The following is a 57671-nucleotide window of genomic DNA, read 5'->3' on the forward strand; positions in this document are numbered from 1 at the left end:
GGAGGCAGGAAGGGTGTCAGCAGAGCCCTGACACCCTTGTTATTTATCGAGCTATTGATTTTATGGTTAGTTGGCCAGTGCCTTGGCGACCGCCGGACGGCTCAGCATGCGCTGATAATGGTCGGCAACCTTGGGGAATTCACTGATCTCGACCCCATCGCTTTTCAGCCAGCCCGCGACCACGAACAGATAGATATCCGCCACGCTGAACTGCTCGCCCAGCACCCAGGGGCCTGCCAGATAGTGCTGCTCAATCTGGGCAAAGCCATCGCGCATATTGCTGGCGACTTTCTGCTGCATGGCGGCAATGGCCTGCTCGTCATCGGCCCAGCGGCTGCCACGGCGACCGTGGGCGTGGGAGACATGCACGGTGGAGGCGAGGAAGCTGTTGACCTCCTGCATGCGGGCCAGCAGGAACGGGTTGTCCAGCGGCGCCAGCTTGGCTGCGGGGAAGCGCTGCGCCACATAGAGCAGCAGGGCCGGGGTCTCGGTCAGGGTGCCCTGCTCGGTGATCAGGGCAGGCACCCGCCCTTTGGGGTTGATGGCAAGATACGCAGGATCACGCTGCTCTCCTGCGGCGAGGTTGACGAGACGGGATTGGAACGGGGCATTCGCTTCCAGCAGGGCAATCTGCACGGCCATGGCACAGGTGCCGGGAGCGAAATAAAGGGTCAGATCGGACATGAATACTCCTGATTGGCTCAGGCCACCCGCGATATCGGCGAAAGATTGTTTCGCGGAGCACCACGGGCAGTCATGAAAAAAGAGAGGGGGCAACGCTTGCCCCTTAACCAATCTACACCCCTAAGGAGGGATGAAAAAGCGCAGAATTAATCGACTTTGGCCGCTTTGCTGTTTGCCCACACCCTAAACCCCTTGGCCAAAACCTCGAACCAGATGTTGCTGAGCTTGATGGCATCGCTGACGACTGAGGGGTGGCAAGTTGGTACTGAAAGGACTGGGGGGGCAATAGCGCTCCCGCCTCGCGATGCACTCTATCTGTGAGAAATCATGCAGGTGGAAGACTGATGCCCGTGTGCGGGAATACAGATCCTTTTTGCGATGATCCTTTCAGGCTTGAAGGGGCGCACCGCAATTATTATCAATAAGACAGAACCTTATTCCCCATATAGCTTAATTTCCAACACATTGGCGATGGCACTGCCATTCCAGTGGTATTCCAGATGCTGGGCTTGGTGGATCTTGGTGACCAGACGGGGGCGATAGAGCACATGGCAGTTATGACCGCTGTGGCGCACAGAACGGTAGTGGATACCGTCTATCCCCTTGGTTTTCTGTTCTTGGGCGAAAGCTTGGGATTGACCATAGTTGGTTGCGTGATAAAGCGGGGTGGAGAGAAATTCCGCGCTGGTGATATCGACCAGATTGGCGTTGAACTCGGTATAGAGCACCCGCATCTGTACTTTCTGAGCGGGTTCGTTGGTGTAGCCGAACATGCGCTCTTGGTGATACACAGTCTCTTTGATGGCAGTATCGAGCAGGGGGGCGCAGTAGTAACCGCCGAAATCGCCAGTGGTGAATCGGGCTCCTTCCGGGTTGATATGGGTGAAGGCTGCCATCACATAGCTGCTGCCATTTAGCCCGACCAACCAATCCTCTTTCGGTACCAACGACAGATCACCCGCCGCTTCATTCAACCGATCATTGGTCAGTGACTCTATGGCCCAGACGGCCTCCAGTTCGTCCGCATTAGCTACGTCTTCATAGAGATCGATGGTGGGGTAGCGGCTTGGAATGATCCGATAGGCTCGCTCCCCCTTGAGTTCAATCAGTGGCGGCTCTTGCATCAGGCCATACCCCCGCGCCAGGCATGCAGACGGGTGGCCACTTCATACAAATCAGCCACGCGGCCAGCGTTCATAATGTCCATCGCGCTGCGCCCGGCAAAGAAGGGATGGCTGTTGGGTTTGCGCACCCAGCCGTAGATGCTGTCGTCGGCACTGAACAGCATCCTCAGACACTTATGGATATTGAGGATGTAGCTCATCCGTTCTTGCATATCCACGGTCAGACGGATCCCGCCGTTTGACTCTTTGTATTTGTTCAATGTTGAACGGGATGAAATGCCAAGAAGTTTCAGCTGTTCATCTGTATTGCAGTGCCACTTATCCAGGATACGGAATACCACAGGCAGTGCCTTACTGGGGTCAATGGCGCCATTTTTCAGGGCTTTTTGTGCAGTGTTGGCCATATGTCCTCCTTACTATAGTCAGCGCCAGACGGCTGTCTGGCGCTTGAAATGTTAACTTGAGCTTAGTGTAGAAGAAATGCGCACACATGTACACATTTATACATATGTACACATATGTGTTCATTCTTGGGCGTTAATCTTCTTCCTTGAGGTCACGCAAAAAACACTCAGTGGTCAGCCACTATCTGGTGTGGTCCTGGCTGGTACATTGGGTTGATTTTCTCGGCGTCTTTATTGGCCTCATTTTCGAACCGATGGGCCAGCTTGATGGAGGCCAGACACGAGGCGCGCCATGTGTCGATCGGTGTGCTGTCGTGTTTAGGCATCGAAGAGGTGAAGATGAAAAAGGGAGCGATTGCTCCCTTAATCCATTAACCCCGTCAGGGCCGATTAACCGCCGACTTAACCGGCTTTGGCCACCATGGCTTTCAACTGCAGGAAGTACTGCTCGTAGAGGCGGGAGGCATCACCCACATCGGACTGGAACTCGCCCTTGCGCTTGATCTCGTCGCTCGGGAAGACCATGGGGTTGTTGCGAAACGCCGGGGTGAGCAGGGGAATGGCATCCTTGACCGGAGTGGGGTAGCCGATCGCCTCGGCCACCTTGGCGGCCACATCGGGGCGCATCAGGAAGTTGATCAGAGCGTGGGCCTCTTTCACATGCTTGGCCTTGGCCGGGATGGCGAGGTTGTCCATCCAGAGCACGGCGCCTTCTTCGGGGTAGGTCATCTGGATGGAGGGGTATTCGCGCTGGGCGCCGTAGGCCGAGCCGTTCCACAGCATGCCGATATTGACCTCACCGGCGATAAAGGGGTCGGCCGGGTTGTCGGAGTTGAACGCCTTGACGTTGGGCATCAGCTTTTTCAGGTATTCGAACGCTTCGGCAATTTGCGCCTTGTCCTGGGTGTTGGGGCTGTAGCCCAGCTGCACCAGCGCGATATGGAACACCTCGCGGGCATCGTCCATCAGCAGCAGGCTCTCTTTCCACTCCGGCGCCCAGAGCTGTTTCCAGCTGGTGACCGGCTGCTCGATGATGTCGGTGTTGGTGCCGATGCCAGTCGCACCCCAGATATAGGGGATGGAGTAGCGGTTGTCCGGGTCGTACTCGTGGTTGAGCAGGGTAGGGTCGAGGTGCTTGAAGTTGGGCAGCTGGGCGCGATCCAGCGGCTGCAGCATTCCCTCCTTGGCCATTTTCGAGATGAAATAGGTGCTGGGCACGACCACGTCATAGCCGTCGCCATGGGTTTTCAGCTTGGCGTAGAGGGTCTCGTTGGATTCGTAGGTGGAGTAGATCACCTTGATACCGGTCTCTTGCTGGAACTGCTCCAGCAGGCCGTCCGGCACATATTCCGACCAGTTGTAGAAGTAGACCACCTTGTCGTCGGCCGCGTGAGCGCTCTGGCTCAGCAGCGGGGTGGTGAGGGTGAGGGCGGCTGCCAGCAGGGCGCCGGCCTTGTGTTGGATTGTCATCAACAACTCCTTGGGGTTATGGGGCCTTGCGGCCCACCGTGACAGAGTTCGCCAAAGGTGGCGGGGACGAAACGGGCAGGGTCAACCCTGCCGTTTACGCAGTAACAGTTGCGCCAGCAGCACCATCCCGAGGGAGGCGACCAGCATCAGGGTTGCCAGGGCGTTGACCTCGGGGGAGACCCCCACCTTGACCATGGAGTAGATCTTGAGTGGCAGGATCTCGTAGGCCGGGCCGGTCACAAAGGAGCTCACCACCACATCGTCCAGCGACAGGGTAAAGGAGAGCAGCCAGCCCGCCATCACCGCCGGCAGGGCAAGCGGCAGTATGATGCGGCGCAGGATGATCCACTCGCCAGCCCCCAGATCCCGCGCCGCCTCCAGCATCCGCACATCAAAACCGCACAGCCGCGAGTAGACGGTGATCACCACGAACGGCAGGCAGAAGGTGATGTGGGCGATCAGCAGCGACCAGAAGCCGAGCGCAATGCCGGTCACCACAAACAGGGTCAGCAGCGAAATGGCCATCACGATATCGGGGGACATCATCACCACGAACAGCATGCCGCTCACGTACTGCTTGCCGCGAAAGCGGTAGCGAAACAGTGCCACGGCGGTGAGGGTGCCGATCAGGGTGGCTGCGGTGGCGGTGAGGGCGGCGATGGTCAGGGAGTGCTGGGCAGCCTGCATCAGGCTGGCGCTGGCAAACAGCTTCTCATACCAGCCCAGGGTAAAGCCGCGCCAGTCGATGCCATATTTCGACAGGTTGAAGGAGTTGGCGATCAGCACCCCGATGGGCACATAGAGATAGCCAAACACCAGCAGCAGAAACAGAGCTTTCAATGCGCGCATCATGCCACCTCCCCCTTCTTGCTGAGCAGTTTGCCCGCCCGCCAGTAGCAGTAGACCAAGAGCGCCATCAGTACCGTCAGCATCACGCTGATGGCGGCGCCGAAGGGCCAGTCACGGCTGTTGAGGAACTGGGTCTTGATCAGGTTGCCGATCAGCAGGTGCTTGGCGCCACCCAGCAAGTCAGAGACATAGAACATCCCCATGGCGGGCAGGAATACCAGCAGGCAACCGGCGATGATGCCGGGCAGAGTGAGGGGCAAGATGATCCGCACCAGCCGCTGCCAGCCGTTGGCGCCGAGATCTCGCGCCGCCTCCAGCAAACGGCCATCCAGCTTCTCGATGCTGGAGTAGAGAGGCAGCACCATAAAGGGGAGCAGCACATAGACCAGCCCGATGATGACGGCCACCTCGGTATACATCATCTGCAGCGGCCGCTCGATAAGCCCCAGATCCAGCAGCCAGCCGTTGATCAGCCCCCGGGTGCCGAGCAGCACTTTCAGCGCATAGGTGCGGATCAGGGAGTTGGTCCAGAACGGCACCACCACCAGAAACAGCAGCAGCGGGCGGATACGCGCTGGCAGATGGGCCAGCAGCCAGGCAAAGGGGTAACCCACCAGCAAGCAGATGCTTGTGGCGAGCAGCGCCAGCCAGAGGGAGTGGAGCAGTACCTCGAAATAGAGCGGGTCCAGCAGGCGGCCATAGTTGCTCAGGGTAAAGAGCGGCGCGATAAGCTCGGACTCGTCACGGGTCAGGAAGCTGACGCCGATGATCATCAGGTTGGGCAGGAAGACAAACAGTGTCAGCCAGCCCAGGATCAGCGCGATGGCCCCGTTGCGAAAGCCATTGTGGGCAAAGCTGTGCGGTACCCGCAGATTAGTGAGGCTCATAGGGCAGCACCACCTCCCAGCTGTCGACCCAGTGGATCGCCACCTCCTGACCCAGACGGTAGTCAAAGTCGGGGTCATCCTCGTCGAAGAACTCTGAGATAAGCAGCTGTTTGCCACTTTCGAGTTCGATCACCGAATCCAGCGTCGCCCCCTTGTAGTTGCGCTCGCGGATATTGCCCCGTAGCGCACCGCTCTGATCGTCATCCTGATCGAGAATGCGCAGATCTTCCGGGCGCAGCAGCACCAGCACCTTGTCGTCTGGCTGGAACGGCAAGGTGGTATGAAGCAGGCACTCGCGCCCCTCTACCTCCGCTTGCCAGATACCGGGTTCGCGCTGACTGATCAGCTTTCCATCCATCACGTTGATCTCGCCGATAAAGCGGGCCACGAACAGGTTGGCTGGCGATTCGTAGATATCGCGCGGGGTGCCGCGCTGGATGATCTTGCCCCCCTCCATCACCAGGATGCGATCAGACATGGTGAGTGCCTCTTCCTGATCATGGGTAACGAAGACAAAGGTGATGCCAAGGCGACGTTGCAGCGCCTTGAGCTCGCTCTGCATCTGCTTGCGCAGCTTGTAGTCGAGCGCCGAGAGGGATTCGTCGAGCAGCAGCAGGCGCGGCTTGTTGACCACGGCGCGGGCAATGGCGACCCGTTGCTGCTGGCCGCCGGAGAGCTGATCCGGGCGGCGGTTGGCCAGCTCGGTGAGCTGCACCATGGCGAGGGTCTCCTCGACCCGCTGGCGGATCTCGCTGGTCGGTACTTTCTGCATCTCGAGGCCAAAGGCGACGTTTTCAAACACCGTCATATGGGGGAAGAGCGCATAGCTCTGGAACACGGTGTTGATGTGCCTGTGTTCGGCGGGGATATGGGTGATCTCGTCACCGGCCAGATGGATGGTGCCCCCATCGACCGACTCGAGCCCGGCCAGCAGGCGCAGCAGGGTGGTCTTGCCACAGCCGGAAGGGCCCAGCAGGGTAAGAAATTCACCATCGTAGATTTCAAGGTCAAGGTCACTCAGGATCACCTTGCCATCGTATTTTTTGCTGATCTTGTTCAGCGCGACAATTACCTGTGGATTGTTCATCATCCGCCAGTCTCACCCCAGCCAGTGGCCATCGTGTTGAAAGAGGGCCGCATTCTATGCAGCCGACACATGAAATTAAAGGCTTTTTGGCCCGAATTAGCCGCAAGTGCGCAGGAAAAACGGCTACGAATAGCAGACCAAATCGCTATAATGTGCCACCTGATTTGGTCGTTTTCGATATTGGATAGTCAATTGAGTAATAAAATGCGTATTGGCGGCTCCCTTGAGCAGTCTCTGAACCAGGGCTACCGCCTTGATCTGAAAGGGGTCATCCAGGAGGGATGGCAACAGACCCGCCGTACCGGATTTGGCCTGCTGCTGGCGATTGTCGGGGTGACGGCGATCTGGATCCTGCTCAGCAATGTGCTGCTGTTGCCCTATCTGGGGGATGACAGCCAGATGAATGTGGCCATGGTGCTGAGCTTGCTGATGACGGTGGTGATGGCCCCCATGACCAGCTCCCTCGATATGCTGGGGTTGCAGCAGTCTGTCGGGGTGCGCGCTAGAGCCAACCAGGTGTTCGACTTCTTCCGCCACTTTGTACGCCTCGGCATGTTGAGCCTGCTAGGCAGTCTGCTCACCAGCCTGTTTGGCCCGCTATTCGATCTGCTGGGCTTGCCCGCCGTACTCTCTTTCATTCCCTCGGCCCTGATCGGCATGGGGCTGCTCTTTACCGTCCCGCTGGTGCTGGAACGCGGTCTGACGCCGCCCCAGGCCATTCTGGTCTCTCTCAAGCTTTTCGCACGCGGCTGGCCAAGCATTGTGCTGTTCCACGGCGTGATGACCGCGCTCTTCTTCCTGGCTCTGATCCCCATGGGGTTGGGGCTTATCTGGGTGGCACCGCTCTATTTCAACTGCAAGGGGATCCTCTATCGGGATCTCTGCGGGGTGGGGGTAGAGGTTAACGAGGTGACAGAAGGCCCCAACCATTTCAATGCATGATGCAAAAGGACGTTGAATGACCCGTCGATATGGAGTGACCAAGGCTGTGCGCCAGAGCCTGCTGGCCACGCTCTTGCTGCCAGGGCTGGCGCTGGCTGAGCCGGTGCTGGATCTGCAATACAGCACCTTCTACAGCCAGATGAAGACCTTTGCCAAAGGGGAGTTTGGTCACGCCAGACTGGGGTTTTATCTGACCGATCCGCAAAATGGTCAGCGCTGTGGCCTCACCTTTGCCCGGGTTGCAACCGACAGCAAAGAGGTTGCGGGCGAGGTAACGGTCGATAGCGAACTGCGCCTGCCTTTTGATGAGGATCTCAACCTCGACAAGGGGATCGTGACCGTCGGCCTGAAAGAAGAGCACGCCACTTGCGATATGACGGTACAGGTGATGGCAGATGCGCCGAACTGGCCCGAGCTGCCCTTGGTCGAGCTGGCGGCACGTCAGCAACAGATGCAGTCGCTGCTCGACAAGATGGCGGGCATGGTCGGCAAGCACTTCCTGCCGAAGATGGAAGGGGTGCGCATTACCCTGGTACAGCAGATCGGCACCGCCTATCTGATTGATGGCGCCCGTCAGGAAGCGCTGCCCTGGGAGGAAGGCCACCTGCTGCTAAGCAATGAGCAACTGGCCGCGTTCGCTGCCGGGCAACTGCGCCTGCAGGGTGACGTGTTGCGACTGACCCCCTGGCTGCACAAAGGCTGATGCCGATGGTGCTGTCACGTTGGTAAGAGGCAGATCAAGAAAGCAAAAAAGGAGCGATTATCGCTCCTTTTTTATTGCGTGGCGTTTGCCTTGTGAGAGCGGCTTAGCGCACTTCAATCACATCCAGCATGTCCATCTCGTCGATATCCAGCAGCGGCGCCTTTGGCATCTCGGGCGGATCAAACGCCTTGTCGCCGCCATCGATGATGCCGGAGTCGCGGTTGATGCTCTTGAAGTCAAACAGCTTGTGGTCGAGCAGGTGGCTCGGGATCACATCCTGAATGGCGGTGAACATGGTCTCGATACGACCGGGGAAGCGGCGATCCCAATCCTGCATCATCTGTTTGATGGCCTGACGCTGAAGGTTCTCCTGCGAGCCGCACAGGTTGCACGGAATGATGGGGAAGGCTTTGACATCGGCGTAGCGGATCAGGTCCTTCTCTTTGCAGTAGGCCAGCGGGCGGATCACCACGTTCTTGCCATCGTCGCTCACCAGCTTGGGCGGCATGGACTTGAGCTTGCCACCGTAGAACATGTTGAGGAACAGGGTCTCAAGGATGTCGTCGCGGTGGTGGCCAAGGGCAATCTTGGTGCAACCCAGCTCCTGGGCGGTGCGATAGAGAATACCGCGGCGCAGCCGTGAGCAGAGGGAGCAGGTGGTTTTGCCTTCCGGTACCTTCTCCTTGACGATGGAGTAGGTATCCTCTTCGACAATCTTGTACTCGATGCCGAGGGAATCCAGGTACTCGGGCAGCACATGCTCGGGGAAACCGGGCTGCTTCTGATCCAGGTTGACGGCAACCAGATCGAAATGGATGGGGGCGCTGGCTTTGAGGCTCATCAGTATGTCGAGCATACCGAAGCTGTCCTTGCCGCCGGAGAGGCAGACCATGACCTTGTCGCCCTCTTCAATCATGTTGAAGTCGGCAATGGCCTGACCCACGTTGCGCCGCAGGCGCTTCTGCAGTTTGTTAAAACTGTATTTTTCTTTGGCGTTCAGCTCTTCTAGCATGCTCGTAAAACCCGGGACACAAATAAGCGCGTTATTATAGCCATGTCCCGGGGGAGGGCAAGGTGCCAGGCACCTTATGATTGATTGCGACGACTGTCGACCGGGCAGCTGTAGTCCGCCGGTTTGAGGATCAGGATGTCGCAGGAGAGGCGGTCAATCACATGTTCGGCGGTATTGCCGAGCAGAGCAGCAGAAAGACCGGTACGGCCGACACAGCCCATGATCATCAGGGTTGCCTTGAGCTCTTCGGCCATATCCGGCAACACCTCTTCCGGTAGCCCCTCTGCTACCCGGGTCCAGAGATGACCGATCCCGAACTTGTCGGCATGGCTGAGCAGCAGGCTTTCGTGGTGTTTGCGGATCGCTTCGTTGTAGGCGTTGGGATCAAACTCCGGCAGCTCGATGGCCACGTTGACCGGGGTGCCCGGGTAGGTGTTGACCAGATAGAGGTTGGAGCCCAGCAGCTCGGCGATGTCGCTCCCCTCCTGGGTGATCCGTTCATTGAGCAGTTTCTGATCCGGATCGTCGCTTGAGCAGTTGATGGCGGCGATGATGTTGCCGCCCCGTTGCCAGTGACCCTCCTTGACCAGCAGCACCGGACAGGGGCATTTGCGCAGCAGGTGCCAGTCGGTGGGGGTAAAGATAAAGGTTTGCAGGAAGCTGTGATGGTGAGTGGCTTTGACCACCAGATCGTGGCGCTGCTCCAGCACTTCCTGAATGACACACTCGAAGGGGCGATTGTGCCAGACTACCTTCACTTCGCATTCGATCCCCTGTGCCCGATAGGGGGTCAGGATCTCGTCCAGCCACTCACGTCGCTGTGAAATGACGCCGTCGCGCATCTCTTGCCGCTCGTCCACCGAGAGCATGGCGGTCATTTCATACGAGAAGTCATAGATGGTGAGCAGCAGGGTCAGATGGGCGTTTTCGTCCAGCTCGGCGACTTTGACTGCCCGTTCGAGGGCGATTTGACGCTCCTCTTCTGGATTGATAACCACCAGAATATTCTGATATTTGACCATCTTCTCCTCCTTGGAAAAGTCCAATGACAGCAGAATCTTAGCCATTACAGCTTAGCGCAGGAGGAGGGTATGGGGAACGTACCGGATCACATTCCAGAGGAAAGGATCCGGCAGGGAAAGCAGGAGAAAAGCGAGAGGGTAGCGGAAAAATCAGCCGCAGGGCGGGCGAGTGGCACCGGCCATCATGCCCAGCGCGACCTGATCCAGCACAGTAATGTATTTGCCTTTAACGCTGATGAGACCGGACTTCTGGAAACGGCCGAGCAGACGACTGATGGTCTCGACAGTCAGCCCCAGATAGTTGCCAATGTCACCACGGGTCATGGAGAGACGGAACTCCTTGGCGGAGAAGCCGCGCTCGGAGAAGCGTACCGACAGATTGTGCAGGAAGGCGGCGAGGCGCTCTTCGGCATTCTTCTTGGAGAGCAGCAGGATCATCTCCTGATCGCCCATGATTTCGCTGCTCATCAGACGCATGATCTGCTGGCGCAGTTTGGGCATCTTGCCGGAGAGATCATCCAGCACTTCAAACGGGATCTCGCACACCATGGCCGTTTCCAGCGCCTGGGCGAAGGAGGGGTGGGCCTGCTTGTTGATGGCATCAAAACCGACCAGATCGCCAGCGAGGTGGAATGCAGTGATCTGCTCATCCCCTTGCTCGGTGATGGTGTAAGACTTGATGGTCCCGGAACGGATGGCATAGAGCGATTTGAACTCATCGCCAGCCTTGAACAGCTCTTCACCCTTCTGGATCGGCTTCTTGCGCTCGATGATGCTGTCCAGCTGATCAAGCTCGTTGTCGTTCAGAGTGAAGGGAATACAGAGCTGACTGATGCTGCAATCCTGGCAATGAATTGCACAGCCACCGCTCTGGATACGTCTGCCAGGTTTCTTTTCCGGGATCATAGGCTCATACGAATAATTGATTTATATCAAACAAGTTTACCATCAACTCATCCGTTTTGGATAGGGTTTCAAAAGGAAGCAATGCCAATCCAGAAGGTATGTACCCCGAAAAAAATGAGCAGCAGGGCACCGCCAAGGCGCAAACTGCGCAGGGTGAGCCAGTATCTCAGGCGATCGGCAAGCCCTCCCAACGCAAACAGGGTGGGCAGGGTGCCGAGACCAAAAAAGAGCATGATGAGCGCCCCGCCACTGGCCGAACCGGCTGCCGCGCTCCAGGTCAGCATCGAGTAGACCAGCCCGCAGGGCAGCCAGCCCCACACCATGCCAAAGGGCAGTGCCTGCACAGGTGAGGTGAAGGGGAGAAACTTGCCTGCTAGCGGTTTGATACGGGGCCAAAGTCTGGCGCCGAGCCGCTCCAGCAGCAAGATCCCTTGCCACCAGCCCGCCAGATAGAGACCAAGCGCAATCATCAGCAGCGCCGCCACCAAGCGTAAGCCGGCAATAGCGTGTTTGCCTGCGCCCAGCTCGCTGGTTGTGGCGAGCAGGCCGCCCACCAGTGCACCTGCAATCACATAGCTCAGGATCCGGCCGAGGTTGTAGTTGAGCAGATAGGCGAGTCGCCCCCAAAAATGCTGCTTGTTGGCTGGGATCGCCATGGAGAGCGCGGCGGAGACGCCACCGCACATGCCAATACAGTGGGCAGAGCCTGCCAGTCCGACCAGCAGGGCGCCGGCCAGATCAAGGTTGTGGGTCATGGTCAGCAGGCTTTACGGGTTTGTGGGCAGGTTGCTCTTCGTCAAACAGGATGTTGGAACCCTGCCGGTCGAGATCTTCAAATTGCTCGGAGCGAATGGCCCAGAAGAAGACGACCCCGGCGATGATCACAAACAGGATAGCGATGGGGATCAGGACAAAAATTATATTCATGAGAGGTACCTTGGCGTTCATCCTTGGCAAGCGTCCCCTATGGTAACCCTGTTCGGGCAGGGGGCCAGCCGCTATCAGTGAGAAATGTGGCCTGCATCGGAGGCAGGCCACATTTTCAGCTATTTTCCGCCACCGGTCTCATCGGTTGAGGCGCATGGAGTTGGTCACCACGATGAGTGAACTGAGCGACATGCCCGCTGCCGCCAGATAGGGGGGCAGCCAGCCGCAGGCCGCCAGCGGCAACACCAGCAGGTTGTAACCGATGGACCAGGCGAAGTTCTCGATGATGATCTTGCGGGTACGCATTGCCAGCACTCTGGCCTCGAGCAGTCGGCTCAGGTCATCGGCCAGCAGGATGGCATCGGCGCTGTTTTTCGCCAGATCGGTGCCACCAGCCATGGCAAACGAGGCGTGAGCTCCGGCCAGTACCGGGGCGTCGTTGATGCCATCGCCCACCATGATGCTGATATCCCCCTGGGCTTCCCGGGCCTTGAGGTAGGCCAGCTTGCCATCGGGTGAGACCCCCTTGACCAGCTCATCTACCCCCAGTTCCCGGGCAATCTCGTCTGCCTGCAAAGAGCTGTCGCCAGTCAGCACGGTAGTTTGCAGACCTGCTGCCTTGAATGCCGCGATCAGCGCCCTGGCATCGGGGCGCAGGGTATCTTCCAGATTGAAGCGGGCCAAGACCTGCTGCTCGTCGGCCAGATAGATAGCCAGACCGCGGCCGCGCTCTTGCGCCGGATCCAGCCCAAGCCAGCGGGCACTGCCGATGCGGTAGCGTACGCCATCCACCAGCGCTGTGATGCCGTGACCGATGACCGGTGTGATCTCGCGGGCGGATAGCAGCACACTGATACTGTCGGCAGGTAGCCGGAAGGCGCGAGCTATGGGGTGCTCGGATTGCGCCTCCATGGCCCGGGCGATGGCAAGGCAGTGAGCCTCATCAAGGTCGGCCAACGCCTGGGTGTGCGTCAGACTGATCTCCCCTGTGGTCAGGGTGCCAGTCTTGTCCATCACGATCCGGTTGGCCTTGGTCAGCACGTCAAGCACATGACCGCGGCGCAGCAGAATGCCGTTACGGGTCAGATTGGCGGTGGCCGAGGTCAGTGCCGTCGGGGTCGCGAGTGACAGGGCACAGGGGCAGGTGGCCACCAGCACGGCGAGGGTGATCCAGAACGCCTGATCCGGTTGATGGAAGTGCCAGAAGGTCCAGACCGCGGCGGCAATGATCAGCAGCACCAGAATAAAGTGGCGCGACAGCTGATCCGCCATCTGGGCGATGGCCGGTTTGTCGTCGAGGGCGTGATCCTGCAGCCGCATGATCTGGGCGATCCGCGACTCTTCGATACGGTGGCTGACCCTGATCTGCAGCGGAGCATCCGTGTTGATAGTGCCGGCATAGACCTGATCGCCTAACTGTTTGAGCTGGGGCAGCTGTTCACCGGTCAGCATGGATTCGTTGAGGCTGGCTTGCCCTTCGACAATGATGCCATCCGCCGGCAAGGTGGCGCCAGCAAGCACCCGTATCCGATCGCCGACCTGCAAGGTCTTAGCCGCTACCTCATGCTCTCCTTCATCATCGATGCGGGTCGCCATGATGGGCACCAGTCTGGCCAGATTGGAGCTCGATTCCGACGCCTTGCGCCGGGCCCGCAACTCGAGAAAGCGCCCCAGCAGCAGGAAGAAGACGAACATGGTGATGGAGTCGTAATAGACCTCACCGGTATTGAACACTGTGGCCCACATGGAGGCGATAAAAGCCCCGATCAGCGCCAGCGACACTGACACATCCATCGACAGGTGACCCTGTTTCAGGCTGCGCCAGGCACCCACGTAAAAGGGTTGGGCCGAGTAGATCATGATGGGGGTGGAGAGCAGCAGGCTTATCCACTTGAAGTAGACCATGAACTCATCTTCAACACTGATGAAGAGGTCCATATAGAGGGCCACGGCGCACATCATTACCTGCATTGAGCCAAGCCCTGCCAGTGCCAGCCGGAACATATAGCTGCGCACCTCTTTGGCGTAGAGGGCCTCTTGTTGATGGGTCTGGAACGGGTAGGCGCGATAGCCGATCTGGGCAAATCCCTTGAGAATGTCACTCAGGGAGAGCTGGTCCGGATCCCACTTGATGCGGGCCCGGTGGGTGGTGGTGTTGACATTGATGTAGCGCAGGCCCGTCAGTGTCATCAGGTGGCGTTCGATAAGCCAGGCACAGGCGGCGCAGGTGAGCCCTTCAACTGTCAGCTGGATTTCGCGAAGGGTACCGCTGTCGGTGACAAAATCCTGTTGCACTTCTGCCAGATCGTAGTGGGTGAGGGCGGCCAGCTCCTCGGGTACCAGATCCCCCTTGGTACCGGGGGCGGTGCGGTGATCGTAGTAACTGGCGAGTCCGCACTCCATGATGGTTTCCGCCACCGCCTGACAACCGGGGCAGCACATGGGGCGAACAATCCCCTTTATCTCGAGGGAATAGCCACTATTAGCGGGTACCGGCTCGCCACAGTGAAAGCATGGGGTCATGATTGATGCCCCCCTGAATGCAGAATGCAAGCTGCAGGGGCACTGGCGAGCACCGGCTCGCCACAGTGAGAACAGCCGGTCATGGCTTAGCGTCCTTTCGGGTCGAGTTCGACAGGGGCCAGGGTGGGCAGCTGGACGGTCTCTTGCAATCGCCATTGGTGATCAAAGGCATCGACCCGAATGTGCCACTTGCCGACCAGCGGCTTGTCGAAATGGAGGCGATAGGTGCCGCTCGCATCGGCGGTGATCATGTGTTCGCTGTCCTGACCGGCCAAGGTCGGGTGGAACAATGAGAGATAGAGAGCTTGCCCGGCAGGAATGTCACCGCTGATGGGTTTGAGGGTCAGCTCGTTGCCGTCAACCTCCAGCCCAAAGCGGATATTGAGGGCTTCGGAGCGGTCAAACTTGCTCAAGTCCTGATTGATCTCTTTCCCTTGTTTGTAATAGTCCTCGGCCACCAGATTGACCCCATCCTGGCTGGCGATGATGGCGGTGGCGATACTGCCGACAACGGCGGCAGTGGGGAGGGCGATGATAAACCAGGGCCAGAATTGGCGATACCACGGTTTGGATAGAGGTTGGGTCATGATTGCTACTGCCATGAAACGAATGATTAACGTGGAAGATGGTTTTTACGCAACACAAGATAACAAAAAGCCTCGAGGAGTCGAGGCTTTTTGCTGTGTAATCACGTGTTTATCACATGTTACAACGTTACGGGCGAACCTTATTTGGCAGACTGTTGATGAGACAGGCTGTAAACGTAGGAGGCCAGCAGGTGAACCTTGTCTTCACCCAGAATGTCTTTCCAGGCTGGCATCACGCCGTGACGACCGTGGGTGATGGTTTGTACCACCACTTCGCGGGAGCCACCGTAGAGCCAGGTGTTGTTGGTCAGATCTGGCGCACCGACTGCAACACCGCCCTTGGCATCGGCCCCGTGGCAGGCAGCGCAGATGGCAAAGCGTGCTTCACCTTTCTTCGCTTCCACCAGGTCGACCTTGCGACCGGAGAGGCTTAGCACATAGGAGGCCACTTCCTGAACGCCATCTTTGCCGAGGATTTCACCCCAGGCAGCCATGATCCCCTGGCGACCGCCCATGATGGTGGTCTTGATTTGATCTGGCTGGCCGCCCCATTGCCATTCGCTGTCGGTCAGGTTCGGGAAGCCACGGCCACCACGGGCATCGGAGCCGTGACACTGGGAGCAGTTCTGCAGGAACAGACGCTGACCCACTTTCAGGGCTTCCGGATCCTTGGCGATCTCGGTGATGGCACGATAGGTTTTGCCATCCGCTTCATAGGTGAGTTCACGGAACTTGGCGCCGTAGATCTCGTCAGCCTTGGCGACCTCACGGTCATACTCCACCGCGCGACCTTCAGCCTTGGCCGATTCGGTTGCAGCCTTGGATTCGGCCAGCGAGCGCACGTCCTGGTTGGAACTTTGCCAGCCCAACAGACCTTTGAAGTTGCCAAGTCCCGGGAAGGCGACCAGATAGACCAGACCGGTGACGATGAAGAAGAGGAACATGTAAGTCCACCACTTCGGCAGCGGGTTGTTGATCTCCTCGATACCATCGAAGGAGTGACCCATCGATTTGCCTTCTTCAACACCCATCTTGTCCTTGCGGCACCACATCAGCAGCAAGAAGCAGCCGAGGATGGTTCCCAGACTGATTACAGTCACAAAAATGCTAAACAGAGTGCTCATTATTGTTTCGCTCCTGCGTTCTTTTTATCAGCACCGGGTTGCTCATCATCGGCAAAAACCAGATTGGCAGCCTCGTCGAAAGAGGTCTTGCGGCGTTTGCTGTAGGCCCAGACGATGATGCCAATCATGATGGCCATCAACAGCAGGGTATACAGACCGCGAAATGTGCCGTAGTCCATCTTCGCCTCCTTATTTCAGGGCATGACCCAGTGATTGCAGATAGGCCACCAGCGCATCCAGCTCGGTTTTGCCCTTGACGGCTTCGCCCGCACCCTGAATATCGGCGTCGGTATAGGGCACACCGAAGTGATCGCGGAATAGCGCCAGCTTCTTGGCCGTCATCTCGCCGGTCAGCACATTGGTATCAAGCCAGGGATAGGCGGGCATGTTGGATTCCGGTACCACATCGCGCGGGTTGATCAGGTGAACCTTGTGCCACTCGTCGGAGTAGCGGCCACCAACACGGGCCAGATCCGGACCAGTACGCTTGGAGCCCCACAGGAAGGGGTGCTCCCAGACGCTCTCGCCTGCGACCGAGTAGTGACCGTAACGCTCGGTTTCGGCACGGAACGGACGGATCATCTGGCTGTGGCAGTTGGTGCAGCCTTCGCGAATGAAGATGTCGCGTCCTTCCATCTGCAGAGCGGTGTAGGGCTTGAGGCCCTCCACCGGCTCGGTGGTTTGCTTTTGGAAGAACAGTGGAGTGATTTCAACCAGGCCCCCCAGACTGATGGCGAAGATGATGCCGACCACCAGCATGGGAACGCTTTTTTCAAATATTTCGTGACGGTTATTGTTGCTCATGGGTTGACCTCTTCAATCATGCTGGCTGGGCGACAGGTTCCAGAGAACCTTTGGGCGCAGTGATGGTGCGATAGGCGTTGTAAGCCATCAGCAACATGCCGGTGACGAAGAAGCAGCCACCCAGGAAGCGCACGAAATAGAAGGGATAGGATGCCTGCAGCGCTTCAACGAAGCTGTAGGTCAGGGTGCCGTCTTCGTTGACTGCACGCCACATCAGGCCCTGCATCACGCCGGAAATCCACATGGCAACGATGTAGAGCACGGTGCCCACGGTCGCCAGCCAGAAGTGAACGTTGATCAGCTTGACGCTGTACATCCGGCCCTGGCCGAACAGGTTCGGGATCAGATGGTAAACCGCACCGATGGAGACCATGGCAACCCAACCCAGCGCACCGGAGTGCACGTGACCGACGGTCCAGTCGGTGTAGTGGGAGAGGGCGTTGACGGTTTTGATCGCCATCATCGGGCCTTCGAAGGTCGACATGCCGTAGAAAGAGAGGGAGACGATCAGGAAGCGCAGGATGGGGTCATAACGCAGTTTGTGCCAGGCACCGGAGAGAGTCATGATGCCGTTGATCATACCGCCCCAGGAGGGTACGAACAGGATCAGGGACATCACCATGCCCAGTGACTGAGCCCAGTCAGGCAGTGCGGTGTAGTGCAGGTGGTGCGGACCGGCCCAGATATAGAGGGAGATCAGCGCCCAGAAGTGGACGATGGAGAGGCGATAGGAGTAAACCGGACGACCGGCCTGCTTGGGCACGAAGTAGTACATCATCCCCAGGAAGCCGGCGGTCAGCAGGAAGCCTACCGCGTTGTGGCCGTACCACCACTGCACCATGGCGTCCATGGCGCCGGAGTACATGGAGTAGGACTTCATGCCGGAGAGGGGCACTTCCATGTTGTTGACGATGTGCAGCACCGCAACGGTGATGATGAAGGCGCCGAAGAACCAGTTCGCCACATAGATGTGGGAGGTGGTGCGCTTCATCAGGGTGCCGAAGAAGACGATGGCATAGGCGACCCATACCACAGTGATGGCGATATCAATCGGCCACTCCAGCTCGGCATACTCTTTGGCGGAGGTGTAACCCAGCGGCAGAGAGATGGCGGCAGAGAGGATGATTGCTTGCCAACCCCAGAAGACGAAGGTTGCCAGTGGGCCACCAAACAGTCTGGTTTGACAGGTGCGCTGAACCACGTAGAAGGAGGTGGCCATCAGTGCACTGACGCCGAAGGCGAAGATCACTGCGTTGGTATGGAGGGGCCGCAGACGACTGTAAGTCAGCCACGGGGTCTCGAAGTTGAGGGCAGGCCAGATCAACTGGGCTGCGATCAGTACGCCAACCGACATGCCGACAATTCCCCAGACAATCGTCATGACGGTAAACTGGCGAACAACGGTGTAGTTGTACTCAGGATGGTTAGTTGTATGGCTCATCGTTATATTCCGCTTCCGATGCTGCTGTTGTTTGGTTTTGTATCCGGAGGACCGGACTGGCTTCATCAGCCACCGCCGACCAGTTGTTAACATCTGTTAACGAAAGGAAAAGCAAAAGATGGCTAAATGAAAACTGCATGGGAATGATACTGAAGTGACAGGTAAAATAACAGTATAAACAGTGATATATTTGGCTCCGTCCGGTCTCGATATGGCAGTTTTTTACCTTGTTCGAGATCACAAAAAACTATTTTAATTGCATCTTAATCGGGCTGTTTTTGATGAAAGAGAGACTTACCGCACGTAAAGTTTTGCACCTCGTACTGGTATTGGCGCTGTTATTGGCGCTGATGGCCTATCGCACCTGGTTTTCGGCCGATAACAGCGTCTCTGCTGACCAGAAAAAAGATCAAATTTGTGATCTTTCCCACACCCCTTGCAGCGCGCTGATTGGTGACAAGCCACTGACGGTCGCCATCAAGGAATTACCGCTGCGCGCTGAACATGACTTTGCCATCGCTATTACCGGCGGCGATCCGGCCATCAAACCGGTGAAAGCGACACTCGAAGGCAAAGATATGTTTATGGGCACCATTCCGGTGAGCTTTGAAAAAATAGACGGACAGTGGCAGGGGGTGACCCAGGTGGGGAGCTGTACATCACCCGTCATGATCTGGTTGTTAAATATCGAGTGGAGTAATGGTCAACGCCAGCAATTGGCGCTTTCCGTTGCCCGGGAATAACGGCGCAAGGAGCGGGGAGTGGAAAAAATATTTGAAATTTCCCGGCCAGGCGTTACCTTCCCCAAACCATCAGGGAGTGAAGTTCATTTAATCATGATTGAAAAACAACCGTTTTATCGCACCCTCAACCAGCAGGCCAAGGCGCTGCTGGAGGGGGAAACCGATCTTATTGCCAATCTGGCCAACCTCTCCGCACTGCTTAATCAGGAGCTGGAGGAGATCAACTGGGTCGGTTTTTATCTGTTGCAGGGCGAGACCCTGGTATTGGGGCCATTTCAGGGCAAACCGGCCTGCGTGCGGATCCCGGTCGGCCGCGGGGTGTGTGGTACGGCAGTGGCAGAGGGGAGAACCCAGCTCATTGACGATGTCCACCAGTTCGACGGTCACATCGCTTGCGATGGCGCGAGCAACTCGGAAATCGTGATCCCGGTGCGCCGTGGTGGCGAGATCATCGGGGTACTCGATATCGACAGTCCGATTTTTAACCGTTTCGACCAGCAAGACCGGATTGGCCTCGAAGAAACGGTGCAAATTTTGGAAAGCATGCTCTAAGTCATTGCTAGATGGTTCGCAAAAGGCCCCAAGCTCTCTATAATGGGGCCTTTGTTGTGCTCGGGACGTGCCCGTGCGTTTATATGAAAGCCAAGGTTATACATGGAAAACACTGAGAAGCTGAAGAACAGTAAAGAGATCGTTGCCTACCTGGTCGAGAAATTTCCGGCCTGCTTCGTTGCTGAAGGAGAGGCCAAGCCGCTCAAGATTGGCATCTTCCAGGATTTGGCCGAGCGTCTTGCTGACGATGCCAGAGTCTCCAAGACCATGCTGCGTTCCGCACTGCGTCAATACACCTCCAGCTGGCGCTACCTGCACGGTCTCAAAGCTGGCCAGGCTCGCGTTGATCTGGATGGCAACCCGGGCGAGCTGCTGACCGAAGAGCACATCGAGCACGCCAAGCAAGCTCTGAAAGAGAGCAAAGAGCGCGTATTCGCCAGCCGTCGTACCAATACCAAAGAGAAGGATGAGAAGGCCAAGAAGCCCCGTCGTCCTGCTGTGCGCAAAACCGAGAAAGCTGATGTAGCTGCCAAGCCGAAAGCTGCCGCCAAGGCACCGGTCGCTGACGCTCCGCTGGTTAAAGTGGATGCCGCTACGCTGAAAGTGGGCCAGGATGTGCGCGTCGTTATGGGTAAATTCCCGGTTCCGGCAACCATCAAGGAAGTAACCAAGGACGATGTACAGGTCCAACTGCAGACCGGCATGATGGTGCGGGTCAAATCAGAGCACTTGGTTCTCTAAGGAGACAAATGTTGAAGCATGGCGTAATTCGTTTTTCCCTCGTTGCCTGTAGCCTGGCGCTTGCCGGGCTTGCACAGGCCATCGAGCCGGTGCTCAAGGAGAGTGATTTGCCTGTGTTGGCTCAAGAGAGCCAACATGCTACGGCCAGCAAGCGAATTACCAATCTGTTTACCCGCTCGCACTACAAACAGTTCAAGCTGGACGATGCCTTTTCCTCCGTGATTTTCGATAAATATCTGGAGAATCTGGACTACAGTCGCAACCTGTTTTTGGCCTCTGATATCAGCCGTTTTGAAAAGTACCGTAACGGTTTTGACACCGACCTCGAAAGAGGCCGTCTGGCTCCCGCCTACGAGATGTTCAACCTGAGTCAGCAGCGGCGTTATGAGCGGTTCGAATACGCCCTCAAACTGCTTGATACTCCTTTTGATTTTACCCAGACCGACAACTATGTGTTTGATCGGGAAGGGGCGGCTTGGCCCAAAGATGAAGCAGAGCTCAACGAGCTGTGGCGTCAGCGGGTCAAGTTCGATGCCCTGAGTCTCAAGCTCAGCGGCAAGGAGTGGCCCGAGATCAAGGAGCTGCTTGGCAAGCGTTACAACAACGCTATCAAGCGGATGTCCCAGACCGAGAGCGAAGATGTCTTCCAGCTCTTCATGAACTCCTTCGCTCGCGCCATCGAACCGCACACCAGTTACCTCTCACCGCGCAGTGCCGATCGTTTCAACACCGAGATGAACCTCTCGCTGGAGGGGATTGGTGCCGTGTTGCAGGCGGAAGATGACTTTACCGTCATCCGTTCTCTGGTGCCCGGTGGCCCGGCTGCTAAATCCAATCACCTCAAGCCCGATGACAAGATCACCGGGGTAGGGCAGGAAGATGGCAAGATTGTCGATGTGATCGGCTGGCGTCTCGATGACGTGGTCGAGCTCATCAAGGGGCCCAAGGGGAGCAAGGTCAAGCTGGAGATCCAGCGCGGCAAGGGCGCAACTGCCAAGACCGAGCAGATCGAACTGACCCGCGACAAGGTGCGCCTTGAAGACCGGGCTGCCAAGTCCAAGGTTATTAACGCCGAAGGCAAGAAGATTGGCGTCATCGAAATCCCGAGTTTCTACGTCAATCTGCACGATGACGTGATCAAGGAGCTCTCCAGCCTGAACAAGAAGAAGATCGATGGTCTGATCATCGATCTGCGCGGTAACGGCGGCGGCGCCCTGACCGAAGCTTCCGCCCTGAGCGGTCTCTTCTTTGCTAGCGGTCCCGTGGTGCAAATTCGTGATCACATGGGCCGTATCACGGTCAATGGCGATGACGATGGCAACGTCTACTACGGCGGCCCCATGTCGGTGATGATCGACCGCTACAGTGCCTCGGCCTCCGAGATCTTCGCTGCGGCCATGCAGGATTATGGCCGCGCCCTGATCCTGGGTGAAAACTCGTTCGGCAAGGGGACGGTGCAGCAGCATCGCAGCCTCGCCAAGGTCTATGACTTCTACGAGCAGCCGCTCGGTCACGTGCAGTACACCATCGCCAAGTTCTACCGGATCGACGGTGGCAGCACCCAGAACAAGGGCGTTGCGCCGGATATCAGCTTCCCGACACCGGTTGCTCCGGAAGAGACGGGCGAAAGCCGTGAGTTCAATGCGTTGCCGTGGGACAAGATTGCCTCCGCCAACTACGAGAAACTCGGCAACTTCGCCAGCGTACTGCCCAAGTTGCAGGCGGCGCACGATGCCCGGATCGCCAAGGATCCCGAGTTTGCCTATGTGATGCAGGACATCGCCGACTACAAGGAGGAGAAAGACAAGAAGTCGGTCTCCCTCAACGAGGCGGAGCGTGTTGCAGAGCAGGCGAAACAGGATGAGAAAGCGCTCAAACGTACCAACGAGCGTCTGGCACGTCTTGGCAAGCCGGCGGTGAAGAGTCTGGATGAGCTGCCCGCTGATTTTGAAGCGCCGGATGAGTATCTCATCGAAGCGGCCAATATCACGGCAGATCTGGCCAAGGTCAGCAAACGCAGCTGACAAAGCGACCTCCAATGCACAAGGGCGACTGCGGTCGCCCTTTCTTTTTGTCTTGTGTATCTGCCGTAATGCAAATTGTTTGACCCCGCCAGTTGGTTGTGACAGCCTCTTTCTCGCCTTTAACAAGCGTGGAAGCAGACAATAATGACCGATCACTCCCAGGCCATGACGGCCAAATATCGCCAGGATTATCAGGCACCGCTCTACTGGATCGACACCATCGACCTCGATTTCCAACTGCAGGAGCCGCTGACCCAGGTCACCGCCATCACCCGCATTCGTCGCAACGGTGAGCACAATGCGCCGCTCGTCCTCGATGGTGAGCAGCTGACTCTCAAGAGCGTTGCCATCGATGGCATTCCCTGTGACCACTACGAGCAAGGCGAGAGCAGTCTGACCCTGTTCAACCTGCCGGCCGAATGTGTGCTGACCATTGTCACCCTGCTGGATCCGGCTGCCAACACCGCGCTGGAAGGGCTTTACAAGTCTGGCGATGCCTACTGCACCCAGTGTGAAGCGGAGGGCTTTCGCCGCATCACCTATTATCTGGACCGCCCCGACATTCTGGCGCGTTACAGCACCCGCATTACCGCCGACAAAGCCCAGTTCCCCTTCCTGCTCTCCAACGGCAACAAGGTCGATAGCGGTGATCTGGATGGCGGCCGTCACTTCGTGCAGTGGCAGGATCCTTTCCCCAAACCCAGCTACCTGTTTGCGCTGGTGGCCGGTGATTTCGATGTGGAGCGCAGCCACTACACCACCAAGAGCGGCCGCAAGGTCGCCCTCGAGATCTTCGTCGACAAGGGCAACCTGGATCGTGCCGGTTTTGCCATGGAGAGCCTCATCAACTCCATGCGTTGGGACGAGCAGCGTTTCGGCCTTGAGTATGATCTCGACATCTACATGATCGTCGCGGTGGACTTCTTCAACATGGGCGCCATGGAGAACAAGGGGCTTAACATCTTCAACTCCAAGTTCGTGCTGGCCAATCCGGCCACCGCCACCGACAGCGACTACCACGGTATCGAACGGGTGATCGGTCACGAATATTTCCACAACTGGACCGGCAACCGCGTCACCTGTCGAGACTGGTTCCAGCTCAGCCTGAAAGAGGGGCTAACGGTATTCCGGGATCAGGAGTTCTCCTCAGATCTGGGCTCCCGTGGCGTCAACCGCATCAACAACGTGCGTACCGTCCGTGGCCCGCAGTTTGCCGAAGATGCCGGCCCCATGGCACACCCGATCCGCCCGGATGTGGTGATCGAGATGAACAACTTCTACACCCTCACCGTCTATGAGAAAGGGTCGGAAGTGATCCGCATGATGCACACCCTGCTGGGGGAAGATGCCTTCCAGGCTGGTATGCGTCTCTACTTCGAGCGTCACGACGGCTCGGCCGCCACCTGCGATGATTTTGTGCAGGCGATGGAGGATGCTTCCGGTGTCGATCTCGGTCGTTTCCGTCGCTGGTATAGCCAGTCCGGCACCCCCGAGCTGACCGTGACCGACGAGTACGATGCCGCCAGCGGTATCTATCGCCTCCATGTGAGCCAGCATACCCCGCCGACCCAGGATCAACCGCAGAAGCTGCCGCTGCATATCCCTCTCGACATCGAGCTTTATGACGAGCAGGGTGCCGTCATCCCGTTGCAGTATCAGGGCAAGGCCATCGGCAACGTGCTCGACGTGCTGGAAGCTGAGCAGACTTTCGAATTCGATCGGGTGCCGGTCAAACCGGTTCCCTCCCTGCTGCGGGACTTCTCCGCACCGGTCAAGCTGCACTATGACTACAGCGACGAAGCGCTCGCCTTCCTGATGCGCTTTGCCCGCAACGAGTTTGCCCGCTGGGATGCGGCCCAGATGCTGATCAACAAGGCGGTCATCGATGGGGTGGTGCGGGTTCAGCACGGGCAGGGGGTCGAGCTCTCCCAAACCCTGCTGTCCGCATTCGTCGCCATTCTGGACGACAGTGAACTGGATTTGGCCCTCAAGGCGGAGATCCTGGCGCTGCCCGGTGAGGCGACCCTGGCCGAGCTGTTCGAGGTGGCCGATATCGATGCCATCCATCAGGTACGCGACGCGATCCACACCCGTCTTGCCGAGGCCTTTGGTGCGCGCTTGGCGGCAACCTATCAGAGCCTGCGTCTGAATGGTTATCAGGTGGTGCACGCCGACATGGCCAAACGGGCCCTCAAAGGGGTAGTGCTCGGCTATCTGGCGGCACTGGATGCGGAGCATGCTGATGCGCTGGTGCGCGAGCAGTATGCAACTGCCGACAACATGACCGATACCCTGGCGGCACTGCAGGTGGCCAACGGCTATCTGTTGCCATGCCGCGCTGCGCTGCTGGCCGATTTTGAAGGCAAGTGGGCCAAGGATGGACTGGTGCTGGACAACTGGCTGCGGCTGATTGGCAGCAAACCGGCTGCCGATGTGCTTAGCGAAGTGAAACAGGCGATGAATCACCCCACTTTCAGCATTCGCAATCCGAACCGGCTGCGGGCGCTGATCGGCAGCTTCGCCATGAGCAATCAGGTGCAGTTCCATGCGGTGGATGGCAGCGGTTACCGCTTCCTGACCGATCTGCTGATCGAGCTCAACGAGGTCAATCCGCAGGTGGCTTCCCGCCTTATCACTCCGCTTATCCAGTTCAAGCGACTGGATGAGGCGCGCAAGGCCCTGATCCGCGCCGAGCTGACCCGTCTTGCCAACCTTGAGGGACTGGCACGGGATCTGTTCGAGAAGGTAAGCAAGGCGCTGCAGCAGTAAGTGTCGACGGGGCAGGGGCGTGAATGCGTCTGCCCCTATTGTGTGATTTGTCGTGTGATCAGGAGCAAGTGTGAAGCAGTTTACTTTTCGGCTCTCATTGAGCAGTGACGAGGTGATGCTGATGTATCAGGGCCATGCCAGACGGCTGGTGGTGCGCAGCGAACAGGGATTGACCCTTGAGCTTGGCATAGAAAAAATACGCCCCTTTGTCGCCATCAATGGTGTGCATGGCTATTTTCGGCTGAAAACCCAGGACGATTACCGCTTTATCAGTCTCGAACGCATAAATTAACAAAAATCGAACAGATTACCGACTGTTTATCTGCTTTGCGTCACTATCTATCCGGTAAACTGGCACAAAGGTAGTGGGAATTTCTGTATTTTTGGTTATTTGCAAAATTTCTCACAGTTTAAGCCGTGATCTGTACCTTGTTTTTAACATCTCGTTAGCACCTTTCCTCGCCTTCCCTTATCCAAGCCATTACACTTCGCAACAACTCTGCACCAGCGGGTAACCAGGGTGGTTGCCTCTGCGTCGGTGGTTAATGTCGTCCGATAAGGAATATAAAAATGGCATTGAAAGACGCCCCTACCTCAGTTCTGCTCGAAAACGTTCTCAGCTTGATCCATCAGAAGTTGCCCAAAAACAGCGCCTCTCTGGTCGAGCGCTTCGTTGCCAAGTTCTACGGCAACATGGCGAGCTCCGACCTGCACGATCGCAATGACAGCGATCTCTACGGCGCGGCCCTGAGCCTGTGGAATGCCCTCAATCAGCGCAGCGGTACCGATCCCTACATCCGGGTCTACAATCCCGAGCTGACCCGTCACGGCTGGCAATCGCCCCATACCATCGTCGAGGTGATCCTGCAGGACTCCCCCTTCCTGGTCGACTCCATCCGGATGGCGCTTAAACGGCTCAATATCACCGCCCACATGATGCTGCACCAACCGCTGCACCTCATTCGCGGTGCGGATGGCAAGATTGACGCCATTCTGGAACTCGACAACACCGACGGGCAGACCTCGGTTGAAACAGCATTCCTTATCGAGATCGATCACCTCACCAGCGAGGAGCAGATGGCCGCGCTGGCTGCCGAGCTCAACTCGGTGGCCGGTGAAGTGGCGCTTGCCGTGGGCGACTGGCAGCCCATGCTGGCCAAGCTCAATGAGATCATCGACGAACTGCCCAAGCGCAAGCACCCGGTCAGCAAGGAGGAGGTGGCCTCCTGCGTTGCCTTCCTCAAATGGGTGGCTGCCCACAACTTTACCCTGATGGGGTATCGCCGTTACGACGTCAAGGCGGTGGAGGGGGATCACGAGATCCTGCCGCAGGCGAGCTCCAGTCTGGGGCTGATGAAGAACTCCATCAAGGAGGTGGGTCAGCGCCTTGGCAACATGCCTGCCAGCGCCCGTCACGCCGCTCTGAGTTCTGACCTGCTGATCCTCACCAAATCCAACAGCAAGTCCCGGGTGCACCGTCCGGCTTATGTGGATTACATCGGCATCAAGCGCTTTGACGAGCATGGCAAGGTGATCGGGGAAGATCGCTTCATCGGCCTCTACGCTTCTTCCATCTACAACACCAGCGCGACCCAGATCCCGCTCATCAGCCATCGTCTCGAACGCATCATGGCCGCCTCCGGTCACGAGAAGGGCTCCCACGCCTACAAGGCGCTGCTGAACGTATTGGAAACCTACCCGCGCGATGAGCTGATCCAGGCCCGCGAAGAGGAACTGCTGGCTACCGGCCTTGGCGTACTGGAGATGCAGGAGCGTGACATGCTGCGGCTGTTCGTGCGCCGGGATGTGTACGGCCGTTTCTTCTCCTGCATGGTCTATGTCACCAAGGAGCGCTACAACACTGCGCTGCGGATCAAGACCCAGCAAATATTGCAGAAGTATTTTGGCAGCAACGAAGAGGTGGAGTTCAACGTCTACTTCACCGAAGGCGTGCTGGCGCGGACCCACTACATAGTGCGGGTCAACAACAACAACGTGGATGTGGATGTGAACGAAGTACAGAACAACCTGATTGAAGCGGCCCGCAGCTGGGATGACCGACTCGACTCCGTGCTGCTCTCCCACTATGGCGAGGCCCGTGGCAACGAGTTGCGCCGCCGTTTCAGCACCGCCTTCCCCCGTGCTTACAAGGAAGATGTGCTGCCGGGCTCTGCTGTGGCCGACATTATGGCGCTCGATAACCTGAGCGAAGCCGAGCCGCTGGGGATGCTGTTCTACCGCGCACAGGAGGAGGAGAACGACCGTCGGGTACGGCTCAAGCTGTTCCACCGCACCGAACCCATCCACCTCTCCGATGTGTTGCCGATGCTGGAGAACATGGGACTGCGGGTGATCGGCGAGACCCCGTATCAGGTACGCACTCCGGGGGGCGATCTGTTCTGGATCCTCGACTTCTCCATGCTGCTGCATGGCGAGCAGCCCTTTGATCTGGCCCAGAGCCAGCAGCGCTTCCAGCAGGCTTTTGCTGCTATCTGGAACAAGCAGCTGGAAGATGACGGCTTCAACCGGCTGGTGCTGGGGGCGGGTCTCACCGGCCGTCAGGTCTCGGTGCTGCGCGCCTATGCCAAATACATGCGCCAGACCGGTGTCTCCTTCAGCCAGTCCTATATCGAAGAGACCCTGACCCGCTACCCCGACATCGCCCAGTTGCTGTTTGCTCTGTTCGAACATCGCCTGGATCCTGCCGGCAAGCAGGACGCCAAGGTGCCATCGCAAGATGCCAAGGCATCCGCCAAGCTGCACGAGGAGCTTGCCGCCAAGCTGGATCAGGTGGCCAACCTGGATGACGATCGCATCATCCGCCGCTATGTGGAGATGATCGACGCTACCCTGCGTACCAACTACTACCAGCTGGACAAGGCGGGCAATATCAAGCCCTACATCTCCTTCAAACTGGCTCCCTCCAGCATCACCGACATGCCGCTGCCGCTGCCTAAGTTCGAGATCTTCGTCTATTCACCACGAGTGGAAGGGGTACATCTGCGCTGGGGCAAAGTAGCTCGTGGCGGTCTGCGCTGGTCAGATCGCAAAGAGGACTTCCGCACCGAAGTGCTGGGTCTGGTGAAAGCCCAGCAGGTGAAGAACACCGTCATTGTGCCGGTGGGGGCCAAGGGCGGTTTCTACTGCAAACAGATGCCGGTGGGGGCGCCCCGTGCCGTCATCCAGGAGGAGGGTAAGGCCTGTTATCGCCTGTTTATCCGCGGCCTGCTCGATGTGACCGACAACATCATCGGCGGCGAGGTGATCCCGCCCAAATCCGTGGTGCGCCACGATGAGGATGACTACTACCTGGTGGTCGCCGCAGACAAGGGCACTGCCACCTTCTCGGATATTGCCAACGAGATCAGTCTCGAATGCGGTCACTGGCTCGGCGATGCGTTCGCCTCCGGCGGTTCGGTCGGTTACGACCACAAGAAGATGGGCATCACCGCCCGCGGTGCCTGGGAGTCGGTCAAGCGGCATTTTCGTGAAATTGGCGTCAACTGCCAGACCACCGACTTCACTTGCGTGGGGATTGGGGACATGGCCGGCGACGTGTTCGGCAACGGCATGCTGCTCTCCGAGCACACCCGGCTGGTGGGTGCGTTCAACCACATGCACATCTTCGTTGACCCTACTCCGGATGCGGCCAAGAGCTTTGTCGAGCGGCAGCGGCTGTTCGATCTGCCGGGTTCCAGCTGGGATGACTACAACCGCGAGCTGATATCACAAGGGGGCGGCATCTTCTTGCGCTCGGCCAAGTCCATCAAGCTGAGCCCCGAGATGCAGACACTACTCGGCACTGACAAGGCCAGCATGGCGCCGAACGAGCTGATCAAGGCACTGCTCTGCCTCAATGTCGACCTGCTGTGGAACGGCGGCATCGGCACCTATGTGAAGAGCGCTCGCGAGAGCGATGGGGAAGTGGGCGATCGCAGCAACGACGCACTGCGGGTTAATGGCCGCGATCTGCGGGCCCGTATCGTGGGCGAGGGGGGCAACCTCGGCTTCACCCAGCTTGGTCGGGTGGAGTACGCCAGTCAGGGCGGTCGCATCAACACCGATTTTACCGACAACGTGGGCGGGGTGGACTGCTCCGACAACGAGGTGAATATCAAGATCCTGCTCAACCAGTTGGTGGCGGCAGGGGATCTGACCCTCAAGCAGCGTAACCAGATGCTCTATGAAATGACCGACGATGTGGCGCAGATCGTGATCACCAACGCCTATCGTCAATCCCAGTCCATCTCGGTCACCAGCTTCCGCGGCTCTGAACAACTGAAAGAGCAGCAGCGCTTTATTCAGGGGCTGGAGCGGGAAGGCAAGCTGGACCGTGCGTTGGAGTTCCTGCCATCCGATGAGGAGCTTTCCGAGCGGATGGCGGCAGGGCAGGGACTGACCCGCCCCGAACTGGCGGTGCTGGTGGCTTACGGCAAGATGGTGCTGAAAGAGCAGCTCAACTGCCCGGAAGTGACCGACGAGCCCTTCCTCGCCAACATGCTGGTCACCAGCTTCCCGGCCAAGGTGCAGCAGCAGTTTGGTACCCAGCTGGCCGATCACCCGCTACGCGGCGAGATCATCGCTACCCGGGTGGCCAACATGCTGGTCAATGACATGGGCCTCAACTTCGCCAGCCGGATGAAGGACGAGACCGGTGCCTCGGTCGCCGAAGTGGCTTGCTGTTTCGCCATGGCCCGCGAGGTGTTTGGCATGAACCAGTTGTGGCGCGATATCGAAGGGTGTGACAACCTGGTTGATGCCCAGACTCAGCTCGAGCTGATGTTCTACAGCCGCCGCATTGTGCGCCGAGCCACCCGCTGGTTCCTGCGCGCCCGCAATCGCAGCTGGAGCATCAGCGAGAACATCGCCTTCTTCCGTCCGGCGTTCGAAACCTTAGGGAAGCACCTCTACGAGGTCATGGATGAGAGCGAAGTGGCCGAGCATCGTCAGGCTGTCGCCAAGTGGATGGAGAAACAGGTGCCGGAGGCCATTGCCCGTCAGGTCGCCCATATGAGCAGCCTCTTCTCCAGCCTGGATCTGGCGCAAATTGCCGCGGAGCACAAGACCGATATCCTGCGCGCCGCAAATGTTTACTATCGCCTCGGGGCCAAGCTTGATCTGCACTGGTTCCTCGACCAGATCAACCATCAGCCGGTCGGCAACCACTGGCAGGCGATGGCGCGTGCCTCCTTCCGCGAAGATCTTGACTGGCAGCAACGCAGTCTCACTTCTGTGGTACTGGAAGGGTGCAAAGATCAGGGAGAATGCGCTACCATACTGGCCGACTGGATTTCGGAGCATGAGCAACTCTTGTCCCGTTGGACCCACATGTTGGCCGACTTCAAGACCACCAGTACCCACGAGTTCGCCAAGTTCTCGGTGGCCTTGCGAGAGTTGAACCTGCTCCAGTTGAATTGTCGGGCACTTTAATTGCCAGATTAAGGCATGACACCGACATTACACCTAAAGCCCCGGCCAGTTGCCGGGGCTTTCTTTAAGGAGCAAAGATGTTGTACCCCATCGCCAGGCATTTCCTGTTCAAACTCAATCCGGAACAGGCTCACGATCTCTCCATGAAATATTTGCCCCGCCTTCTCGGTACGCCACTCGATTGTTTCTTCCGCCAGAATTTGCCGAAACGCCCCGTCACTGTCATGGGGCTTTCTTTTGCCAATCCGGTGGGATTGGCGGCCGGTCTGGATAAAGATGGTGAGTGCATTGACGCGCTGGGTGCCATGGGATTTGGCTTTATCGAGGTCGGTACCGTCACCCCCAGACCCCAGAGCGGCAATGACAAGCCGCGCCTGTTCCGGGTTATTCCGGCAGAGGGGATCATCAACCGGATGGGATTCAACAACAAGGGGGTGGATCATCTGGTGGCCAAGGTAAAAGAGGCCAAATATCAGGGAGTCATCGGCATTAATATCGGCAAAAACAAAGACACTCCCATCGAACAGGGCAAGGATGATTACCTGATCTGCATGGACAAGGTTTATGATCATGCCGGTTATATTGCCGTCAATATCTCTTCCCCCAACACCCCGGGTTTGCGTTCACTGCAATATGGCGAGGCGCTGGATGAATTGCTGGCAGCCCTCAAGGTACGTCAGCAAGAGCTGGCCGCCCAATATAAAAAGTATGTGCCGCTGGCGGTTAAAATTGCCCCGGATTTAAGCCTTGAAGAAATAGATCAGGTGGCCGCGTCGCTGGTGCGTAATGGTATTGATGGGGTTATCGCCACCAATACCACCCTCGAGCGCGAGATGATTTATGACATGCCCCACGCCGGTGAAGCGGGTGGCCTGAGTGGTCGTCCGCTGCAGCACAAGAGTACCGAGGTGATCCGTCATCTTGCCAAGGCGCTCAATGGTGCTCTGCCAATTATCGGTGTGGGTGGTATTGATAGTGCCATGGCCGCCCGTGAAAAATTGGCCGCCGGTGCCAGTCTGGTACAAATTTATAGCGGCTTTATTTATAAAGGGCCGGGGTTGGTCAAAGAGATTGTGACCAATATTTAAGAAATAGATGGCGGAGCCCTTTATTTGACGTTGCTGATTCCCTGCATATGGAATAAAGTCAACTGGTAATTATCAAGTAAGGGCTCCAACATGTTTATCCAACCGACCGATAGCTGGCAATGGCACTATGATGCCCAGAGTGACCGTCTGATGTTGGACCTGTCTGATAACATGTTATTTGCGACCGAGTATAAAGGGCGGCAATTGGTGCCCAGCTCGTTTACGACCCAACCTTTTTGTGTCGATGATGCCGCCCTCTATTATCAGTTGATGGATAAAGCAGCCGAACTTGAGTGGAGTATTCCCCATCAGGTTCAGTTGGTGCTTAATGCCATCGCGGTCAGTCGCTTTTATAAACCTCTGATGCCGCAAAGCTGGTTTTTTAGTGAACAGCATCCACAAGTGATCCCGCAAAACGGTGATCTGGTCCTGATGAATACACCTCATGGCAACGGCGAATTTATGGTCATTGAGGCAGGGGATCAGGCTAGCGTCTGTTTGAACCTCACTGCTGATCTGGTATTGACCACCAGTAAAACCTTGCCGCGTTTCGGGGTGATCAAGGTGATGAATAACCGGATGAAGCCGCGTATTACCGTGACCGAGCAATATCGTCAGGTCAGTTGATATATTTTCATCAATCTTTTTATCTCTGTGATTACACCGCTGCCTGTTTTTACTGTTGTCACCTCCATAGTGCCTCGTTTCTGATACTTAATTGATCCGCGAACATCTTGCCCATTCTGATTGATCTTCATGGTTGTGATCCAGCCTCTCTTGAGGCTTGTTACAGTCACTTGCACCTTGTGTTCTAACCCACGCAGTATCTTGGTCTTCCGTGCTGCAAGCATGGTGTCTCATTCTTGTTTCGTTCTGCTTGTGTAGTGCCTTCACCTCAGCATCAACACATCACTCACTGAAGCGATTTTCTTCATACGACATTTTATGCTTGAAACGAGAGCTATTCTCACTTACATTTTGTTATAACATAACAAAATGGAGTTGCCATGAAGCCTCATATTCATCCTGATTATCGTTTGGTTCTGTTCCATGACACGGCGGCAGATGCCTTTTTCCTGGTCGGTTCAACCATCAAGAGCGATCGCCGCTACACGTGGCAAGACGGGAAGGAGTATCCCTATGTATCGCTCGATGTTTCCAGTCAGTCGCACTCGTTCTATACCGGCAAGCAGAAGCAGGTATCGAGTGAGGGGAGTGTAGCCCGTTTCAACAAGCGCTTTGGCGCATTTTCAAGCAAGAAGGAGTCCTGAATGCAGGTCGTCTGTTCACTCAAATCCGCACGGGCGCGCCACCCCGATTGTCAGTTGGTGCGCCGTCGGGGCAAATTGTTCGTGATTTGCAAAAGCAACCCCCGTTTCAAGGCCCGTATGAAGTGATCCGCTAAATGATGTCTGGCCCCATGATCTCGCCATTGGGTAGTCATGGGGCCTTTTACCTTTTCGCCACCTATCAATCTGTTTCCATCCTGCTGTTTGCGCCGACTTTTGCATGCTCCAGCCCGCCTGATGAGGTATAATGCGGCACTATTTTTATGGGTTCCCCGTGAGCGTGATGAAAGAATTTTTTGCAACCTGCCCCAAGGGGCTGGAAAACCTGTTGGCCGATGAGCTGACCAATCTTGGCGCAGAGCAGGTCCGTGAGACCGTGGCTGGCGTCCACTTCAAAGGCGATCTGGCGATTGGCTACAAGGCCTGCCTGTGGAGCCGTTTTGCCTCCCGCATCGTGCTGGTGCTGTCTGAATTCCAGATGAACGACGATCTGGATCTCTATCTGGGCGCCCACACTATCCCTTGGGAAGAGCACTTCTCCGGTACCTCTACCATCGCGGTGGACTTTACCGGTACCAACCCTGCCATTCGCAATACCCAATATGGCGCGCTGAAAATCAAGGATGCCATCGTCGACCGCTTCACCAAGCGCGGTCACGTGCGTCCGGATGTGGACAAAAAGTCGCCGGATATCCGCATCATGGCGCACCTGGGCAAAGGCAAGGCCAATATCACGCTGGACTTGTCAGGCCCGGCGTTGCATCAGCGTTTCTATCGTCAGGGCACAGGTGAAGCTCCGCTCAAAGAGAACCTGGCCTGCGCCATGATTGCCCGTAGCGGCTGGGCCGGTGAGCCCATGATGGACCCGATGTGCGGTTCCGGTACCTTGCTGATTGAAGCGGCCTTTATCGCCGCCGACATGGCACCGGCGCTGCGCCGCGAGCGCTTCGGTTTCGATCGCTGGCTGCAGCACGATAGCGAGCTGTGGCAAAGCCTGATGATGGAAGCGCAAGTACGTGCCAAACGCGGCATGCAGCGTTGCGAAGTAAAACTGTTTGGTTGTGATGCCGACCAGCGTGTGCTGCTCAAAGCCCGTGATAACGCCAAAGCGGCCGGTGTGGCTCACCTGATTACCTTCAAGCAGGCCGATGTCACCAAGCTGGAAAACCCGCTGCCGATGCCTGCCCCTGTTGAAGGGGAAGCAGGTCAAGTGGAGGCTCGCCAGGTCGGCATGCTTATTTCCAACCCACCTTACGGCGAGCGTCTTGGCGAGTTCCCGGCGCTGCTGGAAGTCCATCAGGCCCTCGGCGATGCCCTGCGTCGCAGCTTCCAGGGGTGGAGAGTCTCCATTCTTTCCGCATCCCCCGAACTGCTCAGCTGTCTGCGCCTGCGCGCCGATAAGCAATATCGCCTGTTCAACGGCGCCCTCGAGTGTCAGCTGCGTAACTACCAGATCGCACTGGACTCCGTGGCCTCCCAAAAAGAGGTGGCGCAGGACTTTGCCAACCGCCTGCGCAAAAATTTGAAAACCCTCGAGAAGTGGGCCAACAAAGAGGGCATCGACTGCTATCGCCTCTATGATGCCGATTTGCCGGAATACAACGCCGCCATCGACCGCTATCAGGACTATCTGGTGGTGCAGGAGTATGCCGCGCCCAAAGACATCCCCGCCCAGAAGACCCGTCAGCGTCTGCTCGACATGGTTCAGGCCGCCATCAAGGTGACCGGCATGGACGGCGAGAAGGTGATCCTGAAGGTGCGTGAGCGTCAGGAGGGCAAACAGCAATATCAGAAGCTCTCCGAAGAGCAGCACCGGATGGAAGTGCAAGAGTACGGTGCCCGCCTGTGGGTCAACCTATACGACTATCTGGATACCGGCCTGTTCCTCGACCATCGTCAGACTCGCCGCATGCTGGGTCAGATGGCCAAGGGCAAGCGCTTCCTGAACCTGTTTGCCTACACCGGCAGTGCCACCGTGCACGCAGGTCTTGGCGGTGCCAGCGAGACCACCACAGTGGACATGTCCCACACCTACCTGAACTGGGCGCAGGACAACATGCGTCTCAACTCGCTGGTGGGCCGTCAGCACAAGTTTGTCCAGGCAGACTGCCTGAAATGGTTGTCTGAAGCCGATGAGCAGTACGACCTCATCTTCATCGATCCGCCTACCTTCTCCAACTCCAAGCGGATGGACGAGAGCTTCGACGTACAGCGCGATCACCTGCTGCTGATGCAGCACCTGAAGCGCCTGCTGGCGGCGGACGGCACTCTGGTCTTCTCCAACAACAAGCGTCACTTCAAGATGGATCTGGCCGGTCTCGAGGCCACTGGTCTCAAGGCCCAGAACATCACCCAGAAAACGCGACCGAAGGATTTCGAGCGCAACCAGCATATCCATAACTGCTGGATCATCACCCATGCGCCGGAGCAAGGCGAGGCGTGATGCTGACCCTGTTTCATACCGACGGTTGCCACCTGTGCGAGCAGGCCTGGGCGCTGGTGGAGGAGGCCGGCCTTGCCGCCGCCACCCGCCAGTGCGACATCATGGACGATGAGCAGTGGTTGGCAGCCTATCGGGTGCGCATTCCGGTGCTGCGTGACGAAGCAGGCCGCGAGCTCGGCTGGCCCTTCACACTGGTCGAGCTCAAAAGCTGGGCCGCCCGTCAGGGGTGAGAGTGATTTGACGATAAAACGGGGGCAGACCCAGTCTGCTGCCCGTTTTTTTCATATGAAATAAGGAATACACATGGCTCTTTTAACATTGCACGGCGCATGTCTGTCGTTCAGTGATTTCCCGCTGCTCGACAATGCCGAATTGACCATCGAGCGGGGCGAGCGCCTCTGTCTGGTTGGTCGCAACGGGGCGGGCAAGTCCACTCTGATGAAGGTCATTGCCAGCGAATTGCCGCTGGACGACGGACGTCTGGTGCTGCAGCAAGATTTGAAAGTGACCCGCCTTGAGCAGGATCCGCCTGCTTCCAGCGAGCTGACGGTGTTTGACTATGCCGCCGAAGGACTGGCCGGGGTTGGGGAGCTGCTCAAGCAATACCATCACATCTCTATGGAGCTGGCGAGCGATCCGTCAGACGCCAACATTCGCAAGATGAGCGAGTTGCAAGAGCAGCTCGATTATCAGAACGGCTGGCAGTTCGAGACCCGTATCAGTCAGGTGTTGACCCTGCTGGGGCTGGATCCTGACGTGACCCTCGATAGCCTCTCCGGTGGCTGGCTGCGAAAAGTGGCGCTGGCCCGTGCGCTGGCTTGCGATCCCGACTTGCTGCTGCTCGATGAGCCGACTAACCACCTGGATATCGAAGCCATCAACTGGCTGGAAGATTTCCTCAAGGATTTTCGCGGCGCCATCGTCTTTATCTCCCATGACCGGGAGTTCATCCACAAGCTGGCGACCCGGATCATCGATCTCGATCGCGGCGCCATCACCTCCTGGCCGGGCAACTACGACGAGTACCTGCAGGGGAAAGAGGAGTGGCTGCGGGTCGAAGAGCTGAAAAATGCCGAGTTTGATCGCAAGCTGGCACAGGAAGAGGTGTGGGTGCGTCAGGGTATCAAGGCTCGCCGTACCCGTAACGAAGGGCGGGTGCGTGCCCTTGAGGCGATGCGCATGGAGCGCTCCCAGCGCCGCGAGCTGCAGGGCAAGGCCAAGCTGCAACTGGACGAGGTCAATCGCTCCGGCAAGCTGGTGTTCGAGACCGAAGGGCTGGGGCTGGATTTTGGCGATCGCACCCTGTTCAAGGGGCTCGATCTGCAGGTGCTGCGCGGTGACAAGATTGCGCTGGTCGGCCCCAATGGCTGCGGCAAATCGACCCTGATCAAGCTGTTGCTGGGTCAGCTTGAGCCAACCCGTGGCACCGTCAAGGGGGGCACCAATCTGGAGGTGGCCTACTTCGATCAGTACCGCGAGCAGCTCGATCCCGAGCAGACCGTGGTGGACAACGTGGGGGAGGGCAAGCAGGAGGTGATGGTGCGTGGCCGCTCCCGTCATATCCTCGGTTACCTGCAGGACTTCCTGTTCGAGCCCAAGCGGGCCCGTACGCCGGTCAAGGCGCTCTCCGGTGGCGAGAAGAACCGGCTGCTGCTGGCCAAGCTGTTCCTCAAGCCCAGCAACCTGCTGATCCTCGATGAACCGACCAACGATCTGGATGTGGAAACCCTGGAACTGCTGGAAGAGCTGCTTTCCGACTACCCCGGCACCCTGCTGCTGGTCAGTCACGATCGTCGCTTCATCGACAACACAGTGACCGGCTGCTGGCTGTTTGAAGGGGATGGCCGCATCAGCGATTACGTGGGTGGTTACGCCGATATGATGGCGACCCGCGAACAGCAGAATGCCCAGCAACAGGCCAGGAGTGCACCGGTCAAGACGCCCGAGCCGATCGTTGCCACCGCGCCAGAAGCGCCGAAGAAGAGCAAGAAGCTCTCCTACAAGCTGCAGCTTGAACTGGAAGGGTTGCCTGCTCGTCTTGAGCAGCTGGAAGCCGAGCTGGGTGCGCTGCAAAGCGAGATCAACCAGCCTGGGTTCTTCTCGCTGCCGGCAGATAAAACCCAGCCGAAACTCGATGCGCTCAATGCCGCTGAAGCCGCGCTGGAGCAGGCATTTGCTCGCTGGGAAGAGCTGGAAGGACTCAAAAATCAGGAGTAAGTTCCCTGTAATTAAAACTTAATCCAGTTCAGTGCCTTGTGTCACATAGCCCGGTTAGGGTGGAACTTTTTGTTTGACCGAGTGCGCTCGCAGGAGTAAAGATGAAAGCGACCGATGCAGAATTGGTCGCTTTTTTTGTTCCACGAAGAGGGTCGTAGATGATGAAGAGACAGAAGCGGGACCGTCTGGAAAGAGCTCGTGCTCGTGGTTATCAGGCTGGCGTGGTCGGCAAACAGAAAGAAGCGTGTCCGTATCAATGCCTGGATGCCCGAGGGCATTGGCTTGGTGGTTGGCGTGACGCCATGGAAGGGCGGGGCTCAGGCCTCTTCATGAAGTAGCAGCTACTTCATCACTCATTACAAAAGGAAAGGGGCCGTTGTGGCCCCTTTGCGTTAATGCTGTTTTACCACCAATCAGAGAGATCAGAATGCGGTGGTATCTTTGAACAGGCCCACTTTCAGGTCGGTGGCGCTGTAGATCGGACGGCCGTCAACTTCGACCACACCATCAGCAATCCCCATCACCAGCTTGCGGTTGATGACGCGCTTGAAGGTGATCTTGTAGGTCACTTTTTTGGCAGTCGGCAGGATCTGGCCGGTGAATTTCACCTCACCTACGCCCAGAGCACGACCCTTGCCAGGACCGCCTTTCCAGCCAAGGAAGAAGCCGACGAGCTGCCACATGGCGTCCAGACCGAGACAGCCAGGCATCACAGGATCACCCGGGAAGTGGCAATCGAAGAACCAGAGAGCCGGAGTAATGTCGAGCTCAGCCAGGATCTCGCCCTTGCCGTGTTCGCCGCCGTTGTCATTGATCTTGACGATGCGGTCCATCATCAACATGTTGGGGGCTGGCAGCTGACTGTTACCCTCACCAAACAGTTCGCCACGGCTGCAAGCCAGCAGCTCTTCACGGGTAAAAGAGTTCTTGCCCTGTTCGCACAGGGAAAGGCGGGCTTCCATGGTGGTATTGTCTACGGTCACGCGGTATTTCCTTCAAATGGGTCAAAGCTGGGCCAATTTAGCTTACAGTTGTTCGCTAAACAACTCCGATCACTTCATCAGCGGCCAAACAGGCGCCCCAGCAGGGATTGCAGCAGTCCGACTTTGGCAGTGGAGCCGTTCAACTCGTCCAACCGCTCCTGAATACGGCCAAACAGGGTATCGGGCATATCAGGCTCACCGGCGACACAGCCAGTCAGCAACTCGATGGCCTCTTCCACATGATCCACCGGGTGGATGTGGAACTGGCCTGCTTCAACCGCTGCAATCACCTCGTCAGAGAGGTTCAGCTGCTGGATGTTGGTGCCCGGCAAAATGATACCTTGCTTGCCGGTGATGCCGTGGATTTTGCACACCCGGAAGAAGCCTTCAATCTTCTCGTTCACGCCACCAACGGCCTGCACATTGCCAAACTGATCGACCGCACCGGTCACAGCGAAGTGCTGATAGATAGGCTGGCGGGCGAGGGCAGAGAGCAGGGCACACAAGCCGGTCAGGGAGGCGCTGTCGCCATCAATTTCGTGGTAAGACTGCTCGAACACCAGATTGGCCGACAGGGGGGAGGGGTTCTCTGCACCAAATTTGTTGGAGAGATAGCCGTGGATAATCATCATCGCCTTGGCGTGGATATGACCGGCCAGCTCCGCTTTGCGCTCGATATCCGCCACATCGCCATCACCAAGGTGTACGGTAGCGGTTAGGCGCACCGGCTCGCCGAAGTCATAAGGGTGACCGGAGACCTGAATGACAGACAGGCCGTTGATCTGGCCAATCTCTTCGCCATCGGTTTGCAGCAGGATCTGGCCGTCGATAACCCCCTGATCGGACTGCTCAACCAGATAGTTGAGGCGGTAATCCTGCTCCTTCAGTGCGCCACGGATATGCTCGTCGGTGACCACATCGGATCCCAGCTCCCGGGCCAGACTGTCAGCCATCCGTATGATGGCGGAGAGTTGCACTTCGGAGAGCGACAGCCACTCCTGATGGTCACAGAGGCGGCTGGCATGACGACAAAGGGCGGCGAGGGCGGCTGGCGTGAAGTCCAGCAGGCTCCAACGCTGGCGCAGCCAAGCCAGGTACTGCAGAAATTCCTGCAGATCCTCTTCAATATTCACCTCTGATACCAGATCAGCGCGCAGGAAGATGCGCTCGGACATATCCCGATCCAGCATCTGGAACTCGGCCACATCGAGTCGGTCACCCACCAGGATCAGCTTGAGCTTGATGGGGGTCGCTTCAGGCGCGAAGAAGGGGGTCAGAGTTTTCCCTTCCTGATAGGCGTTCCAGTCCAGCTCGCCTTTTTGCATGGCATTTTTCAGTTTGAACCAGAGGTGCGGCTGATCCAGCAGCTCGTCCAGTTGCAAAATGAGGTAGCCGCCGTTGGCTTCGCGTAGCAAGCCAGGCTCCAACAGGTGCTGGTTGGCATAGACAGAGCCTTGCTCTGTCTGGTAATTGATGGAGCCAAACAGGGTATCCCAGTTGAGATCACGGCCATAAATCACCGGCGCTTCCTGCGCTTCGTGGTGGATCAGCAGGTTGATCAGAATGGGGTGCTGGAACTCCAGACCCAATGCCACGTGAGCCGCCAGATCGGAGAGGAAATCATCGATTTTCGGATCATTGTTCTGCTTGCGCATGATGCGGGTCACGATGCGTTCGGCATCGAGATGGTGGCTCAACAGCTTGAGCAGCTCGCCAACCATTTCGCAAAACTCGACGCCGGTGCCCGGTTGCAGGCGCAGCCAGATAGGCTTGTAGGGGTTGTTCAGATTCTCGGTGTAGCAGAGATCAAACAGGTCACCATCCTTGCCATGGGAGTCGGCAATCAACGTTTGGCAAACGCCTTCGTAATCTGCGCCGGGGAATCCGTTGAGCAGCATGACCGGACAGTCACCATCAAAACTGGCAAGACGTTTGATGCCGGAAATAGCTCTGGGTTGCAGCGCAGCAAAGGGGATAGGTTCCAGCTCGCTAAGCTTGGTGAACTGTTCAATCGCAAAAGCGGGTTTTAATTGTTCTGATGTTAATTCAGCCACTTAAGACATCCGGTCGAAGATAGGATCAATTGTTGCCATTATACACAGTTCAATAAGTGGTGACAGGAAACAAGATTTGTGATTTAACATAATATACATTATGCGCAGTCGTAACGGGCTCTGAATTAAGGCTTCCCATCATCATGCAGGCCACGGCCAGAGCGGCTCCCGTGCCCGCGCAGTACTTTTTTAGGATGTCATACCAAGTAGCCCGCATCTCTGGGGTCTTGGCTCTGACAGCGTTTAGGGAAATGATGACTTCCAAAGGATCCAGTCCAGCGCCAACAGCAAGAAATTTTGCTGTCTCATCAGTGAATTGCTTCCGCCCGTTGTTGATGTCTGCAATGTACGCGCTGCTAAAACCGAGGTCTTGGCAGACTTCGCTGTACTTGCTGTAGTTTTTGGCCCTCATGTAGGCCTCCATCAGCGTTTTAGAGTCCATAAAAGTTTCTCCTGTTAGCTATCTCGTTGGTTTGCTACAACCATTTTGCACTATTTTTCAGCACTTGCACCTAACCATCTGGCTGGTTAACACTCCAGCTATCCAACAGGTTAGTTAGGTGTATCGACATGGAAGCGCAGACCCTACAGCAACAAGTCCCGGTTTACCACGTGTGCCAACATTGTAACGGCGCTGGCTGCGCTGCTTGCTCTGACCTGTTGATTCTCGATGGTGATATCCAGCTCGACCCCGAGTGGAATGATGATCTTCCCCAGCACACCGTAGAAGAACAGCTCGAATGGCTCGACGCTTTCTCCGAGCGCGTCCAGCTGCTCACCGCCATGGCGCCGATAAATGGGGTTATCGGCACCACTCCAGATTACCCGTTTTCCACCGAGGCCCGTCTGGCCAGTGTAAACAAGCTCGTTGCTCGTATGCCGTTCCGCTCTGTTTACTCTGAATGGAACCGCTCCTACCTTGAGGATTGCGGTTTATGATCAGCTACACCGTACGTCGCCTGCTCGACGCCCCCGTTAAGGCCAAGGCTCCCCTCTCCCTGCTGGCCGCTCCGGTGCAAACTGCCGATGAGCTGACCCCCGAGGAGTATTTGGAAAAGCTCCAGAACGAGCGCGGCCTCTGCGAGGATGACGTTGCGATCCTGCATCGTGTTTACTCGGATGGGTATCAGGCAACAACTGTAGCACTTGAGCGGCCCATCCCTGCCCTGCCCTTCAATCCCGTGCCGTTCAGCCCCGAGGCTCAGGCGGACAAATTCGCGGCCCTGCCGATTGGCGGTGCCGAAGATGCCAAACTTCGGGAGCGCGTAATCCTGCGTCATCCTGCTTGCACTGGGTGGTTCACACATGTCTATCAATCGCGTAATGCGCTACTGGGTATACAGGCTGCTAACCAGTCAGCCCGAGAGCTTGATGATGCTCTTTCTGTTCGGGGCGAGCTGGGAGAGCTTCGTTTCAGTGGAGACGACGACGCTTTTGATACTTTTGCCACAAGGTTTTCTGAGCACGTCGGCCGCTTGGTTGCTACTCGCGCTCACGACATTGCTTTGCGGCTGGTTGTCAGTTTGGCTTATCAGTACGGCCTTAACCCTGTGGCTACAGTCACCAAGCAGCAGGAACTTGATCCATATCCGACCCTCAATCGTTGGGCAGATATGGCTTGGGTACGTCGCCGGATTCGGTCTGTTTCAGCTAGGCGTTTATACGATGCCTCCAGACAGTTCGCTTTGGTTAGCGCCCGAATGGCAGCCTATACGACTGATCTCTCTGTGGCTCGCCGTGCTTTCCGCCGCGCACGTAATGACGAAACCTTGCAAGCGCTTGTTGCACACAATGCTAAGGATGTATTCGATGCGGTAAGCATGAAAGACGCCGTAGACGCCAGCGTCAGCAACCCGACCAACCGTCGGGCCGAGCTGATGACCCGCTTGTCAGGCTTCGAGCAGTGCGCCAAAGAGCAACGTCATGTTGCAATCTTCCTCACCTTTACGTGTCCAAGCCGTTTCCACTCGGTACACCGCAATGGCCAGCAGAACCAGAAATGGATCGAGGCGGGCCGCCCGTCCGTTCGTGCTGCTCAGAAGTGGCTGACCGACACCTTTGACAACATCCGCAAGAAGGCCGACAAGGACGAAATCAAGCCGTACGGCTTCCGGTTCGCCGAGCCCCATCACGACGGTACTCCCCACTGGCACGCTGTGCTGTTCATGACTGCCCAGCAGGCCAAACAGTACATCGCCATCTGCCGCCATTACATGCTGGCCGATTCCGGCAACGAGCCGGGCGCCAAGCAACATCGCTTCAAAGTGGTCTTCATCGACCCGCGCAAGGGTTCCGCCGTTGGCTACTGCTCCAAGTACGTCGCCAAGAACATCGACGGCTTCGCCGTAGGCCTCGACCACGAAGCCGGAAAACGAGCCAAGGCCGTGGACACTGCCGCCCGCGTTGACGCGTGGAAATCCGATAACCGCATCCGCCAGTTTCAGCAGATTGGCGGCCCCTCAGTCACTGCATGGCGCGAGTTCCGCACCATCCGCGACGAACTCGATATGGAAGACCCTATGTTCCAACAACTCACCAAAGAGCAGCACTTCGCGCTCGAAAACGTCCGCAAAGCCGCTGACGCGGGAGACTGGGCCGCGTTCTGTTGCGCCATGGGCGGCGTTCAGGTTCGTCGCAATGACCAGACCGTGCGCGTTCACTACGGCATCCCCGAGACCATGAAGCTGCTGTGTGACGAGGACGGCGTTGCCCTGCATACCCCGCGCAGCAAGACCCAGTACGGCGACGATGCGCCCGCCCGCGCCATGGGCCTGATGTACGCGAACATCTTCATGCTCACTCGCGCCAAGGAGTGGCTCGTGACCTCCAAGGAGAAATGGGAGGCGGCCTGCCGCAAGACCATGGAGGGCGTCCGCGATCAGTTCGAGGTCATGCGCGACGAGAAGGCTTACGCCTACATGGAATACGAAGAGTATGAGGCCCTCCGCCAGATGGCCATTTGTGATTATCAGTCCCGCGCATGGCTCCTGTTTTCCGACGACGAGCGCCTCGCGGGGCCCCCTCTGGGGTGCGAGCCGCTCGCCGGCGGCTTGGACCCGTGTCATTAACTGTCGTAAGTCTTTTCAAACCCAAACAACCGGAGATAACGAATATGGAAATTGTAGGAACCATCCTCGATGCCGACGACATCGTACTGAGTACCCGTAAGCGCAACGACATCGATGTGCAAATCGGTACTGTGAAATTCATGACCACCAAGCCCACGGCAGTGATCGAGTTCAGCCTGAGCGAGGAACAGGTCAAAGCCAACTACCATGTCGAGCTGGCCAACATGGTCGGCCGCAAGGTCAACCTTCAGCTCGAATACGTGGACAACAGCTACGCGGGCAACGGCGGTCTGCACAAGACCTTCAACGGCTTCCGCCTGTTCGCCCTCCCCTCACCTGAGAAGAAGGGTAACTAATGCGCTGCGTCCAGGTTACCGCCGAAGGCTTCCTGCAGGCCGTAGATGTGGCGCTTGACCAGTGCCAAGGTGCGTATCTGGTCGAGCAACATGACATAGCATCCATCGCCGCTTGGCTGGATCCCGCGACGGTGGGCTATGGAGCTTTGGGGGCCATTCTGGCCGCCTCTTGTACGGGTGTCATATCTGTGTACTACGCCTCATGGGCATGGGCCAGATTGCGCTCAATCACTGGAATGAGATAAGGAAAGTCACATGAAAAACATGATCCGTAATGCCCCGAAGATGACCATCATCGCCTCCATGCTGTTGGCCGCTGGTGCTGCGAATGCTGCTGGTGAAGGTGGTTTGGATGTAACCGGTGTTCAAACTGCCGTTCTGGCTGCTGTTACTGCCCTGCTCGGGTTCGTGGCCGCTGTCGGTCTGGCCAAGGCGGGTTTGGCGGCGGCCATCTGGGGCTGGCGTAAAATCCAAGGCCTTGCAGGCAGCAAGTAACATCATGTTGCAACCACAAGGGGCGGCCATCGCTGCCCCTTTTTCATTGGAGAGGACGCCATGATTTGGGCTCCCATAATGTTCATCACAGGGTTGGTGCTGGCACATGCGATCATATCGGGAAACAATTCGCGCCATTAACTGGCGCTGGATAACCAAGAAGACCCTCAAGGCATTGATGTACTGCATCAACCCGCTGAATTTCTTTAAGCTCATTCTCCGCCTGTTCAAATGGGCCTTTTATATCGTGTTCGGCGCTATCGCGCTGGGAATGCTCACTTTGGCCATTGGCAATTATGCCCACGCGGCGGAATGGGTACCTGCTCAAAAAACAATGACAGGTCAATGTATTCGTAACTCAGATAATTACGTCCAAAGAACAGGTTCCCCTCAGGATTGTCTTGCGTTTGTCCAAAGTGAAGTTCCAACGCGTACGTGTGCATATACTTCACCACCTACAAACGTCAATACCCGTTATTCGATTAACTGCTCTGGCTGGTTCGGTTATGATTATCGTCCAACATCTGCTGATTCATATAAGTGCCCGCCAGATGGAAAGCCAGAATTTACTATGGGCCCAAAGGTTACAAATAACGGTACTGTCTGTGAAAAGAAACCGATCCAATGTCTCCTTGGGTCAGTCAAAGACGTCAACGCAATAACAGGCAAAGAATTTTGTCGCCCCATATGCGAAGGCATAGCGGGTAATACCTATGGTACACCGCAAGAGCCAGTCAGTTATTTCACAAGCAATTTCGGGTCAGTCAAAATTACCTGCTATGGCCAATGTTCGGTTAAGTCTGTAGGCGGTGCCATCAACCTTGGTTCAAACCCCAATATCTGGACTGGGGTCATTCAGTTCACAGGCGAGAACTGTCCGATACAGACCAACGGCAACGCCGAGGATTCATCAACGGCTGGCGTAGATACCCCAGTCACTCCCCCAGGTTCCTCAGACTCATCAAACAACGCCCAGAACAACCTTGAGGGCGCTGTCAGCGATGCAGTCGGTAACACCACGTCAGGCGCAACGGGCACGGCCACGCTTAACGATGTAGTCAACAAGATAGCCGAGACCAGCAACAAAGAGATCAAGGCGACATCCGAGCAGAACGCCGCGATGGGTAAGGTCATTCAAGAGGTCGGCAAGGATATCCAGAAACAGATCTATGAGTCACAGCTCGCCAGCTCACAGGGCAGCGCAGGGGCCAGCATGGGCCAGATACAGACGGCCAACGCCATCAAGGACGGTAACGCCCAGCTCGGTACCAAGTTGGATGCCATCAAAGACGCCATCGAGAAGCAAGACGAGGGAGAAGGCCAAGAGCCCCTTCCCCCGGGCGATACCAACATCAAGACCGACCCGAACTCAGTGAACCCCAATCCCAACGACTGGGGCCAACGTAACTACGGCACCGTGATGCAACATCATGTTACAGCCATGAACCAGTTGCCGCTGTTCTCGTCCATCGGTGACTTCTTCAAGGTCGATATGGGCGCGGGCACCTGTCCCCAGTTCAGTATTGATGTGCCGGATATTGGCGGCGTAGGCGGTGGAAGTCTGGTGTTTGATGTGTTCTGTAATGCCGACCTGCAAAAGATATTCGAGATAATCGCGCTGTGCGTGAAGCTATTAGGGCTTTATGCCGCGTTTAGAATTGCCCTGCTGGACTAAGGATACAAGCTATGGAATTGCTTAATTCGTTCAGGAACTGGCTCAAGGATATGATTGAGAGCTTCATCATGTGGGTGGTGAAGTTCTTTCAGGCCATATTCCAGTGGTTCGAGGATATCCTGCTGACCACGCTGGAAAAGATATTGGAGGGGATACGGTTCGTTATATCGAGTATCCCTATGCCGGATTTCTTGCAATACAGCTTGCAGGATCTCTTTAACTACATTCCTTCGGATGTTGTCTACTTCCTGAATATGTCGGGAATATCGCAGGCGTTCCTGTTTATATCAATGGGTGTCGCCTTCCGGCTGGTTCGTAAAGTGGCAACGTTGTTCCAGTGGTAATATGTCAAAAACTATTTGAAATGACCGGTTCTCCGTGGTGACACCTATCTCACAAGGTATAACTGAGGGGGCCCTAGCCGGACATTTCAATCTGGCTCAAAGCGGACATTACAATCTGGGGCTAACATAATAACTGCGTGACGCGATTATTTATGTTAAATGGAGTCTTAACATGCTGATATTTCACGAGGGATTGCCGGGCTCCGGTAAAAGCTATGAAGCGTTGGTGTCCCATATTATTCCGCGGCTCAAGGAAGGCCGCACCGTAGATGCCTATATCGAGGGCCTGAACTTCGAGAAGATAGCCGAGCTGGCCGAGATAACGCTGGAGGAATGCCAAGAGCAGCTCAAGCAGATCACCCGCGAGCAGGTGCCGGCCATCCATGAGCACGTTCGGGATAAAAGCCTGGTCATCATCGATGAGAGCCAGAACTTCTGGCCGTCTGGTCGTCAAAAATTACCTGACCCGATCATCCAATTGATAACAGAACATCGCCACCGTGGCCTTGATATCGTGTTGATGGGTCAGAACCTCAACGACGTGCACAGCATGTGGCGAAACCGTATCGACAAGAAGTTCGTCTTCATGAAGCTGGACGCCGTAGGCCTAGCCAAGCGCTACTCTTGGACGTCCTACAAGGGCTCTCTCAGGGCAGACGGCCAGCGTAGCCGTATCGAGTTCGAGAAGCTCACAGGGGGCACTCGTCAGTATGACCCCAAATACTTCGGCAGCTACGCCAGCACCACCTCAGAAGACAATGAAATGGGGGTCTATGAAGATGACCGCACGAACATCTTCAAGTCCGCCAAGTTCAAGTATGGGCTCCCAATCGCTGCCCTGCTGTTCATCGGTGGCCTCTGGTTCGCCATCGATACCATGCTCAACTTCAACAGCAAGACGGGGGCCGAAGACTTGGCCAAGCAGGAGGCACAGCAACATGAAGTTGCATCACCCACTTCACCTGGGCAACCAGCACCAAGGCCGGAGCCACCCCCGAAACCCAAGATTGATGACTTCTTCACTCAATCCATAGAGGGATACACGCCTGTCCTTGTCTCCTATTCGATGGTTAATGGCAATTTGCTCGACGCATGGGTCGATGTGTGGGACAGCAAAGACAACTCCATCACCCTATGGAAGAAGGCCGAACTCACAGAACTTGGCTGGACTGTCGTCATGAAGTCCTATGGCCTCGTCCTTACCAAAGGCAAAGTGACCATGCTCATCCGTGAGCGCAACACCATACCGACAGCCAAGAAGGATAGTTTGACCTCCAGCGTTGCGGGATCAGTTGAAAAGGCTTTGTAGCAATTCACCCCGTCCAAGTGTGACGCGTCCCTCCAACGCGTCCCTTGGCTTCTCAGCACGATTTCATTTTGCCAGTGGCCGGAGGCCCGCCGCCGCGCGGGCCAGCAGCACCACCGCTGGCGTTTCCCCGCGCAGCGGCGCTCCCCGAGGACACCTTCCCCCCAAAATAAATCGCCTCGTGTAGCGTTGCTCCCGCCCGTAGCCAAAACACGGACATTCGAAAAGAAGGTGCAACATGATGTTGCATTTAAGCTAGCTCAAACTATAATCAAAGTATGCAACATGATGTTGCGCCAACAAGGAGGAAACATGGACGATTTGAGCTTGAGCGCCGCAGAACTGAAAGACATTCGCGCCCGCCTTGAGTGGTCACAACAGCGCATGGCTGACGAGCTGGCCGTTGCCCGCAACACCGTGGTACGCATGGAGAATGGCCAAATGGCCATAGAGCACCGCACAGCCTTAGCAGTCAGGTATCTGGCTTGGCATCACGCGATGATCGAGAAGGTATCACGCCAACAGCCAGGGCAACCCGCAACTGCGTCCCCTGCCCCAGAACGCGGCGATGCTCATCAGCAGGTAGATTTGCCGCTGGCCAGCTCTGTCGGCGTCGACCGTAGAACTGATCCGGCGTCTGATGCGTGGGCAGTGTATGAGTCATCGATAGCAGACCGCCTTGGGTTCATCGAGCTCAAAGAGCGGTTCTTTAAGGTGGCCGAAGAGTCTGAAGAGAGTGGCTATCACTTCACATACCTGTTTTTCCTTCAGCTTCTTGAGCGCCTGTGCTCCATGACCGCTGAGGAAGGATACATCCCGTCAGAGTGGGGTAACATTCGTTGCCTTCGCGCTTTCGTTTTGGATTTCTACAAAGCCAATCCACAATGGCACTAACCTAGTCAAACGCTAAATCGTGGGGGCCCCACTCGTGGGGTTCCGATTTAGTGATTGACTACACCACCCCAACATACCCTTGAGCAGGGGATTGAGGGGATCACTTCTCCCTCAATCCCTTAATTAACCGGCTTTTAAGGCTCTCAGCGTTCTGAGGTAGGCAAACGCCTCAGCGCCGCGTTGTCTTTCAGCGCCTTGAGGTCTTCACTCCCGAACGACTCGATGATTTCTAGACGCTGGCGGCTAAGATAGGTGCCAGCAGGGGTGATCAGGTGATGCCCGGACATACGCCAGCCATCCCAATAGCGGGTAAAAACGGTTGGCAGCTCCCGTCCAACTGCCATCCTCATGACTCGTTTGCATACAGGCGGTATGGGTTTTCCCTCATCCCAGAGTGTGACCTCTGTCACGGAAACAAAACAAAGTTTTGCTGTTTCCTCTGGACTCAAACCGCACTCAAACCATCGAAAGATAAAGTTTTTTGTTATATTCCTGCGCATTATTCGCGTACCGCTCGAATCTGACAACATTGTCAGGACGCACGGTAACGGCGGCTTTAACGTAATCATGAATTATGCGCAATGACGAATGCAGGAGGACGGAATGAAGAGAACTGAGCAATGGAGCCGTTTTGATGCGGCTGACGGCTTGGCCACCGAGGCCGACATGGTTGCCTATCTGCAGGCAGCTCTTGAAGATGGTGATCCGGCGCTGCTGAAAGCTGCGTTGGATGATGTAGAACGTGCTCGCGTAAAACTGAGTGGTCAGCCGCGCTACACGCTGGAAGAACTGTTGGCTCAGTGTGACACCAATGCCACGTCACCAGGTGAAATGGATTGAGGTCAAAGATGTTGTGAAACTTGGTTAATTGGCTCGCAGTGCATTGACCGAATCTAGAGTCATGGATACGACTGACAGAAGGCTTATGGATATTCGCTGAATGATGTCTTCCCTCGGGCCTGAATGCCAAGCGTCGCTTTTGTAGAATGTATCGAGGCTCAGAGTTCGCTCCTCGAGACTGTCAAACGCACGCACCAACATGTAGCTATCAGGATCGTGCTCGGATTGGCCATAGCGGACTACATCAATCCTGGCAGTCCGATGTAGAGGAACGCTGATATCCTGCATAATGTTGTGGAAGTCCTCTCCTGTACCAGGGTGCAATGTATACTGCAGAAATTCGACAGTCTTCATCCTGTTCCTATCCATTTATCGTTCAGTTTGGTGTGGCTATCAAGAAGATGCCGATAAATAGGGTTATCGGCATCATTGTCAGAGACAACAAGCCTTGTTGAAAACAGTAGCCCGCAGCCTTTCCTTAGCTTAAAGGTTCGGAAATCGATCAGGATCGAGGCTACACACAGACCTCCAGCGATCTGACTGCCAAAAGCAGAAGGACAATATCTGGTTGATTCCCCCTGCAGATGCTCTTGCAGCGACAACAGAATAACACAGCCAACCGCCCTGCCCCACATCACCGAAATGTCCCATTTTGAGACATGAGTCCACTATTAAATCAATACGTTGTGCGGAATTCCCCTCACTTATTGAACGTTATGTTTGATTTTCACAGTTATAACCTTCGTTATTACAATGAATATTCTTAGAAATATCTGTCCCCTACTTGAGAGGTCTCTCTCTGGAAATATTGATACTCCTTCTTGTAAAACAGCCATAAAAATGCCGACTATCGCGATAGATTCCCCTCCCCTTAACCCTTAATCCTCACGGTTTATTGTTGTGGCTGGCATGATTGCGACTTTTTTGGAAGTCGGGTCAATTCATATTCAAGACACGTTTGGCGATGGCCAATGTGGGTGGCTGGCAGGTCAAGTAGAGGTTGCTGTTGAACTGCTGCAATATACGTTTGAGCTCGTTCATATCATCGGGATGGAGGGTTAAGGACCAGAGTGCTCTGGGCTGGCCGTGATGGAGGCCATTGGTATAGATAATGGTGCAATCTTCGATACGCAACTCTTTGCAGTGGGCCTCCATCTGCAGGCCCACATCCGGAAACCAGATATGCAGCGTGCCTGAAGAGATAAAGGTGAATTGGGCTATGAGCGACCCTTTGCCTACGATCCTGAAGGTTTTTTCCACCACTGCCACTTGCATACCCGCTCCTTGTTATCTCGTTAATATTGATATTAATATCACCAATGATGACTGGATATGCAAGTGTGATAACAAGGCGCTGTTCAACCGAATATGATTGCTTCCGGCATGTTACTTAGCTTTCGGCATCGGGTGGTCTCGGTGTTTCAGCAAGCAATTTCGTTTTTTGCTTCTCTGTTACGGGATAAATATGTATGCCGCAGATGGCAAGGAGCCTGTTCTGAATCATCCATGTGAGCCAAAAATATTTCCTGAACCGATTGCCATCCAGAGAAGTACAAAATCGCCGCACCAACTTCTATGACATCCCAAACAAGCCATTCTGTGTTCTAAGAGCAGTCAATACAAATCAGGGTCATGTCACGTTGTTCGTTAGTTCTTGTGGATGTTATCTCTCACATGTTGGTTCAATCGGTCCAGCGGCTTTTGCTGGGCGCTCTCATGTCGTTCACTATTGCTGGTGTGCAGGTATTTCGAAGTGGTGTCGATGCTGTCATGTCCTGCATCGGCTTGTACGTGGGAAAGCGGTCTCCCATGCAGGTTGATGTCATGGGTGATCCCGGTGTGGCGGATCGCATGGGGAGAGAGTTGCCGCATTTCGGCCGCATCTTGGACAAATCCATCCTGCTCTGCCAATTCTGCGCCTTTACCGATGATCACCATGATCAAATCCCGTAGCTGGCGAATTCCAAGGTTGGCGTTGAGTTCCCCCTGATCGCGACCATGTGCTGCCGCTTTATGGCGAACGAACAGTGGTGTCTGTTCATCCGGTGTCGGCAAGGGAGAGAGACCGAGGAAACGGCGGTAGCGTTCGAGTGCCGCCAGCAGCGCTTGGGATACCGCTACGGTACGCCGTTTGCCCCCTTTGCTTTGCGGAATAAAGTAGCCCCAGACGCCGGTTTTGCGATCCCGCCTGAACTGCCCCATCACAGGTGTAAAGCCCGGCCGGGCAGCAACCTCAGAGATCCGCAGATAGCAGGCATACATCAGAATGGTGAGAAAACGGCTGCGCTCGTGCTGCTCCGGATGGTCGTTGGCAAGGGTATCGGCAGCTTGCATCACGTATGACCACTGCAACTCGCTGAAGGCCTGCACCTGATCATCGGCCTCCTGCTGTTGCGGCCGTTTGACCCGCTGCAGTAGCAGAGCGGGATTCCTGTCCATGTACTCCTCCTGGATCAGGAACTGGAAGAAGGCCGACAGGATGGCTAGCTTGGTCTTCATCGCCTGCTCGCTAAGACGATAGGGCAAGGTGCGGCCCAGTTCCCGCTTGCCGAGAAACGGTCGCCATTGCGGATTGGGCAACCGCTCTCCCCACTCCTTGTCGAGGACAAACTGCGCCACGTTGCGATAGGCGATCAACTCGTCAGGGGGGGACTGACAGTAGTCGAGATAGCGGATCATGATGCGGCGAGTGAGATCTTTCGGGCTGATGGCCGCCTCGCGAAAGCACCAGTGCAAAAAAGTGGTCAGTTCGCTGCGATAGGTTTTGTAGTTGTTTTCGCTGTTGCGCTGCTCCAGCAGCCAATCGACCGCCAGTTCGTAAACCAGACCGGCATCGGGTACATCGTTGAGGCTGAGGTTGGCAAGGTACTGATTGACCTGTGGGTTACCGGCCTCCAGATAGATAAGGCTGTCAAACAGCGGCATGGCTGGCGGCAAGGATGATGGTTGTTGAGTCATGGTGTTGCTTGTTGATGCTGAGATGAGTTGATATGAGCCTGTGAGCTGAGTTGCTAGAAAAGGGCTCGTGATAGATGAATGCGGCTTCTATTGGGATTTGTATTGCCTCTTGTTGTTGCTGATTAAGGTCACCAGGAGCGATCTGGATAACGTTCTCTCCACTGTTTGCTCATTATTTCCTCATAGATCTGGCTGATGTCGCTCAGTGGTGCACGCTATTCAGTTATGCATTGGATATGCACCGTTGTTAAAAAATTCTCGGGATAAATAGCCGTAAAAATGGTTTTAAATGCAAATAAAGTGAATGCTGCGAGCTGTTTATCCCGAGAAATGGCAGGCTTGGGCAATCAGGCCACCTGCTTGAGTGGCTTCTCCTTGCGCTTGGCTGCTGGGGCCTCTTCCTCTTTCGTACCTGCCTGAACCTTGCCGCCGCGCAGCAGGGTTTGCAGCACATCGCGCTGCTCTGCCAGGTAGAATGCCAGACTCTCTTGCTGCTCTGGCGCCAACTCGATCGGGGCGCCAGCCAACAGGGTCATCAACTCATCGGCCGTATCCAGCAGCTTGTCATAGGCATCGGCCTCTTTTTTGCTGGCAAAGGTCATTTTTTCCACTCCCCCACGAACAACCACATATTTGATCTCGACAGCCATGATGGCCTCCTCTTGGTGATGATGGATAGAGTATATGTATGGATATACAGTATTGCAAATAACCTCACCGGAAAAGAGTTCGCCGGGGTTTAGCGACAAAAGCCGCGCTGGATCAAGCTGTCTCAAAGTGCCATTTGACTTCCACGCCTGACTGGTCGGATCATGGCCTTATGACGATCGTACGACACCTGTTTATCCTGCTGATGGTAGAGGTGCTGCTCCTCGGGAGTATCGCCCACTTGGTCGTGGGACTCCCCTGGCTGCTGACCCTGCTGTTTGTGGTGTTTACCCTGCTTGGGTTGCGCTGTCTGGTGGTGCTCGGCAGCTGGCTGTTTACCCGTTTCTACCCCTCCCCGGCTATCGGCCCTTGGCGCAGGGTGAAGATGATGGTGCAGGAGATGCTGGCCTACCTCTACACCTTCACCTTGCTGTTGCCATTCGAGCCTTTGTTGATGGCACCCGATCGGCTGCGGCCATGCCAGCGCCCCGTATTGCTGGTGCATGGTTACGGTTGCAGTCGCGGGATCTGGCGCACCCAGCGCGCCCGGCTGGAGGGCGCAGGCCATGTGGTCGCCACCATTACCCTGATGCCACCATTTGGTCATATCGATGAGATGGTGCCGCTGCTGGCCACCCGGATTGACGATGTGCTGGCGCAGACCGGGGCTGACAAGCTGGTGCTGGTTGGTCACAGCATGGGGGGGCTGGTCTGCCGCGACTATCTGGCTATCCATGGTGGTGACAAGGTCGTGCGCCTGATCACCCTGGCTACGCCTCATCAGGGCAGTCAGCTGGCCGCCCTTGGGCTTGGGGCCAATGCCCGCGAGATGGAGCCCGGTTCCGGCTGGTTGCAGCGTTTCGCCTCGGTTCCTCTCTGCGTGCCCGGCATCTCGGTGCGCACCAGTCACGACAATGTGGTGATGCCGCAGGAGCGGCAACGATTGGCGGGAATGGAAGATATCGAGTTGCCTGCCATTGGCCATCTCTCTCTGCTTTACTCCCGTCGCACGACAGATCTGCTGCTTGATCTGCTGTCCAGAGTCTGACCCTCCTTAACCGTTCTTCAACTGCTATTGCAAATAAAACAGGGGCCTGATTGCTCAGGCCCCTGTTGATCTCTTTATCGCATCACCTGGTTAGAAGTGGATACCCTTGATCAGGGTCGAGACGGCAACCTGATCGGCGGTCGCCTTGGACTTGTCGCCATCCTTGGGATCGGCAAAGGTGCGGAAGCTGGTATTCATGATCACCTGCGCAACGCGAGGTGCCAGGGCATGCACCACCTGACCAAACACCCCGAGGCGAGTGGCCAGACGCACATGCTTGTTGATGATGGTATCGCATACCAGATCGGCCGCCTCTTCCGGCGTCATCATCGGTACCTGCTCATAAACCTTGGTCGGTGCGACCATCGGCGTTTTCACCAGCGGCATATTGATGATGGAGAAGCTCACCCCTTTGTCGGCAAACTCGGAGGCGGCGGTACGCACCCAGGCATCGAGGGCCGACTTGGAGGCAACATAGGCGGAGAAGCGCGGCGCATTGGTCAACACCCCGATGGAGGAGATGTTGATGATGTGCCCTTTTTTCTTCTCGATCATGGTGGGTAGCACCCCCATGATCACCTTGAGCGCGCCAAAGTAGTTGAGCTGCATGGTGCGCTCCAGATCGTGGAAGCGATCGAAGGAGTCCTCGATGGAGCGGCGGATGGAGCGGCCAGCATTATTGACCAGAATATCGACGCCGCCGTGATCGGCCACGATGCGAGCGGTGATCTCCTCAGCCTGCGCCAGATTGGAGAGATCCTCCTGATAGATCTCGATGGTCAGCCCCAGCTCGGCAAACTCAGCTTTAGTCTCGGCAATCTTCTGCTCGTCGCGGGCGATGGTAACGACGTTGGCCCCCGCCCCCGCCAGCTTGCGCGCGGTTGCACGGCCAATGCCTGAGGTGGCCCCGGTCACCAGCACCACCTTGCCCTCGACCCGACCACGCAGGGAGCGATCGATGAAGAGCTCCGGGTCGAGGTGACGCTCCCAGTAATCCCACAACCGCCAGGCGTAGCTGTGCAGCGGCGGCACTTCGATGCCTGTCCCTTTCAGTACCCGCTGAGTTTCGCGACTGTCGAAACGGGTGGGGTAACTGATAAGGCGGAACACATCCTTCGGCAGACCCAGATCGGCGATGGCGGCATCGCGGATACGGCGCACCGGCGCCATGGTCATCAGCATGGCGGTCAGGTGGCGGGGAATGAAATTAAAGAGAGAGGCATTGATGCGGATCGCAGGCTCCGGCGCATGGGCGGCGCGGGAGAAGGTGCTCAGCATGTCGCCGACCCGCATCGGGTTGGGGTCGGTCAGATGGAAGGTTTTGTTCTCCTCGCCCTCCTGATGGGCGATATGCACTATGGCATCGACCACAAAGTTGACCGGCACGATATTGATACGGCCCCCTTCCACCCCGATGGCTGGCATCCAGGGAGGTAGCAGACGACGCAGTTTCTGAATGGTCTTGAAGAAGTAGTAAGGGCCGTCGATCTTGTCCATCTCGCCGGTGTTGGAGTCACCGACGACGATGCCTGGACGGTAAACTCGCCACGGAACTGTGCACTCATTGCGCACAATCCCTTCCGCTTCGTGCTTGGTCTGGAAGTAAGGCATGTCGAGGTGTTCGGCCTCATCGAACATGTCCTCGCGAAACAGACCGTCGAACAGGCCCGCTGCAGCGATGGAGCTGCAGTGATGGAACTGCCCCGTCCCCAGCCGCTCGGCAAGTTGAACGGCTTGACGGGTCCCTTCGGTGTTGACCTGCTGCTGGATCCCGGCCTTGGCGTTCAGATCATAGATAGCAGCCAGATGGAAGAAGTGGTCGATCTTGCCGATCAACTGCTCCTGCATCTCTACCGACACCCCCAGCAGCGGTTGCGTCATGTCACCAAAAACCGGGACTGCGCGCGATTCATCCACATTCCAGAATGCAAATAACTCCGGCAATTTATCCTGATGAGAGGCGCGCATCAGAAAATAGACGATACAGTCGGGATGCTGTTGGAATAACTTTTTGATCAATCGACGCCCGATAAAACCACTACCGCCAGTAATGAAATAGTTCATAAAGAGAATCCAGCTACTGATTAGGGTGTTACTAGGTTGTTAGATATATCACGATTCATATGGGAATCCGCAATTTGATTGTCGGTTCGTGAGCAAACCCTAATTTCGGTGGTGTGCCTGTTCCGTTATTAGGTAGAACCCTCTATTTTTTGTCCCTAGACTGAAGTTGAAAAATCAGTAATGCCACAACCCGATTGCAGTTTCGTTGTCGCTATTACATTTAACTGTCGTTATTCAAGGAGAAGATCATGGCTAAGAAATTGAAAGCGCTGGCAGGGTCAGTGACCGACAACCAACTCACCTCCACCATCAAGGAGTCCACCCAGCAGATCTGGTTGGCGGGTCTGGGTGCCTATGCCAAGGCGCAGGAAGAGGGTGGCAAGATCTTTGAAGCCCTGGTGCAGGAAGGTGAAGCGCTGCAAGCAAAAACCCGTCAGAGCGCAGATGAGAAGATTGCCGCTGTGACCGACAAGACTGCCAATACCTGGGGCCGTCTGGAGCAGGTGTTCGAAGATCGCGTGGCCCGCGCTGTGGCCAGCCTCGGCATTCCGACCCGTAAGGATATCGACAAGCTCTCCAAGCGCATGGCCGAGCTGACCGACGTGGTCCAGCAACTGCTGGATGCACAGGAAGAGGAAGCCCCGGCCGCAGAAGCCAAACCGGCTGCCGCCAAAAAGCCCGCTGCCCGCAAGCCTCCGGTAAAGAAGGCACCGGTAGCCAAGGCTAAAGAGGCCGTAGTTGAGCAGGCCGCCGATCTCCTCTCCGCTGCGGAAGATGCGGTGAAAGAGGTGAAGGCCAAAGCAGAGAGCGTTCTGCCCTGATCCCTCGCGGTGACGGAAGGTGATTGATACCGGCCCATGCCCTGCGCTGGGCCGGTCTTGTCATGGTGAATGTCATGGATAGAGAGGCGACGCTATGAGTACCATCGCAATTGCCCTTGCTGGCGGCGGGCCGCTCGGCGGCATCTACGAGATCGGTGCCTGCGCTGCCCTCTCTGACAGCATCAACGGCCTGCGCCTTGACCATGCCGATATCTATGTCGGCGTCAGTTCGGGGGCCGTGGTGGCGTCGGCGCTTGCCAACGGCATCTCTCCGGCGAAGCTGGTGCGGATCCTGCTCAGCGATGATTCTGGGGAGATGTTTGAC

55 protein-coding genes (1 of these 55 cut by a window edge) are annotated in these 57671 nt (G+C 56.6%); 29 read left to right on the forward strand and 26 right to left on the reverse strand.

Annotated features, from left to right (window positions below; all coding sequences use genetic code 11):
• Nucleotides 1-66 precede the first annotated feature (66 nt).
• The 7 genes from AB5Y84_RS16190 to potA form a co-directional block, all read right to left on the reverse strand.
• Nucleotides 67-684: a glutathione S-transferase family protein gene (locus tag AB5Y84_RS16190; RefSeq protein WP_368177375.1), complete on the reverse strand. Its 618-nt coding sequence runs from the start codon at nt 682-684 to the stop codon at nt 67-69.
• Nucleotides 685-1118: 434 nt separating this feature from the next.
• Nucleotides 1119-1808, reverse strand: coding sequence for an RES family NAD+ phosphorylase (locus AB5Y84_RS16195; RefSeq protein WP_005336650.1), 690 nt, complete (start codon nt 1806-1808; stop codon nt 1119-1121).
• Nucleotides 1808-2212, reverse strand: coding sequence for an MbcA/ParS/Xre antitoxin family protein (locus AB5Y84_RS16200; protein ID WP_005336648.1), 405 nt, complete (start codon nt 2210-2212; stop codon nt 1808-1810). Before AB5Y84_RS16200 ends, AB5Y84_RS16195 begins: the two co-directional genes overlap by 1 nt.
• Nucleotides 2213-2614: 402 nt before the next feature.
• A complete protein-coding gene (locus AB5Y84_RS16205) occupies nt 2615-3682 on the reverse strand; it encodes an extracellular solute-binding protein (RefSeq protein WP_005345409.1) in 1068 nt (355 codons plus the stop codon).
• Between the two features lie 81 nt (nt 3683-3763).
• On the reverse strand, nt 3764-4534 hold the full coding sequence (gene potC, locus AB5Y84_RS16210) for a spermidine/putrescine ABC transporter permease PotC (protein ID WP_005336644.1): 771 nt from the start codon (nt 4532-4534) through the stop codon (nt 3764-3766).
• Nucleotides 4531-5418, reverse strand: a complete 888-nt coding sequence (gene potB / locus AB5Y84_RS16215; protein ID WP_368177376.1) for a spermidine/putrescine ABC transporter permease PotB — start codon at nt 5416-5418, stop codon at nt 4531-4533. The genes potC and potB overlap by 4 nt, the downstream gene beginning before the upstream one ends.
• The gene (gene potA / locus AB5Y84_RS16220) at nt 5405-6508 is read right to left on the reverse strand and encodes a spermidine/putrescine ABC transporter ATP-binding protein PotA (RefSeq protein ID WP_368177377.1); all 1104 of its coding nucleotides are present in this window, start codon (nt 6506-6508) and stop codon (nt 5405-5407) included. The genes potB and potA overlap by 14 nt, the downstream gene beginning before the upstream one ends.
• 201 nt (nt 6509-6709) lie before the next feature.
• On the opposite strand from potA, the gene AB5Y84_RS16225 reads away from it, so the two are divergent.
• Nucleotides 6710-7447, forward strand: coding sequence for a hypothetical protein (locus AB5Y84_RS16225; protein ID WP_005351939.1), 738 nt, complete (start codon nt 6710-6712; stop codon nt 7445-7447).
• A gap of 16 nt (nt 7448-7463) precedes the next feature.
• Nucleotides 7464-8150 carry a DUF2987 domain-containing protein gene (locus tag AB5Y84_RS16230; RefSeq protein WP_368177378.1) on the forward strand — a complete coding sequence of 229 codons (687 nt, stop codon included), beginning with the start codon at nt 7464-7466 and terminating at the stop codon, nt 8148-8150.
• Nucleotides 8151-8253: 103 nt separating this feature from the next.
• Here AB5Y84_RS16230 and ttcA read toward each other — a convergent pair whose 3' ends face one another.
• The 11 genes from ttcA to ccoN all read right to left on the reverse strand — a co-directional run bounded on the left by ttcA (nt 8254) and on the right by ccoN (nt 18496).
• Nucleotides 8254-9162 carry a tRNA 2-thiocytidine(32) synthetase TtcA gene (gene ttcA / locus AB5Y84_RS16235; RefSeq protein WP_005336634.1) on the reverse strand — a complete coding sequence of 303 codons (909 nt, stop codon included), beginning with the start codon at nt 9160-9162 and terminating at the stop codon, nt 8254-8256.
• A gap of 74 nt (nt 9163-9236) precedes the next feature.
• Nucleotides 9237-10184, reverse strand: a complete 948-nt coding sequence (gene uspE / locus AB5Y84_RS16240; RefSeq protein ID WP_005345417.1) for a universal stress protein UspE — start codon at nt 10182-10184, stop codon at nt 9237-9239.
• Between the two features lie 150 nt (nt 10185-10334).
• Nucleotides 10335-11090, reverse strand: a complete 756-nt coding sequence (locus AB5Y84_RS16245; RefSeq protein ID WP_005351934.1) for an FNR family transcription factor — start codon at nt 11088-11090, stop codon at nt 10335-10337.
• Between the two features lie 68 nt (nt 11091-11158).
• A complete protein-coding gene (locus AB5Y84_RS16250; protein WP_368177379.1) occupies nt 11159-11845 on the reverse strand; it encodes a sulfite exporter TauE/SafE family protein in 687 nt (228 codons plus the stop codon).
• Nucleotides 11829-12017 (reverse strand): cbb3-type cytochrome oxidase assembly protein CcoS, encoded by a 189-nt coding sequence (gene ccoS / locus AB5Y84_RS16255; RefSeq protein WP_005336630.1) that lies wholly within the window; start codon nt 12015-12017, stop codon nt 11829-11831. Before ccoS ends, AB5Y84_RS16250 begins: the two co-directional genes overlap by 17 nt.
• Nucleotides 12018-12155: 138 nt before the next feature.
• Nucleotides 12156-14540, reverse strand: a complete 2385-nt coding sequence (locus AB5Y84_RS16260) for a heavy metal translocating P-type ATPase (RefSeq protein WP_368177380.1) — start codon at nt 14538-14540, stop codon at nt 12156-12158.
• An 86-nt stretch (nt 14541-14626) separates the two neighbouring features.
• Entirely contained in the window at nt 14627-15127 is a 501-nt protein-coding gene (locus tag AB5Y84_RS16265; protein ID WP_335812483.1) for a FixH family protein, read from the reverse strand.
• Nucleotides 15128-15267: 140 nt separating this feature from the next.
• Nucleotides 15268-16251, reverse strand: coding sequence for a cytochrome-c oxidase, cbb3-type subunit III (gene ccoP, locus AB5Y84_RS16270; RefSeq protein ID WP_021230094.1), 984 nt, complete (start codon nt 16249-16251; stop codon nt 15268-15270).
• Nucleotides 16251-16430 carry a CcoQ/FixQ family Cbb3-type cytochrome c oxidase assembly chaperone gene (locus AB5Y84_RS16275; protein WP_005336620.1) on the reverse strand — a complete coding sequence of 60 codons (180 nt, stop codon included), beginning with the start codon at nt 16428-16430 and terminating at the stop codon, nt 16251-16253. Before AB5Y84_RS16275 ends, ccoP begins: the two co-directional genes overlap by 1 nt.
• 10 nt (nt 16431-16440) lie before the next feature.
• Nucleotides 16441-17055, reverse strand: coding sequence for a cytochrome-c oxidase, cbb3-type subunit II (gene ccoO, locus AB5Y84_RS16280; RefSeq protein ID WP_005336618.1), 615 nt, complete (start codon nt 17053-17055; stop codon nt 16441-16443).
• Nucleotides 17056-17071: 16 nt separating this feature from the next.
• Nucleotides 17072-18496 carry a cytochrome-c oxidase, cbb3-type subunit I gene (ccoN, locus tag AB5Y84_RS16285; protein ID WP_005336616.1) on the reverse strand — a complete coding sequence of 475 codons (1425 nt, stop codon included), beginning with the start codon at nt 18494-18496 and terminating at the stop codon, nt 17072-17074.
• 281 nt (nt 18497-18777) lie between these two features.
• Between ccoN and AB5Y84_RS16290 the strand changes: the two genes are divergently transcribed.
• The 15 genes from AB5Y84_RS16290 to rmf all read left to right on the forward strand — a co-directional run bounded on the left by AB5Y84_RS16290 (nt 18778) and on the right by rmf (nt 38130).
• Nucleotides 18778-19239, forward strand: a complete 462-nt coding sequence (locus tag AB5Y84_RS16290) for a hypothetical protein (RefSeq protein WP_129504044.1) — start codon at nt 18778-18780, stop codon at nt 19237-19239.
• Nucleotides 19240-19332: 93 nt separating this feature from the next.
• Nucleotides 19333-19791, forward strand: a complete 459-nt coding sequence (locus AB5Y84_RS16295) for a GAF domain-containing protein (RefSeq protein WP_005336610.1) — start codon at nt 19333-19335, stop codon at nt 19789-19791.
• Between the two features lie 102 nt (nt 19792-19893).
• Nucleotides 19894-20532 carry an RNA chaperone ProQ gene (proQ, locus tag AB5Y84_RS16300; protein WP_005351923.1) on the forward strand — a complete coding sequence of 213 codons (639 nt, stop codon included), beginning with the start codon at nt 19894-19896 and terminating at the stop codon, nt 20530-20532.
• Between the two features lie 8 nt (nt 20533-20540).
• Nucleotides 20541-22556: a carboxy terminal-processing peptidase gene (gene prc / locus AB5Y84_RS16305; protein WP_005351922.1), complete on the forward strand. Its 2016-nt coding sequence runs from the start codon at nt 20541-20543 to the stop codon at nt 22554-22556.
• A 144-nt stretch (nt 22557-22700) separates the two neighbouring features.
• Complete coding sequence (pepN, locus tag AB5Y84_RS16310; protein WP_368177381.1) at nt 22701-25325, forward strand: aminopeptidase N; 2625 nt, start codon at nt 22701-22703, stop codon at nt 25323-25325.
• Nucleotides 25326-25395: 70 nt separating this feature from the next.
• Entirely contained in the window at nt 25396-25617 is a 222-nt protein-coding gene (locus AB5Y84_RS16315) for a DUF2835 domain-containing protein (RefSeq protein WP_033136823.1), read from the forward strand.
• 278 nt (nt 25618-25895) lie between these two features.
• Nucleotides 25896-30755, forward strand: a complete 4860-nt coding sequence (locus AB5Y84_RS16320) for an NAD-glutamate dehydrogenase (RefSeq protein ID WP_368177382.1) — start codon at nt 25896-25898, stop codon at nt 30753-30755.
• A 77-nt stretch (nt 30756-30832) separates the two neighbouring features.
• A complete protein-coding gene (pyrD, locus tag AB5Y84_RS16325; protein WP_005336601.1) occupies nt 30833-31843 on the forward strand; it encodes a quinone-dependent dihydroorotate dehydrogenase in 1011 nt (336 codons plus the stop codon).
• A 90-nt stretch (nt 31844-31933) separates the two neighbouring features.
• Nucleotides 31934-32470 (forward strand): cell division protein ZapC, encoded by a 537-nt coding sequence (locus tag AB5Y84_RS16330; RefSeq protein WP_005336600.1) that lies wholly within the window; start codon nt 31934-31936, stop codon nt 32468-32470.
• A gap of 380 nt (nt 32471-32850) precedes the next feature.
• The gene (locus AB5Y84_RS16335; protein WP_005336598.1) at nt 32851-33114 is read left to right on the forward strand and encodes a type B 50S ribosomal protein L31; all 264 of its coding nucleotides are present in this window, start codon (nt 32851-32853) and stop codon (nt 33112-33114) included.
• Nucleotides 33115-33240 (forward strand): type B 50S ribosomal protein L36, encoded by a 126-nt coding sequence (gene ykgO / locus AB5Y84_RS16340; protein ID WP_005336596.1) that lies wholly within the window; start codon nt 33115-33117, stop codon nt 33238-33240.
• Between the two features lie 139 nt (nt 33241-33379).
• Entirely contained in the window at nt 33380-35575 is a 2196-nt protein-coding gene (rlmKL, locus tag AB5Y84_RS16345; RefSeq protein WP_368177383.1) for a bifunctional 23S rRNA (guanine(2069)-N(7))-methyltransferase RlmK/23S rRNA (guanine(2445)-N(2))-methyltransferase RlmL, read from the forward strand.
• On the forward strand, nt 35575-35805 hold the full coding sequence (locus tag AB5Y84_RS16350; protein WP_047435069.1) for a glutaredoxin family protein: 231 nt from the start codon (nt 35575-35577) through the stop codon (nt 35803-35805). The genes rlmKL and AB5Y84_RS16350 overlap by 1 nt, the downstream gene beginning before the upstream one ends.
• 73 nt (nt 35806-35878) lie before the next feature.
• Entirely contained in the window at nt 35879-37792 is a 1914-nt protein-coding gene (locus AB5Y84_RS16355; RefSeq protein WP_368177384.1) for an ABC transporter ATP-binding protein, read from the forward strand.
• A gap of 161 nt (nt 37793-37953) precedes the next feature.
• Nucleotides 37954-38130 carry a ribosome modulation factor gene (gene rmf / locus AB5Y84_RS16360; RefSeq protein ID WP_010674759.1) on the forward strand — a complete coding sequence of 59 codons (177 nt, stop codon included), beginning with the start codon at nt 37954-37956 and terminating at the stop codon, nt 38128-38130.
• Between the two features lie 84 nt (nt 38131-38214).
• Here the strand turns inward: rmf and fabA are convergent, their stop codons facing one another.
• The 3 genes from fabA to AB5Y84_RS16375 form a co-directional block, all read right to left on the reverse strand.
• Entirely contained in the window at nt 38215-38754 is a 540-nt protein-coding gene (fabA, locus tag AB5Y84_RS16365) for a 3-hydroxyacyl-[acyl-carrier-protein] dehydratase FabA (RefSeq protein ID WP_368177407.1), read from the reverse strand.
• A gap of 98 nt (nt 38755-38852) precedes the next feature.
• Nucleotides 38853-40829 carry a Lon protease family protein gene (locus AB5Y84_RS16370; RefSeq protein ID WP_368177385.1) on the reverse strand — a complete coding sequence of 659 codons (1977 nt, stop codon included), beginning with the start codon at nt 40827-40829 and terminating at the stop codon, nt 38853-38855.
• Nucleotides 40830-40878: 49 nt separating this feature from the next.
• Nucleotides 40879-41271 carry a DUF3693 domain-containing protein gene (locus tag AB5Y84_RS16375; RefSeq protein ID WP_368177386.1) on the reverse strand — a complete coding sequence of 131 codons (393 nt, stop codon included), beginning with the start codon at nt 41269-41271 and terminating at the stop codon, nt 40879-40881.
• 128 nt (nt 41272-41399) lie between these two features.
• On the opposite strand from AB5Y84_RS16375, the gene AB5Y84_RS16380 reads away from it, so the two are divergent.
• The 8 genes from AB5Y84_RS16380 to AB5Y84_RS16415 all read left to right on the forward strand — a co-directional run bounded on the left by AB5Y84_RS16380 (nt 41400) and on the right by AB5Y84_RS16415 (nt 48967).
• Nucleotides 41400-41768 carry a hypothetical protein gene (locus tag AB5Y84_RS16380; RefSeq protein ID WP_368177387.1) on the forward strand — a complete coding sequence of 123 codons (369 nt, stop codon included), beginning with the start codon at nt 41400-41402 and terminating at the stop codon, nt 41766-41768.
• Nucleotides 41765-43897: a replication endonuclease gene (locus AB5Y84_RS16385; RefSeq protein ID WP_368177388.1), complete on the forward strand. Its 2133-nt coding sequence runs from the start codon at nt 41765-41767 to the stop codon at nt 43895-43897. Before AB5Y84_RS16380 ends, AB5Y84_RS16385 begins: the two co-directional genes overlap by 4 nt.
• 44 nt (nt 43898-43941) lie before the next feature.
• Nucleotides 43942-44253 (forward strand): hypothetical protein, encoded by a 312-nt coding sequence (locus AB5Y84_RS16390; protein ID WP_033138657.1) that lies wholly within the window; start codon nt 43942-43944, stop codon nt 44251-44253.
• Nucleotides 44254-44508: 255 nt separating this feature from the next.
• Complete coding sequence (locus tag AB5Y84_RS16395) at nt 44509-44748, forward strand: hypothetical protein (RefSeq protein WP_368177389.1); 240 nt, start codon at nt 44509-44511, stop codon at nt 44746-44748.
• A 106-nt stretch (nt 44749-44854) separates the two neighbouring features.
• Entirely contained in the window at nt 44855-46423 is a 1569-nt protein-coding gene (locus AB5Y84_RS16400; RefSeq protein WP_368177390.1) for a hypothetical protein, read from the forward strand.
• 11 nt (nt 46424-46434) lie between these two features.
• Nucleotides 46435-46767, forward strand: a complete 333-nt coding sequence (locus AB5Y84_RS16405; RefSeq protein WP_052451233.1) for a DUF2523 family protein — start codon at nt 46435-46437, stop codon at nt 46765-46767.
• Between the two features lie 172 nt (nt 46768-46939).
• On the forward strand, nt 46940-48076 hold the full coding sequence (locus tag AB5Y84_RS16410; RefSeq protein WP_368177391.1) for a zonular occludens toxin family protein: 1137 nt from the start codon (nt 46940-46942) through the stop codon (nt 48074-48076).
• 309 nt (nt 48077-48385) lie between these two features.
• Nucleotides 48386-48967, forward strand: a complete 582-nt coding sequence (locus AB5Y84_RS16415) for a helix-turn-helix transcriptional regulator (RefSeq protein WP_368177392.1) — start codon at nt 48386-48388, stop codon at nt 48965-48967.
• A gap of 143 nt (nt 48968-49110) precedes the next feature.
• Here the strand turns inward: AB5Y84_RS16415 and AB5Y84_RS16420 are convergent, their stop codons facing one another.
• Entirely contained in the window at nt 49111-49311 is a 201-nt protein-coding gene (locus AB5Y84_RS16420) for a DUF3653 domain-containing protein (protein ID WP_236317073.1), read from the reverse strand.
• A gap of 259 nt (nt 49312-49570) precedes the next feature.
• On the opposite strand from AB5Y84_RS16420, the gene AB5Y84_RS16425 reads away from it, so the two are divergent.
• Nucleotides 49571-49807 (forward strand): hypothetical protein, encoded by a 237-nt coding sequence (locus AB5Y84_RS16425; protein ID WP_368177393.1) that lies wholly within the window; start codon nt 49571-49573, stop codon nt 49805-49807.
• 936 nt (nt 49808-50743) lie between these two features.
• On the opposite strand, the gene AB5Y84_RS16430 is transcribed toward AB5Y84_RS16425, so the two are convergent.
• From AB5Y84_RS16430 to AB5Y84_RS16440, 3 genes are all read right to left on the reverse strand, one after another.
• Complete coding sequence (locus tag AB5Y84_RS16430; RefSeq protein WP_139407549.1) at nt 50744-51082, reverse strand: hypothetical protein; 339 nt, start codon at nt 51080-51082, stop codon at nt 50744-50746.
• Nucleotides 51083-51454: 372 nt separating this feature from the next.
• Entirely contained in the window at nt 51455-52732 is a 1278-nt protein-coding gene (locus AB5Y84_RS16435; protein ID WP_236271508.1) for a site-specific integrase, read from the reverse strand.
• Nucleotides 52733-53112: 380 nt separating this feature from the next.
• The gene (locus tag AB5Y84_RS16440) at nt 53113-53415 is read right to left on the reverse strand and encodes a YebG family protein (protein ID WP_005333111.1); all 303 of its coding nucleotides are present in this window, start codon (nt 53413-53415) and stop codon (nt 53113-53115) included.
• Between the two features lie 170 nt (nt 53416-53585).
• Between AB5Y84_RS16440 and AB5Y84_RS16445 the strand changes: the two genes are divergently transcribed.
• Nucleotides 53586-54461, forward strand: a complete 876-nt coding sequence (locus AB5Y84_RS16445; RefSeq protein WP_368177394.1) for an esterase/lipase family protein — start codon at nt 53586-53588, stop codon at nt 54459-54461.
• Between the two features lie 90 nt (nt 54462-54551).
• On the opposite strand, the gene AB5Y84_RS16450 is transcribed toward AB5Y84_RS16445, so the two are convergent.
• Nucleotides 54552-56525 (reverse strand): SDR family oxidoreductase, encoded by a 1974-nt coding sequence (locus AB5Y84_RS16450; protein ID WP_368177395.1) that lies wholly within the window; start codon nt 56523-56525, stop codon nt 54552-54554.
• Between the two features lie 248 nt (nt 56526-56773).
• On the opposite strand from AB5Y84_RS16450, the gene AB5Y84_RS16455 reads away from it, so the two are divergent.
• The gene (locus tag AB5Y84_RS16455; RefSeq protein ID WP_005333118.1) at nt 56774-57346 is read left to right on the forward strand and encodes a phasin family protein; all 573 of its coding nucleotides are present in this window, start codon (nt 56774-56776) and stop codon (nt 57344-57346) included.
• 94 nt (nt 57347-57440) lie between these two features.
• Nucleotides 57441-57671, forward strand: the 5' portion of a protein-coding gene (locus AB5Y84_RS16460) for a patatin-like phospholipase family protein (protein WP_100645869.1). Its footprint extends 957 nt past the window's final position; 231 of the gene's 1188 nt are visible here — the first part of the coding sequence; it begins with the start codon at nt 57441-57443; its stop codon lies off the right edge, out of view.

It is taken from the genome of Aeromonas sp. s11, from assembly GCF_040907945.1.
Classification (GTDB): domain Bacteria; phylum Pseudomonadota; class Gammaproteobacteria; order Enterobacterales; family Aeromonadaceae; genus Aeromonas; species Aeromonas veronii.

Coding starts and splice junctions, on each gene's coding strand:
- AB5Y84_RS16330 (WP_005336600.1), top strand. CDS start 31,934: ATGTTTATCCAACCGACCGATAGCTGGCAATGGCACTATGATGCCCAG.
- AB5Y84_RS16350 (WP_047435069.1), top strand. CDS start 35,575: ATGCTGACCCTGTTTCATACCGACGGTTGCCACCTGTGCGAGCAGGCC.
- potC (WP_005336644.1), bottom strand. CDS start 4,534: ATGATGCGCGCATTGAAAGCTCTGTTTCTGCTGCTGGTGTTTGGCTAT.
- pyrD (WP_005336601.1), top strand. CDS start 30,833: ATGTTGTACCCCATCGCCAGGCATTTCCTGTTCAAACTCAATCCGGAA.
- AB5Y84_RS16230 (WP_368177378.1), top strand. CDS start 7,464: ATGACCCGTCGATATGGAGTGACCAAGGCTGTGCGCCAGAGCCTGCTG.
- AB5Y84_RS16435 (WP_236271508.1), bottom strand. CDS start 52,732: ATGCCGCTGTTTGACAGCCTTATCTATCTGGAGGCCGGTAACCCACAG.
- AB5Y84_RS16265 (WP_335812483.1), bottom strand. CDS start 15,127: ATGACCCAACCTCTATCCAAACCGTGGTATCGCCAATTCTGGCCCTGG.
- AB5Y84_RS16385 (WP_368177388.1), top strand. CDS start 41,765: ATGATCAGCTACACCGTACGTCGCCTGCTCGACGCCCCCGTTAAGGCC.
- AB5Y84_RS16390 (WP_033138657.1), top strand. CDS start 43,942: ATGGAAATTGTAGGAACCATCCTCGATGCCGACGACATCGTACTGAGT.
- AB5Y84_RS16195 (WP_005336650.1), bottom strand. CDS start 1,808: ATGCAAGAGCCGCCACTGATTGAACTCAAGGGGGAGCGAGCCTATCGG.
- ccoS (WP_005336630.1), bottom strand. CDS start 12,017: ATGAATATAATTTTTGTCCTGATCCCCATCGCTATCCTGTTTGTGATC.
- AB5Y84_RS16410 (WP_368177391.1), top strand. CDS start 46,940: ATGCTGATATTTCACGAGGGATTGCCGGGCTCCGGTAAAAGCTATGAA.
- AB5Y84_RS16395 (WP_368177389.1), top strand. CDS start 44,509: ATGAAAAACATGATCCGTAATGCCCCGAAGATGACCATCATCGCCTCC.
- AB5Y84_RS16245 (WP_005351934.1), bottom strand. CDS start 11,090: ATGATCCCGGAAAAGAAACCTGGCAGACGTATCCAGAGCGGTGGCTGT.
- AB5Y84_RS16400 (WP_368177390.1), top strand. CDS start 44,855: ATGCGATCATATCGGGAAACAATTCGCGCCATTAACTGGCGCTGGATA.
- AB5Y84_RS16415 (WP_368177392.1), top strand. CDS start 48,386: ATGGACGATTTGAGCTTGAGCGCCGCAGAACTGAAAGACATTCGCGCC.
- AB5Y84_RS16420 (WP_236317073.1), bottom strand. CDS start 49,311: ATGGCAGTTGGACGGGAGCTGCCAACCGTTTTTACCCGCTATTGGGAT.
- potB (WP_368177376.1), bottom strand. CDS start 5,418: ATGAGCCTCACTAATCTGCGGGTACCGCACAGCTTTGCCCACAATGGC.
- AB5Y84_RS16290 (WP_129504044.1), top strand. CDS start 18,778: ATGAAAGAGAGACTTACCGCACGTAAAGTTTTGCACCTCGTACTGGTA.
- AB5Y84_RS16260 (WP_368177380.1), bottom strand. CDS start 14,540: ATGACCCCATGCTTTCACTGTGGCGAGCCGGTACCCGCTAATAGTGGC.
- AB5Y84_RS16380 (WP_368177387.1), top strand. CDS start 41,400: ATGGAAGCGCAGACCCTACAGCAACAAGTCCCGGTTTACCACGTGTGC.
- AB5Y84_RS16295 (WP_005336610.1), top strand. CDS start 19,333: ATGATTGAAAAACAACCGTTTTATCGCACCCTCAACCAGCAGGCCAAG.
- AB5Y84_RS16250 (WP_368177379.1), bottom strand. CDS start 11,845: ATGACCCACAACCTTGATCTGGCCGGCGCCCTGCTGGTCGGACTGGCA.
- uspE (WP_005345417.1), bottom strand. CDS start 10,184: ATGGTCAAATATCAGAATATTCTGGTGGTTATCAATCCAGAAGAGGAG.
- AB5Y84_RS16425 (WP_368177393.1), top strand. CDS start 49,571: ATGAAGAGAACTGAGCAATGGAGCCGTTTTGATGCGGCTGACGGCTTG.
- AB5Y84_RS16455 (WP_005333118.1), top strand. CDS start 56,774: ATGGCTAAGAAATTGAAAGCGCTGGCAGGGTCAGTGACCGACAACCAA.
- ykgO (WP_005336596.1), top strand. CDS start 33,115: ATGCAGGTCGTCTGTTCACTCAAATCCGCACGGGCGCGCCACCCCGAT.
- AB5Y84_RS16355 (WP_368177384.1), top strand. CDS start 35,879: ATGGCTCTTTTAACATTGCACGGCGCATGTCTGTCGTTCAGTGATTTC.
- AB5Y84_RS16200 (WP_005336648.1), bottom strand. CDS start 2,212: ATGGCCAACACTGCACAAAAAGCCCTGAAAAATGGCGCCATTGACCCC.
- ccoN (WP_005336616.1), bottom strand. CDS start 18,496: ATGAGCCATACAACTAACCATCCTGAGTACAACTACACCGTTGTTCGC.
- AB5Y84_RS16375 (WP_368177386.1), bottom strand. CDS start 41,271: ATGGACTCTAAAACGCTGATGGAGGCCTACATGAGGGCCAAAAACTAC.
- prc (WP_005351922.1), top strand. CDS start 20,541: ATGTTGAAGCATGGCGTAATTCGTTTTTCCCTCGTTGCCTGTAGCCTG.
- AB5Y84_RS16225 (WP_005351939.1), top strand. CDS start 6,710: ATGCGTATTGGCGGCTCCCTTGAGCAGTCTCTGAACCAGGGCTACCGC.
- rmf (WP_010674759.1), top strand. CDS start 37,954: ATGAAGAGACAGAAGCGGGACCGTCTGGAAAGAGCTCGTGCTCGTGGT.
- AB5Y84_RS16275 (WP_005336620.1), bottom strand. CDS start 16,430: ATGGACTACGGCACATTTCGCGGTCTGTATACCCTGCTGTTGATGGCC.
- AB5Y84_RS16430 (WP_139407549.1), bottom strand. CDS start 51,082: ATGCAAGTGGCAGTGGTGGAAAAAACCTTCAGGATCGTAGGCAAAGGG.
- ccoO (WP_005336618.1), bottom strand. CDS start 17,055: ATGAGCAACAATAACCGTCACGAAATATTTGAAAAAAGCGTTCCCATG.
- fabA (WP_368177407.1), bottom strand. CDS start 38,754: ATGGAAGCCCGCCTTTCCCTGTGCGAACAGGGCAAGAACTCTTTTACC.
- AB5Y84_RS16450 (WP_368177395.1), bottom strand. CDS start 56,525: ATGAACTATTTCATTACTGGCGGTAGTGGTTTTATCGGGCGTCGATTG.
- AB5Y84_RS16320 (WP_368177382.1), top strand. CDS start 25,896: ATGGCATTGAAAGACGCCCCTACCTCAGTTCTGCTCGAAAACGTTCTC.
- rlmKL (WP_368177383.1), top strand. CDS start 33,380: ATGCGGCACTATTTTTATGGGTTCCCCGTGAGCGTGATGAAAGAATTT.
- ttcA (WP_005336634.1), bottom strand. CDS start 9,162: ATGCTAGAAGAGCTGAACGCCAAAGAAAAATACAGTTTTAACAAACTG.
- AB5Y84_RS16445 (WP_368177394.1), top strand. CDS start 53,586: ATGACGATCGTACGACACCTGTTTATCCTGCTGATGGTAGAGGTGCTG.
- ccoP (WP_021230094.1), bottom strand. CDS start 16,251: ATGAGCACTCTGTTTAGCATTTTTGTGACTGTAATCAGTCTGGGAACC.
- AB5Y84_RS16335 (WP_005336598.1), top strand. CDS start 32,851: ATGAAGCCTCATATTCATCCTGATTATCGTTTGGTTCTGTTCCATGAC.
- AB5Y84_RS16205 (WP_005345409.1), bottom strand. CDS start 3,682: ATGACAATCCAACACAAGGCCGGCGCCCTGCTGGCAGCCGCCCTCACC.
- AB5Y84_RS16440 (WP_005333111.1), bottom strand. CDS start 53,415: ATGGCTGTCGAGATCAAATATGTGGTTGTTCGTGGGGGAGTGGAAAAA.
- potA (WP_368177377.1), bottom strand. CDS start 6,508: ATGATGAACAATCCACAGGTAATTGTCGCGCTGAACAAGATCAGCAAA.
- AB5Y84_RS16190 (WP_368177375.1), bottom strand. CDS start 684: ATGTCCGATCTGACCCTTTATTTCGCTCCCGGCACCTGTGCCATGGCC.
- proQ (WP_005351923.1), top strand. CDS start 19,894: ATGGAAAACACTGAGAAGCTGAAGAACAGTAAAGAGATCGTTGCCTAC.
- pepN (WP_368177381.1), top strand. CDS start 22,701: ATGACCGATCACTCCCAGGCCATGACGGCCAAATATCGCCAGGATTAT.
- AB5Y84_RS16405 (WP_052451233.1), top strand. CDS start 46,435: ATGGAATTGCTTAATTCGTTCAGGAACTGGCTCAAGGATATGATTGAG.